At 67.4% G+C, this 49550-nt stretch carries 45 protein-coding genes; 34 read left to right on the top strand and 11 right to left on the bottom strand.

The window, feature by feature from the left end:
• Positions 1-119 precede the first annotated feature (119 nt).
• Positions 120-1928: an AMP-dependent synthetase/ligase gene (locus H7J93_RS27380; RefSeq protein ID WP_276022523.1), complete on the bottom strand. Its 1809-nt coding sequence runs from the start codon at positions 1926-1928 to the stop codon at positions 120-122.
• An 84-nt stretch (positions 1929-2012) separates the two neighbouring features.
• Between H7J93_RS27380 and H7J93_RS27375 the strand changes: the two genes are divergently transcribed.
• From H7J93_RS27375 to H7J93_RS27355, 5 genes are all read left to right on the top strand, one after another.
• A complete protein-coding gene (locus H7J93_RS27375) occupies positions 2013-2402 on the top strand; it encodes a polyketide cyclase / dehydrase and lipid transport (RefSeq protein WP_267309428.1) in 390 nt (129 codons plus the stop codon).
• 67 nt (positions 2403-2469) lie between these two features.
• On the top strand, positions 2470-2910 hold the full coding sequence (locus tag H7J93_RS27370) for an SRPBCC family protein (protein WP_267309427.1): 441 nt from the start codon (positions 2470-2472) through the stop codon (positions 2908-2910).
• 22 nt (positions 2911-2932) lie between these two features.
• Entirely contained in the window at positions 2933-4195 is a 1263-nt protein-coding gene (locus H7J93_RS27365) for an ArsA family ATPase (protein WP_267309426.1), read from the top strand.
• The gene (locus H7J93_RS27360) at positions 4192-4617 is read left to right on the top strand and encodes a hypothetical protein (protein ID WP_267309425.1); all 426 of its coding nucleotides are present in this window, start codon (positions 4192-4194) and stop codon (positions 4615-4617) included. The genes H7J93_RS27365 and H7J93_RS27360 overlap by 4 nt, the downstream gene beginning before the upstream one ends.
• A 102-nt stretch (positions 4618-4719) precedes the next feature.
• Complete coding sequence (locus H7J93_RS27355; RefSeq protein WP_267309424.1) at positions 4720-5445, top strand: lysophospholipid acyltransferase family protein; 726 nt, start codon at positions 4720-4722, stop codon at positions 5443-5445.
• Here H7J93_RS27355 and H7J93_RS27350 read toward each other — a convergent pair.
• On the bottom strand, positions 5442-6734 hold the full coding sequence (locus tag H7J93_RS27350; protein ID WP_267309423.1) for a glycosyltransferase 87 family protein: 1293 nt from the start codon (positions 6732-6734) through the stop codon (positions 5442-5444). The genes H7J93_RS27355 and H7J93_RS27350 overlap by 4 nt on opposite strands.
• 129 nt (positions 6735-6863) lie before the next feature.
• Here H7J93_RS27350 and H7J93_RS27345 point away from each other — a divergent pair, with 129 nt between their 5' ends.
• The 3 genes from H7J93_RS27345 to H7J93_RS27335 are packed head-to-tail and all read left to right on the top strand — an operon-like array spanning position 6864 to position 9616.
• Positions 6864-7688, top strand: a complete 825-nt coding sequence (locus tag H7J93_RS27345; RefSeq protein WP_276022521.1) for a hypothetical protein — start codon at positions 6864-6866, stop codon at positions 7686-7688.
• Positions 7685-8182 carry a polyadenylate-specific 3'-exoribonuclease AS gene (locus H7J93_RS27340; protein ID WP_267309421.1) on the top strand — a complete coding sequence of 166 codons (498 nt, stop codon included), beginning with the start codon at positions 7685-7687 and terminating at the stop codon, positions 8180-8182. Before H7J93_RS27345 ends, H7J93_RS27340 begins: the two co-directional genes overlap by 4 nt.
• A gap of 45 nt (positions 8183-8227) precedes the next feature.
• Entirely contained in the window at positions 8228-9616 is a 1389-nt protein-coding gene (locus tag H7J93_RS27335; RefSeq protein ID WP_267309420.1) for a class II 3-deoxy-7-phosphoheptulonate synthase, read from the top strand.
• Here H7J93_RS27335 and H7J93_RS27330 read toward each other — a convergent pair whose 3' ends face one another.
• Positions 9617-10798: a protein kinase domain-containing protein gene (locus tag H7J93_RS27330; RefSeq protein WP_267309419.1), complete on the bottom strand. Its 1182-nt coding sequence runs from the start codon at positions 10796-10798 to the stop codon at positions 9617-9619.
• A 36-nt stretch (positions 10799-10834) separates the two neighbouring features.
• On the opposite strand from H7J93_RS27330, the gene H7J93_RS27325 reads away from it, so the two are divergent.
• On the top strand, positions 10835-11239 hold the full coding sequence (locus H7J93_RS27325) for an Rv2175c family DNA-binding protein (protein ID WP_083152919.1): 405 nt from the start codon (positions 10835-10837) through the stop codon (positions 11237-11239).
• On the opposite strand, the gene H7J93_RS27320 is transcribed toward H7J93_RS27325, so the two are convergent.
• The 4 genes from H7J93_RS27320 to H7J93_RS27305 form a co-directional block, all read right to left on the bottom strand.
• Entirely contained in the window at positions 11160-12701 is a 1542-nt protein-coding gene (locus H7J93_RS27320) for an alpha-(1->6)-mannopyranosyltransferase A (RefSeq protein WP_267309418.1), read from the bottom strand. The two genes, H7J93_RS27325 and H7J93_RS27320, sit on opposite strands and share 80 nt — an antisense overlap.
• Positions 12702-12745: 44 nt before the next feature.
• A complete protein-coding gene (gene idsA2 / locus H7J93_RS27315) occupies positions 12746-13834 on the bottom strand; it encodes a bifunctional (2E,6E)-farnesyl/geranyl diphosphate synthase (protein ID WP_267309417.1) in 1089 nt (362 codons plus the stop codon).
• A 104-nt stretch (positions 13835-13938) separates the two neighbouring features.
• On the bottom strand, positions 13939-14598 hold the full coding sequence (locus tag H7J93_RS27310) for an LppM family (lipo)protein (protein ID WP_267309416.1): 660 nt from the start codon (positions 14596-14598) through the stop codon (positions 13939-13941).
• Between the two features lie 76 nt (positions 14599-14674).
• Entirely contained in the window at positions 14675-15292 is a 618-nt protein-coding gene (locus H7J93_RS27305) for a GNAT family N-acetyltransferase (protein ID WP_267309415.1), read from the bottom strand.
• A 231-nt stretch (positions 15293-15523) separates the two neighbouring features.
• On the opposite strand from H7J93_RS27305, the gene H7J93_RS27300 reads away from it, so the two are divergent.
• The 20 genes from H7J93_RS27300 to H7J93_RS27205 all read left to right on the top strand — a co-directional run bounded on the left by H7J93_RS27300 (position 15524) and on the right by H7J93_RS27205 (position 36866).
• Positions 15524-15931 carry an SCO2097 family morphological protein gene (locus H7J93_RS27300; RefSeq protein ID WP_267309414.1) on the top strand — a complete coding sequence of 136 codons (408 nt, stop codon included), beginning with the start codon at positions 15524-15526 and terminating at the stop codon, positions 15929-15931.
• A 376-nt stretch (positions 15932-16307) separates the two neighbouring features.
• Entirely contained in the window at positions 16308-16739 is a 432-nt protein-coding gene (gene mraZ, locus H7J93_RS27295; protein ID WP_083152913.1) for a division/cell wall cluster transcriptional repressor MraZ, read from the top strand.
• Positions 16714-17889 (top strand): 16S rRNA (cytosine(1402)-N(4))-methyltransferase RsmH, encoded by a 1176-nt coding sequence (rsmH, locus tag H7J93_RS27290; protein ID WP_267309413.1) that lies wholly within the window; start codon positions 16714-16716, stop codon positions 17887-17889. Before mraZ ends, rsmH begins: the two co-directional genes overlap by 26 nt.
• Positions 17886-18875, top strand: a complete 990-nt coding sequence (ftsL, locus tag H7J93_RS27285; protein ID WP_267309412.1) for a cell division protein FtsL — start codon at positions 17886-17888, stop codon at positions 18873-18875. Before rsmH ends, ftsL begins: the two co-directional genes overlap by 4 nt.
• Entirely contained in the window at positions 18872-20797 is a 1926-nt protein-coding gene (locus H7J93_RS27280) for a peptidoglycan D,D-transpeptidase FtsI family protein (RefSeq protein ID WP_267309411.1), read from the top strand. Before ftsL ends, H7J93_RS27280 begins: the two co-directional genes overlap by 4 nt.
• 44 nt (positions 20798-20841) lie before the next feature.
• The gene (locus H7J93_RS27275) at positions 20842-22374 is read left to right on the top strand and encodes a UDP-N-acetylmuramoyl-L-alanyl-D-glutamate--2,6-diaminopimelate ligase (protein WP_267309410.1); all 1533 of its coding nucleotides are present in this window, start codon (positions 20842-20844) and stop codon (positions 22372-22374) included.
• The gene (locus H7J93_RS27270; protein WP_267309409.1) at positions 22371-23867 is read left to right on the top strand and encodes a UDP-N-acetylmuramoyl-tripeptide--D-alanyl-D-alanine ligase; all 1497 of its coding nucleotides are present in this window, start codon (positions 22371-22373) and stop codon (positions 23865-23867) included. Before H7J93_RS27275 ends, H7J93_RS27270 begins: the two co-directional genes overlap by 4 nt.
• The gene (mraY, locus tag H7J93_RS27265; protein WP_267309408.1) at positions 23864-24943 is read left to right on the top strand and encodes a phospho-N-acetylmuramoyl-pentapeptide-transferase; all 1080 of its coding nucleotides are present in this window, start codon (positions 23864-23866) and stop codon (positions 24941-24943) included. The genes H7J93_RS27270 and mraY overlap by 4 nt, the downstream gene beginning before the upstream one ends.
• Position 24944: 1 nt before the next feature.
• The gene (murD, locus tag H7J93_RS27260) at positions 24945-26363 is read left to right on the top strand and encodes a UDP-N-acetylmuramoyl-L-alanine--D-glutamate ligase (RefSeq protein WP_267309407.1); all 1419 of its coding nucleotides are present in this window, start codon (positions 24945-24947) and stop codon (positions 26361-26363) included.
• A gap of 4 nt (positions 26364-26367) precedes the next feature.
• On the top strand, positions 26368-27903 hold the full coding sequence (gene ftsW, locus H7J93_RS27255; RefSeq protein ID WP_267309406.1) for a putative lipid II flippase FtsW: 1536 nt from the start codon (positions 26368-26370) through the stop codon (positions 27901-27903).
• Positions 27900-29060 (top strand): undecaprenyldiphospho-muramoylpentapeptide beta-N-acetylglucosaminyltransferase, encoded by a 1161-nt coding sequence (murG, locus tag H7J93_RS27250; protein WP_267309405.1) that lies wholly within the window; start codon positions 27900-27902, stop codon positions 29058-29060. Before ftsW ends, murG begins: the two co-directional genes overlap by 4 nt.
• Positions 29061-29098: 38 nt before the next feature.
• Positions 29099-30514: a UDP-N-acetylmuramate--L-alanine ligase gene (murC, locus tag H7J93_RS27245; protein WP_276022515.1), complete on the top strand. Its 1416-nt coding sequence runs from the start codon at positions 29099-29101 to the stop codon at positions 30512-30514.
• On the top strand, positions 30511-31524 hold the full coding sequence (locus H7J93_RS27240; RefSeq protein WP_267309403.1) for a cell division protein FtsQ/DivIB: 1014 nt from the start codon (positions 30511-30513) through the stop codon (positions 31522-31524). Before murC ends, H7J93_RS27240 begins: the two co-directional genes overlap by 4 nt.
• A gap of 177 nt (positions 31525-31701) precedes the next feature.
• Positions 31702-32835 carry a cell division protein FtsZ gene (ftsZ, locus tag H7J93_RS27235; protein WP_267309402.1) on the top strand — a complete coding sequence of 378 codons (1134 nt, stop codon included), beginning with the start codon at positions 31702-31704 and terminating at the stop codon, positions 32833-32835.
• 22 nt (positions 32836-32857) lie between these two features.
• The gene (pgeF, locus tag H7J93_RS27230; RefSeq protein WP_267309401.1) at positions 32858-33565 is read left to right on the top strand and encodes a peptidoglycan editing factor PgeF; all 708 of its coding nucleotides are present in this window, start codon (positions 32858-32860) and stop codon (positions 33563-33565) included.
• Positions 33562-34311 carry a YggS family pyridoxal phosphate-dependent enzyme gene (locus H7J93_RS27225; RefSeq protein ID WP_267309400.1) on the top strand — a complete coding sequence of 250 codons (750 nt, stop codon included), beginning with the start codon at positions 33562-33564 and terminating at the stop codon, positions 34309-34311. The genes pgeF and H7J93_RS27225 overlap by 4 nt, the downstream gene beginning before the upstream one ends.
• A gap of 61 nt (positions 34312-34372) precedes the next feature.
• Complete coding sequence (locus tag H7J93_RS27220; RefSeq protein ID WP_267309399.1) at positions 34373-35017, top strand: cell division protein SepF; 645 nt, start codon at positions 34373-34375, stop codon at positions 35015-35017.
• A gap of 136 nt (positions 35018-35153) precedes the next feature.
• Positions 35154-35444, top strand: a complete 291-nt coding sequence (locus tag H7J93_RS27215) for a YggT family protein (RefSeq protein ID WP_267309398.1) — start codon at positions 35154-35156, stop codon at positions 35442-35444.
• Between the two features lie 238 nt (positions 35445-35682).
• The gene (gene wag31, locus H7J93_RS27210; protein WP_267309397.1) at positions 35683-36492 is read left to right on the top strand and encodes a DivIVA-like cell division protein Wag31; all 810 of its coding nucleotides are present in this window, start codon (positions 35683-35685) and stop codon (positions 36490-36492) included.
• Positions 36493-36539: 47 nt separating this feature from the next.
• Positions 36540-36866: a phage holin family protein gene (locus H7J93_RS27205; protein WP_267309396.1), complete on the top strand. Its 327-nt coding sequence runs from the start codon at positions 36540-36542 to the stop codon at positions 36864-36866.
• Between the two features lie 66 nt (positions 36867-36932).
• On the opposite strand, the gene H7J93_RS27200 is transcribed toward H7J93_RS27205, so the two are convergent.
• Entirely contained in the window at positions 36933-40238 is a 3306-nt protein-coding gene (locus H7J93_RS27200) for a LuxR family transcriptional regulator (RefSeq protein WP_267309395.1), read from the bottom strand.
• 141 nt (positions 40239-40379) lie between these two features.
• On the opposite strand from H7J93_RS27200, the gene H7J93_RS27195 reads away from it, so the two are divergent.
• Complete coding sequence (locus tag H7J93_RS27195; RefSeq protein WP_267309394.1) at positions 40380-41084, top strand: hemerythrin domain-containing protein; 705 nt, start codon at positions 40380-40382, stop codon at positions 41082-41084.
• Between the two features lie 85 nt (positions 41085-41169).
• Here H7J93_RS27195 and H7J93_RS27190 read toward each other — a convergent pair whose 3' ends face one another.
• The gene (locus tag H7J93_RS27190; RefSeq protein WP_267309393.1) at positions 41170-41847 is read right to left on the bottom strand and encodes a phosphoribosyltransferase; all 678 of its coding nucleotides are present in this window, start codon (positions 41845-41847) and stop codon (positions 41170-41172) included.
• Positions 41848-41931: 84 nt separating this feature from the next.
• On the opposite strand from H7J93_RS27190, the gene H7J93_RS27185 reads away from it, so the two are divergent.
• Positions 41932-43278: a TIGR01777 family oxidoreductase gene (locus H7J93_RS27185; protein WP_267309392.1), complete on the top strand. Its 1347-nt coding sequence runs from the start codon at positions 41932-41934 to the stop codon at positions 43276-43278.
• Here H7J93_RS27185 and H7J93_RS27180 read toward each other — a convergent pair.
• A complete protein-coding gene (locus H7J93_RS27180; protein WP_267309391.1) occupies positions 43257-43982 on the bottom strand; it encodes a type 1 glutamine amidotransferase in 726 nt (241 codons plus the stop codon). The genes H7J93_RS27185 and H7J93_RS27180 overlap by 22 nt on opposite strands.
• A 7-nt stretch (positions 43983-43989) precedes the next feature.
• A complete protein-coding gene (locus H7J93_RS27175) occupies positions 43990-45228 on the bottom strand; it encodes a serine hydrolase domain-containing protein (protein ID WP_267309390.1) in 1239 nt (412 codons plus the stop codon).
• A 61-nt stretch (positions 45229-45289) separates the two neighbouring features.
• Here H7J93_RS27175 and H7J93_RS27170 point away from each other — a divergent pair, with 61 nt between their 5' ends.
• From H7J93_RS27170 to H7J93_RS27160, 3 genes are all read left to right on the top strand, one after another.
• Positions 45290-46834, top strand: coding sequence for a phospholipase D family protein (locus tag H7J93_RS27170; RefSeq protein WP_267309389.1), 1545 nt, complete (start codon positions 45290-45292; stop codon positions 46832-46834).
• Positions 46831-48372: a phospholipase D family protein gene (locus H7J93_RS27165; RefSeq protein ID WP_267309388.1), complete on the top strand. Its 1542-nt coding sequence runs from the start codon at positions 46831-46833 to the stop codon at positions 48370-48372. Before H7J93_RS27170 ends, H7J93_RS27165 begins: the two co-directional genes overlap by 4 nt.
• A gap of 97 nt (positions 48373-48469) precedes the next feature.
• The gene (locus H7J93_RS27160) at positions 48470-49468 is read left to right on the top strand and encodes a DUF222 domain-containing protein (RefSeq protein ID WP_267309387.1); all 999 of its coding nucleotides are present in this window, start codon (positions 48470-48472) and stop codon (positions 49466-49468) included.
• Positions 49469-49550 lie beyond the last annotated feature (82 nt).

Genomic DNA, 49550 nt, shown 5'->3' with positions numbered 1-49550 from the left:
TTCAGCTACTTGGGCAAATGGACCTTCGACAAGCCCATTTTCCCTTGCTGGACAGGCACTTCCGTGCATTACGCGCCGAACAAACCCACCATAATCGACTCACTCACGAAAGATCGAGGCTAGTCCTTCTGGTAGAGCCCTTCGATGTCGGCGGCGAACTTCTCGGCCACCACCTTGCGCTTGACCTTCAAGGTCGGGGTGAGCTCGCCCGTCGCCTCGGTGAAATCGACCGACAGGATGCGGAACTTGCGGATCGCCTCGGCCTTGGACACCGCCTCGTTGGCCTCCTTGACCGCCAGATCGATCTCGGCGACGAGGTCGGGATCGGTGGTGAGATCGCCGACCGACGCCCCGGAATTCTTGTGATTGCGTTCCTTCCAACCCTCGAACGCCTCGGGGTCGATCGTGATCAGTGCTGCGATAAACGGTTTCGCGTCGCCCACCACCATCGCCTGGCTGATCAACGCGTGGGAGCGCAGGCGGTCTTCGAGGACCGCGGGAGCGACGTTCTTGCCGCCCGCGGTCACGATGATCTCCTTCTTGCGGCCGATGATGGTCAGGAACCCGTCAGCGTCGATGGCACCCAGATCACCGGTGTGAAACCAGCCGTCGGAGAACACCGCGTCGGTCTCGGCTTCGTTGCGCCAGTAGCCGCTGAACACGACGCCGCCCTTGACCATTAGCTCGCCGTCCTCGCCCAGCTTCATGCTGTTGCCGGGCAGGAGCTTGCCCACCGAGCCGACGCGAAGCTCACCGATCCGGTTCACGGTGATCGCCGCGCTGGTCTCGGTGAGTCCGTAGCCCTCGTAGATGGACAGCCCGACGCCGCGGTAGAAGTGGCCGAGCCGTGCTCCCAGCGGGGCGCCGCCGGAGATCGCGGCGTGGCAGTTGCCGCCGAGCGCCGCCCGCAGCTTGCCGTAGACCAGCTTGTCGAACACCGCGTGCTTCAGCTTGAGCAGCAGCCCGGGGCCGCCGGTGTCCTGGGCCTTGCTCCATTCGATCGCGGTCTCTGCGGCGGCCGCGAAAATCTTGCCCTTGCCGCTGTTTTCGGCGTTCTGCTCGGCGGTGTTGTACACCTTCTCGAACACCCGCGGCACCGACACCACCAACGTCGGCTTGAAGACGGCGAAGGTGGGAACCAGGTTCTTGATGTCGCTGGTGAACCCGAGCGTCACCTTGCTGGTGAACGCCGCGACGGTGATCGCGCGGGCCAGCACATGCGCGAGCGGCAGAAACACCAGCATCCGTTCGCCCTTGGCCAGATGCGTCGGGAAGCAGGCCTTGGCGCCGCGGATCTCGTAGAGCAGGTTGGAATGGGTGAGCTGGCAGCCCTTGGGCCGGCCCGTGGTGCCCGATGTGTAGATCAGGGTCGCCGGATCGGCGGACTTCACGCCGGCCAGCCGGTCGTCGAGTTGTTTGGCGTCCACCGACTTACCCGCTTCGGCGAGCGCATCCAGCGCCGGTGTGCCCGACCCGTCGATCCGCAGCACCTTGCGCAGCGCGGGCAGCTGGTCCTTGAACTGTTCGACCTTGTCGGCATGCGCGTCGGACTCCGCGATGATCAGCACGGCCTCGGAGTTCTCCAGCACGAACTTCACCTGTTCGGCGGAACTGGTCTCGTAGATCGGCACCGTGACGGCGCCCGCGGCCAGGATGGCGAAGTCCAGGATCGGCCATTCGTAGCGGGTGGCCGACAGGATGGCGACGCGATCGCCGGGCGCCACACCCTCGGCGATCAGCCCGAGTGCCGTCGCCCGGACCTGCTCGGCGGTTTCCTTGCACGTGACGTCCGTCCAGACACCGTCGACGAGGCGCTGGAAGATCACATGGTCGGGATCGTCGCGCTCATGGCTGAACACAGAGCTGACGACGTTGTCGTGCTCACCCACGGTGAATGAGGCGGGGACACTGAACTCGCGCACGATCATGGCCTCTCGACTAGCGACGTTGCCGGTCACCAGCCTAGTCGGCCACCTTGGGCGCTGGCCGGGGCATATGTGAAGCTGGTGGCCATGAACAGCATCCAGATCGCGGACGAGACGTTCATCGCCGCCGATCCCGTCGAGGTCGGGATGGCAGTCGCCGACCCGGCCAGCTGGCGGCGCTGGTGGCCGGATCTGCGGTTGACGGTGGTCGAGGACCGCGGTCAGGTCGGGCACCGGTGGACGGTGAACGGTGCGCTCACCGGAACGATGGAGGTCTGGCTGGAACCCGTCCTCGACGGGGTGATCCTGCACTATTTCCTGCACGCCGAGCCCTCGGGTGTGGCGGCCTGGCAACTGGCCAAGATGAACCTCGCCAAAATGAACCATCGGCGCCGGGTCGCGGGCAAAGATATGGCGTTCGAGATCAAGCAGCGCCTGGAGGCGACGCGTCCGGTCGGCGTGTCGCGGCTGGCCTGAGACTTCGGTCGAAGGCAGCGCAGGGGGGTAGATTTTCTGCCATCGGCAGACAGACGGGAAAGAGGCAGTGGCGGACAAGACGGCGCAGACCATCTACATCGATGCCGAACCTTCGAAGGTCATGGATGTCATCGCCGACATCGCGTCCTATCCGGAGTGGGTGAACGAGTATCACGACTGTGAGGTCCTCGAAGCGGGCCCGGACGGCTACCCGAAGACCGCACGCCTCGTGCTGGATGCCGCCGTGCTCAAGGACACCATGGTGCTCGAATACGACTGGGATCAGGTCGACCGCGGATCGGTGGAGTGGACGCTGGTGTCCAGCTCGCTGCTGAAGTCGTTGAATGGCGCATATCGGTTGACGCCCAAGGGTTCTGGAACCGATGTCACCTATGAACTGTCAGTCGACCTGATCATCCCGATGATCGGACTGCTGAAGCGCAAGGCTGAACGGCGCCTCACCGATACCGCGTTGAAAGACCTCAAGAAACGAGCAGAGGCTGAGTGATCTTCCGCCACCCCCGCGCGGTGTGAATCCGGGTCCGTCGACGGCCCGGATCAGTCTTTTCGTCGGCAAGGGCGGCGTCGGGAAGTCGACGTTGGCGACGGCCACCGCCGTACGCGACGCGCGCGCGGGCATGCGCGTGCTGCTGGTGTCGACGGACCAGGCGCACTCGATCGGGGACGTGCTCGGCACACCGATCACCCCCACCGGCCAGCGTGCACCCACCCGGGTGTTCGCCCACCTCGAGAGTGGGCGGGACGACGGTGGCGGATTCCTCGATGCGCTGGCGCTGGACACGTTGGCACTGCTGGAGACTCATTGGTGCGACATCTCCGGTCTGCTCGCCGGCAAGTTTCCCGAATCCGATGTGGGAAACGTTGCCCCCGAGGAACTTTCGGCGTTACCCGGAATTCAGGAGGTGCTCGGCCTGCACGAGGTGGGTGAGCTCGCCGTGTCCGGCGAGTGGGACCACGTCGTCGTCGACTGCGCCTCCACCGCCGACGCGTTGCGGATGCTGACGCTGCCCGCGACGTTCGCGCTCTATCTGGAGCGGGCGTGGCCACGGCATCGCAGGTTGTCTGGCATCGACGATGCGCGGTCGGCCGCGGTCGTCGGGCTCGTCGAACGCATCGCCGCGGGCACGGAGCGACTGAGCGAGCTACTCACCGACGGGTCGGTCCTGAGCGCGCATCTGGTGATGACCGCGGAGCGGGTGGTCGCCGCCGAGGCGGCGCGCACACTGGGTTCACTCGCGCTGATGGGGGTTCGCGTCGACGAGTTGATCGTGAACCAGATTCTGGTGCAGGACGATTCGTACGAGTACCGGAACCTGCCCGACCATCCGGCGTTCGACTGGTACGCCGAGCGGATCTCGGAACAGCAGACTGTGCTCGATGAACTCGACACCATGATCGGCGATGTGCAGCTGGTGCTCGTCCCGCACCTCGCGGGCGAACCGATCGGCGCCAAGGCACTCGGTGAGCTGCTCGACGCGGCGCGCAGGCGCGATGGCGCACCGCCTCCCGGCCCGCTGAAACCGATCGTCGACAGGGAATCCGGATCCGGGCTCGAAGCCGTCTACCGGTTGCGGCTAGAGTTGCCGCAGGTCGACTCCTCCGCCCTCTCGCTGGGGCGGGTCGACGATGACTTGATCATCGGTGCCGGTGGGATGCGGCGCCGTGTCCGGCTGGCTTCCGTCCTGCGTCGCTGCATAGTGATGGATGCGCAGCTGCGAGGCAGCGAGCTGACAGTACGGTTCCGACCAAATCCGGAGGTGTGGCCGAAGTGAGTGGCGAGCACCCCGACATCAGTCCCGAGTTGCGGCAGTTGGCGCAGACGATCTTGGACCAGATCGACCCGCTGGTGCGGCTGGCTGCGGCGCGCGCGTCGTCAGATGCTGCCAGCCCAGGCAAGTGTCAGCAGGTGTGGTGCCCGGTGTGCGCGCTGGCAGCGCTGGCGACCGGTGAGCATCACCCGCTGCTGACGGTCGTCGCTGATCACAGCGTGGCGCTGCTCGCGCTGATCAGGGCAATGCTCGACGACGCCGAAAACATTGGGGCGGCCGACGGGCCGCCGCCCCCGCCCGACGGCGGTGGGGCTCCGCCCGACGGTCCGCCATCCTCACCACCCAACGGAGGCGGCCCTCCACCGGAGGGTCCGCCACCTGGACCGGGCCGATATCAGCACATTCCGGTCACCGTGGAGGAGTAGCCGGATAATCTCTGCACGCCGTGCTTCGCTGTGGTCGCAATCGGGGTGCGTGGGTACAGTTGTCGCAGAACACCGCGGTGTGTTCGATCATCAGGAGGGCCCATGTGGTATTGGCTGTTCAAGTACATCTTGATGGGTCCCCTGCTGGCCGTCATAGGTAGACCGAGAACAGAAGGGCTGGAATACATTCCAGCGTCCGGACCGATGATCTTGGCCAGTAACCACCTCGCGGTGATGGACAGCTTCTTTCTTCCCCTTGTGGTGAAGCGACGGATCACGTTCCTGGCGAAGTCGGAGTACTTCACGGGCACAGGCATCAAGGGCCGTTTTCTCGCGTGGTTCTACACCGCCGTCGGCCAGGTACCGATCGATCGCACCGACGCCGACTCGGCCCAGGACGCGTTGAACACCGCAGCCCGCATTCTCGGGCAGGGCAAGCTGCTCGGGATGTACCCCGAGGGCACCCGATCACCCGACGGACGGCTCTACAAGGGCAAGACAGGTCTGGCGCGGCTCGCGCTCGAAACAGGCGTTCCGGTGATTCCGGTCGCGATGATCGGAACCAACGTCGTCAACCCGCCGGGTAAGAAGGGGCTGCGATTCGGCCGCGTGGCGGTGAAGTTCGGTAAGCCCATGGATTTCAGCCGGTTCGAGGGCCTCGCTGGCAACAGGTTCATCGAACGCGCGGTGATCGACGAGGTCATGTACGAGCTGATGCGGCTGTCCGGGCAGGAATACGTCGATCTGTACGCCGCCGATGTCAAAGAGGGCAAGGTGGACGCGACGGCCAAGCCGTCGGCTCGGATGCCTGAAGTCGCCGCCGGTTAACTGACGGCGGGGACGCGCGTCTCGGCGACCACGGTGTCGTTGCGGGCCGCTGGACGCAGTGTCACGGTGCCGGCGACGGCGATCACGGCGATCGCCCACCACACGTAGGACCCGCCTGCCAGCTGGCGCCACAGCGACGCCGAGGTTTCCTGGTGTTCGGGCATCAGCTGGATTGGCGTCCAGATCATCAGCGCGATGCCCACCAGCGACACGACCGCCAGACCCACGTGCCGCGTTCGGTAGGCCACGATGCTGATCACCAGAACGGCGGGCAGCACCCATACCCAGTGATGCGACCACGACACCGGCGACACCACGAGGCCGAACATCGCCACGCAGATCAGGGCGACCACCGGCTGCTCGGCCTTCAACACCCGGCGTGCGGCCCAGACCGTCAACGCCAGCACCGCGAAGCAGGCGACCGTCCACAGCACGAACCGGATGCCCTCGCCGAGGCCGAGCCGGGCCAGCGCGCCCGCGATGTTCTGGTTGGTGTTCAGCGTCGCGGTGCCGATGCGGTCGGTGTTGCGGACCGTCTCGGTCCAGTACTCGATCGAATCGCGCCACGCGAACGCGAACCCAGCCAGGGTGGCGACGAGCGCCGAGGCCACGGCGACGATCAGCGCACGGGTATCGCGTCGGAGCAGGAAGTACAGCAGGAAGACCGCCGGCGTGAGTTTCAGCGCGATCGCCAGGCCCAGCAGCATTCCCCGCGGCCAGGGCGTCTTACGCGGTACGCAGTCGGCGATGACCAGCGTCATCAACACGACATTGATCTGCCCGAAGTCGAAGTTCGATCGGATCGGCTCCAGGTAGATGACTGCGGGCGCCACGATCGCCGCGGCCAGCCACACGCGGCGCAGCCAGGCAGGCTCGCCTGTCACGGGGCTCCTGCCCCCTGCGGGATCCGGCCACACGTCCAGCCGGGTCAACACGATGGTCGTGGCGACGATCAGCAGGATCAGGGTGCTCGAGGTGATGGCGATGCTGGCGACGTCCAGCGAGAACAGCGCGAAGGGTGCGAACGCAACGGCGGCCAGCGGCGGGTACGTGAAGGGCAGATCCAGCCCGCCGCGGGTCGCGAACATGACGCCGTCGGCATACAGCGGACGCCCGTCGAGCCAGGCCTGGCCACCCATCCGGTAGACGTCGATGTCGATGCGGTACGGGACGTGGCCGAGCAGCCGCCAGCCCGCCCAGCCCAACGCCGCCGCGGTGAGCAGCTGAAACAGCCGCCAGACGAGCGTTCGTGCCCGTTCAGGCCCCCCGGGCGACCGCCGAATACTCATTTCGCGACCAGACTATCGGTGCTCATCGGCGCGTCGGCGGGTATCCCGGGCGTGACACCCGCAGGTCGGCGTAAGTTTTCGACCGTGCGCGAGAGCTTCGATCTGAACCTGGGCATCCCACATGGCCGCATGCCGCTGCTGTTCTGCCTGGTCGCGTTCATCGTGACGTTCTTTGTCACACGTACCATCGTCCGATATATCCGCAGCCACGCCGACTCCGACGCGCCGCGCAAGTGGTGGCAGCCGCGCAACATTTCCGCAGGCAACGGGCTGCACATCCACCACGTGGTGATCGGCGTGATCTTGGTCATGATCTCCGGGGTCTCGATGGTGACATTGAGTGTCGACGGGGGAGTACCCGAATTCACGGTCGCGGCAACCTTTTTCGGTATCGGGGCAGCGCTCGTCCTGGACGAGTTCGCGCTGATCCTGCATTTGCAGGACGTTTACTGGGCCGAGGACGGGCGAACTTCGGTAGATGCGGTGTTCGTCGCCATCGCGGTCGCCGGTCTGCTGATCCTCGGCTTCAACCCGCTGTCGTTCTTCGACATCGGCATCTGGCAGGAGGATCACTCGATCGAGGCCAGGGCCAGCGTCATCGTCATGGCGGTACTGACGCTGCTCCTTGCGGTTGTCGTGCTTCTCAAAGGCAAGGTGTGGACCGGGTTGATTGGCATGTTCATCACTCCACTGCTGTTCGTCGGGGCCATCCGGCTGTCCCGTCCGCACGCGCCGTGGGCCCGCTGGCGCTACGGCGACAAGCCTCGCAAGATGCGCCGCGCGCTGATCCGAGAGCGCATATTGCGGCGACCGATAGTGCAGGCCAAGCTCTGGCTGCAGCACGTCATCGCGGGTGAACCGCAGTTCCCCGACGATTCTGAAGTCGATCAGGAACTCGACCGCGAGATCCATGCCGCCGCTCCGGCGCCGCGGCGAACGGCGGTCGAGGTGTGAGGTACTTCTACGACACCGAGTTCATCGACAACGGTCGGACGATCGAGCTGATCTCAATAGGCGTCGCCGCCGAGGACGGGCGCGAATATTACGCTATTTCAACGGAATTCAATCCCGATCGGGCGGGCAGTTGGGTGCGCAAACACGTACTGCCCAAACTGCCGTCGCCGTCCTCGCAGCTGTGGCGTTCGCGACGCCAGATCCGCTCGGACCTGGAGGACTTCTTCGGCATCGACGGTGACGAGCCGATCGAACTGTGGGCCTGGGTCGGGGCCTACGACCACGTGGTGCTGTGTCAGTTGTGGGGCCCGATGACCGACCTGCCGCCTGCGATCCCGCGGTTCACCCGCGAGCTACGCCAGTTCTGGGAGGAACGCGGATCGCCCCGGATGCCGCCGCGACCGCGCGACGCCCACGACGCCCTCGTCGACGCCCGCCACAATCTGCTGCGCTTCCGGTTGATGACCGCCGGCGAAGTGCCAGCACAGGCGTAAATGCGCGGGTAAAATCCGCTGTCGCCGCCCAGTTACCATTGACGGGTGAACTGGACTGTAGACGTACCCATCGACCAGCTGCCTGCGCTGCCGCCGCTGCCCGATGAGTTGCGGCATCGCCTGGACTCCGCACTCGCCAAGCCGGCAGCGCAACAGCCCAGCTGGGACGCCGATCAGGCCAAGGCCATGCGGACCGTGCTGGAAAGCGTTCCGCCCATCACCGTGCCCTCGGAGATCGAACGGCTCAAGAGCCTGCTGGGCGATGTCGCGCGCGGGCGGGCCTTCCTGCTCCAGGGCGGCGACTGCGCCGAGACGTTTGCCGACAACACCGAACCGCACATCCGGGGCAACATCCGGACCCTGCTGCAGATGGCTGTGGTGCTGACCTACGGCGCGAGCATGCCGGTGATCAAGGTCGCCCGGATCGCCGGGCAGTACGCCAAGCCGCGCTCCTCGGACACCGACGCGCTGGGACTGAAGTCCTACCGCGGCGACATGATCAACGGTTTCGCCCCCGACGCCGCGGCGCGCGAGCACGATCCGTCGCGGTTGGTGCGCGCCTACGCCAACGCCAGCGCCGCCATGAACCTGACCCGCGCCCTCACCTCGGGCGGTCTCGCGTCACTGGACCTGGTGCACGACTGGAACCGCGAGTTCGTGCGGACATCACCCGCGGGCGCCCGGTACGAGGCCCTCGCGGGGGAGATCGACCGCGGGCTGAGCTTCATGAACGCCTGCGGCGTCAACGACCCCAACCTGCGGACCGCCGAGATCTACGCCTCGCACGAGGCTCTGGTGCTCGACTACGAGCGCGCGATGCTGCGGCTGGCCGAGAATGACGCCGGTGAACAAGCGCTCTTCGACCAGTCCGCGCACTACGTGTGGATCGGCGAGCGCACCCGCCAGCTCGACGGCGCGCACATCGCGTTCGCCGAGGTCATCGCCAACCCGATCGGAGTCAAGCTCGGGCCGACGATGACGCCGGAGCTCGCCGTCGAATACGTCGAGCGTCTCGACCCGCACAACGACCCGGGCCGGCTGACACTGGTGACCCGCTTCGGCAACAACAAGATTCGCGACCTGTTGCCGCCGATCATCGAGAAGGTGCAGGCCACCGGACACCAGGTGATCTGGCAGTGCGATCCGATGCACGGCAACACCCACGAGTCGTCGACGGGGTACAAGACCCGCCACTTCGACCGGGTCGTCGACGAGGTGCAGGGGTTCTTCGAGGTGCACCGCGCTCTCGGCACCCATCCCGGCGGCATCCACGTCGAGATCACCGGCGAGGACGTCACCGAGTGCCTCGGCGGCGCACAGGACATCTCGGACTCGGATCTGGCCGGCCGCTACGAAACCACGTGCGACCCACGCTTGAACACCCAGCAGTCGCTGGAGTTGGCCTTCCTTGTCGCCGAGATGCTGCGGGGCTGACTAGAGAAGCGCGCTGATGTTGCCGCCGAGCGTCCACGCGCCGGCGGCGACCAGGCCCGTCAGCGTGATGACGGCGATCACCCAGAACATCAGCGCCCGCTTCGACCGCTGGCGCGCCCAGTAGAACTCCTCGAGATCCACGCCGGCGAATTGCCTTGATACCGGCTCGTATTCGGGTTCTTGCGGGGGGATGCCGTCGCGGGTGAGTTCGCGCGTGTGCTGGGGTGGAACCTGGTGTGCGGGCTTGCGGGCGGCGGTCGCGGCGGTGAGCGCCGCGGCGTGCTGCGCCGAGTTGCTCGGGGCCGGGACACGGAAAGGGGGCAGCCCGAGTTCGTCGACGATGACCGCGAGATCGTCGGCCATGTCGCGGGCGTCCGCATACCGTCCCGCCGGATCACGATCGGTCGCGTGCAGCACCAGTTGGTCGAATTGTCTTGGCACACCGGCGATCACCGTGCCGGGTGCGGGGACGTCGTGATCCAGCCGTTGGTACGCCACCGCCAATGTGCTGTCACCGGTGAACGGGGTGGTGCCGGTGAGCAGCTCGTAGGTCAGGATGCCCATCGCGTACACGTCGCTGCGCGGGTCGGCGTCACCGGTGCTGACCTGTTCGGGCGACAGATATGCCGCGGTGCCGAGAATGACGCTGCTGGACGTGATCTTGGCCTCGGCGATCGCGCGGACCAGTCCGAAGTCGGCGATCTTCACGTCACCGGTGTCGGAGATCAACACGTTCTCCGGCTTGATGTCGCGGTGCACCAGTCCGGCCGCGTGCGCGACGGCGAGTGCGCTGAGCACGGGTGCCAGTACCGCCGCTGCGGCGTGCGGCGGCATCGGACCGCGTTCACGCAACAGCTCCCGCAAGGTGCCGCCCTCGATGAGCTCCATCACGAGGAACGGATGCCTGCCGTCGATGCCCTGGTCGTAGACGGCGACCAGACCGGAATCGGACAGCCGCGCCACCGCGCGCGCCTCACGCTGAAACCGGGTGAGGAACTGTTCGTCGCCCGCATAACGGGATTCCATGACCTTCAGCGCCACCGGCCGATCCAGGCGAAGGTCGAGCCCGCGGTACACGGTGCTCGTCCCGCCGGTGGCGATCATGGTGTCGACGCGATACCGACCGTCCAGCACAGTCCCGTCGAGCGGTCCCGACTGCTGGTAGGTCTCCATCAAAGACATGTTACGAGTCGGTCCGAGACACCTAGACTCGATGGCGTGAGCAGCATTCCGGCCGCCGACGATGTTCTTGACCCCGGCGAGGCCGTCTACGACCTGCCCGCCGTCGCCGATCTGCTGGGCGTCCCGGTGACCAAGGTGCACCACCAACTTCGGGAAGGCCATCTGATCGGTGTCCGGCGCAACGGCTCGGTGGTGGTGCCGAAGATCTTCTTCGACGACACCGGCCATGTGGTGAAGAGCCTCCACGGCCTGCTTGTCGTGCTACGCGACGGGGGCTACCGCGACACCGAGATCGTGCGCTGGCTGTTCACGCCGGATCCCTCGCTGACCATCACCCGCGACGGGGCGACGGACAAGCAGGCTAATGCCCGGCCGGTTGATGCGTTGCACTCGCATCAGGCCCGTGAGGTGGTTCGTCGGGCCCAGGCGATGGCGTACTGACCGCATCGCGGTCGGGGGCGTTGTAGAGCCAGTACCAGGCGCCGACGGCGCATGCGGTGGCCAGCAGCACGTGCGTCCAGGAGTACATGCCATGCGCGCCGTCGGGTTTCCAGATCACCGTGATCCAGGTGGACAGGCCCGCGATGATCGCGATCGATTGTCTGCTCTGCGCCAGCGCCGCAACGACCGCCAGCGGCCACGTGTAGTACCAGGGCAGCGCGGCGGGAACGAACAGCACCACGACGGCCATCACCAGGGCGATGCCGACGAGCGCCTCCCGGTCGGTGTGGCGAAACCGCCACCACAACAACGGGAGTGAGATGGCGATGATGGCGATGCCGGTGATCCGGGTGACGTCGAGGACGGCGTAGAAGTTCACCGGCAGGAAGATGCCGCCGACGACGTTGACCAGGTTGGCCGCGGCCGTCGGCAGTGTCAGCCAGTTGATGATCTTCACCGAACCGGCGAGCGCCGTCAGCCACCCCAGGCCCACCCCGGCGGCCAGCGACAGCACCGCGAACACCGCGACGAAGATGAGTATCGAGGCCGCCGTCGCCGCGGTGAAGGCCTTGGCCGGCCCATAACCGCGCCGCTGCCGCAGATCGCGGGTCCACACCCACACCATGAACGGAAGCGCAAGACCCGCCGTCGCTTTCACCGCGACCGCGACGGCGATCAGGCTGACGCCCCAGACATGGTGGCCGCTGAAGGTCAGCGCGATCGCGGCCATCATCAGCCCGACCATCAACATTTCGTTGTGCACGCCACCCATCAGATGGATGATCACGAGCGGGTTCAGCACGCATATCCACAGGGCCGCAGCGCCGTTGGCGCCGACGTGGCGGGCCACCCGCGGCGCCGCCCAGATCAACAACGCCAAACCGGGCAGCATGCACAGCCGCAACAGCATCGTGCCGGCCACGACGTCGTCGCCGACCAGCATGGTCACGAACTTCGCCACCAGGATGAAGGCGGGCCCGTACGGCGCGGTGGTGGTGGTCCAGATGGGACTCACGTTGTCCAGCAGCGAGTTCGGGTTGTCGATGGGTCCCACGACATACGGGTCGAAGCCGTCGCGCAGCAGTGCGCCCTGCGCGAGGTACGAGTAGGTGTCGCGGCTGAACACCGGGACGCTCAACAGAAGCGGCGCGAGCCAGAACGCGGTGGTCGCGAGCATGGTGTATTCGGTCGCGGTGCGGTCGATCACGCTGCGGCCCAACCGCAGCCAGGCCACGAGCATCAGCGCCACACCGACCCACAGCAGCACCGACGACAGCACCAGACCGTGTCCGAACCGCAGCCATGACAGGTGCAACGACTCGAGAAGCGGATCGTGCAAGCGGGTGCTCCCGGCGCCCAGCCCACCTGCCGCGATCAGGACGGCGCCGAGGGCGCCGATGCGGGCCGGTTTCGCCTCCGGAGACGTTGCGAAGGTAGCGAACCGTGAAATGTGTTGCGCCATGGCCGGTTTCTTCGACGGCGCCGCCGGTGACGAGGTTGTCATGCTCAGGCGGACCGGTTGGCGGCCAATCTGGCGAGTTCGGAGAGGCCGATCTTGGCCTGCGGGTCGATGGCGGCCGCGTTGAGGAGCGCGAGCGCGGTGTGGGTCAACGTATCGATCCGGTCTTCGACGGCCGCCAGTGCCCCGACGGATTCGATGACCAGACACAGGTCTTTCACCTGTGCGTCGGACAGTTCGGTGCCGATGGATGTGCGAAGCAGCTTGGCGCCCATCGGATCGTGCTTCTCGGCCAGTTCGACCGCCTCGGCCAGCAGCACGGTCCGTTTACCCGAACGCAGGTCGTCACCCGACGGCTTGCCGGTGACCGCGGGGTCGCCGAACACGCCGAGGACGTCGTCGCGGAGCTGGAACGCGACACCCAGGTTGTTGCCGACCTCGTTGAAGGTGGCCTGCACGTCCGGTCGGTCCGCAGCGGCGGCGGCACCCAGTTGCAGCGGACGCGTGATGGTGTAGGACGCGGTCTTGTAGAGGTTGACGGTCATGGCCGAGGCGACCGATTCGGCGCCGCTGGCCTCGGCGGCGATGTCGAGGTATTGGCCGCCGAGCACCTCGGTGCGGATGGCGCTCCAGATCGAACGCACCCGGCGGTGCGCGTCGATCGGCAGATCGACTGTCGCCACGACGTCGTCGGCCCATACGAGTGCGAGATCACCGAGCAGGATCGCCGCCGAAATCCCGAACTGGTCGGAATTTCCGTGCCAGGCGTTGCTGCGGTGCTTCTCGGTGAACAGTCGATGCACCGTGGGCAGCCCGCGCCGGGTGGCGGAGGCATCGATGACGTCGTCGTGCACGAGGGCGCAGGCATGCAGCAACTCGAGCGCGGAGAACAGCCGTATCGCCTGCTGTTCGGCCTGCTCGCTGGGCTTGTCGACCACTGCCCGCCAGCCCCAGTACGCGAACGCGGGCCGCACCCGCTTGCCCCCGCGCAGGACGAACTCCTCCAGGGCGGCGGTCAGTTCGCCGTACTCGGTGCCCATGTAGGCGCACGCGCTGCGGCGTTCGGCGAGATAGTCGCGCAGTTGCTCGGTGACGGCTTTGGTCAACTCGACGGCTGACGGTGCCGCTCCGTACACGGTCAGCGGGCGCCCCTTTCGTTGTGCACTATTCGCCCCGAGTGCCTTCAGAGTAGAGCCTGCGACTGGCGGTTTAGCAAGTCAGAGTGCCGCCTTTTCCGCATTCAGCCTTGGGGTTCGCCGACGCGGGGGGATTGGTCGCGGGTGTAGTAGGCCAGCCCGCCGATGATCGCTGCCACGATGAACGACCCGATGGCGAGCCATATCGCCGCACCGGTGAAGGAGCGGGCGCTGGGGTCGGTGTAGCGGGCCTGGGCGTTCATGGTGCTGACCACGCCCGGCCGTAGCCGCCACTCGACGATCTCTGCGGACACCTGGTCGCCGTTGGTCGAGGTGACCTCTCCGGGGAACGACACCGACAGCGTCACGTCGGCTTCGGGATCACTCAGCGAGGTCAGGTCGACGCGGCCCTCGAGTATCACCAGGTCGCCGGCCCGTCGCAGGGAGATGTCCACCCCGGCGGCGTCCCGGTTCATGTTGGCCAGCTGGGGGAGTTCGGCGAAGGTGAGGTCGGAGAACACCGCCTGGGACCCGACATAGTCGTCGCGGCTGTATTCCGAGACGGCGACCTTGTTGGCGAAGGTCAGATTGTTGAGCAGCTGCGGGCCCTTGTCGTCCGGGTTGCGCGGTTTGGCCGCCGCGATGATCTGGCCCGAGACCCTGTCGTCCGGCGACACCGTGATCGACGTGCGGACCCGTACGCAACCGACGACTGTCGGTGCCACGACCAGGATCAGCAGGACAACGGCGAGCAACCTTTTCATGCCATGGTTGCGCGGCTGGTGAGCGGACACAGCGAACACACGGTCATCGTGCCAGACGCGGATGCTCGAAGAGGCTTCAAAGGGGCAGTCTGCGACCCAGGATGGCAAAGGCTCGTGGGTCACCCGCGAAGTGGTAGCCACGGATGATGTCGGCAAAGCCGAGGCGCCGGTACAGCCGCCAGGCACGGTTGGCCTCGCCGTTGATCTCGGGGGTCGACAGCAGCACATGCGATTCGCGACGGTCCGCGAGCAGCCGTCGGGCCAGCGCCTCGCCGAGGCCGCGGCCCTGAGCGCGGGGGTGGATGTGCAGTTCGGTCAGCTCGAAATAGCTGTTCATCAGCTCCGCGATGCGGGCGGAGTCGGTGCCCACCCGGTGCAGGCCAGCGACCACCTGCTGCTGCCACCACTGGTCGGGGGCGCCGCAGTAGCCGTAGGCGATACCGAGCAGAGGCGCCGAGGCGAGCTCGACATCGGATGGCGGTGACGGGTCGGATCCGCCCTGATCTCGTACTTCCGGGACTTCGAGGGCGGCAACCGCCTTCCACCCGCCCCGCTGCGTGTGCTCCAGCCACATCGATGCGCGCTGGTCTTCCGTACCGCGCGGATAGCGCATGGCGTCGACGTAGACGGAGAGCGCTTCACCGAGCCGGCGTTGCATGTCGCTCGGCGACAGACCGATCAGAAATGTCGCCAACTTGCTCCTGTCCCTGAACAGCGTCCTGCGATCACCTTCACCCCATTATCGAGTGGAGCGTGGTGGTGCTCGCCAGTGGCGGTGTACGTCATACAATCGGGCGTCGAACTAGGTGGTACGGCTCAGATTGACCTCGTATCATGACTGTTAGGTGGCCGTCCATGCGGGCGGACATCAGTTTGAACGATTGAGACCGGTCGCATCGGCTCCAGGGCCCCGAGGGAGGGACGAATGCCACTCTCCGATCATGAGCAGCGCATGCTCGATCAGATCGAGAGCGCGCTCTATGCCGAGGACCCGAAGTTCGCTTCGAGTGTTCGTGGGGGCACGCTGCGGACACCTTCCACCCGGCGTCGACTGCAGGGTGCAGCGCTTTTCGTGATCGGGCTGGCGATGCTGGTGGCCGGCATCGCGATCCCGGCGACCCGAATCGGTGACTTCGCGATCCTTTCCGTCATCGGCTTCATCGTGATGTTCGGCGGCGTGGTCTTCGCGATCACGGGTCCGCGCGTGCCCGGTGGTCCGGGCCGGTTGGCCACCGACGAGGTCGGACAGCAGCGGCAGAAGCGGGCCAAGGGCTCCGGCGGCTCGTTCACCAGCCGCATGGAAGACCGCTTCCGCCGCCGCTTCGACGAGTAACACCGAACGACAAACAGGGGCAGCCCATCTCGGGTCGCCCCTGTTTTTGCTATTCAGTGGGGGAGTTTGGGGACGGTCGGGGCAGAACAGGACCACCGCGCTGCCCTGATCTCGCACACGTGGGTGCCCGCGGCCTAGAGATTTCCCCCACCACGCCCCACTGCAGGCGGTCTGCGGCATTCGGTACGCCCACCTGGGCTTTTGCCGGGTCGGAGGGTGGTTGATTCCACCTCGAAAGTGCGGACGTAACTGATCGCGGGTGCAAAGTGGGGAGTTCAGCACAACTCGCCTGCATATTTGGAGCAAAGTGGGGGATTGTGGGGTAAAGTGGCGGCAACGGAGTAACCGGGACTCCGGAGTATCGGGAGGTGGCGGGATGTTTCTCGGCACCTACACGCCGAAACTCGACGACAAGGGGCGGCTCACACTGCCCGCCAAATTCCGCGACGCGCTGGCAGGAGGGTTGATGGTCACCAAAAGCCAAGATCACAGCCTTGCCGTCTATCCGCGTGCGGAGTTCGAAAAGCTGGCACGACGGGCATCGCAGGCGTCCCGGAGCAATCCGGAAGCCCGGGCCTTCCTGCGAAATCTCGCCGCGGCCACCGATGAACAGCACCCCGACTCACAAGGCCGGATCACGTTGTCGGCCGATCATCGCCGCTACGCCAACCTCTCCAAGGACTGCGTGGTGATCGGCTCGGTCGACTACCTCGAGATCTGGGATTCGGCTGCGTGGCAGGAATACCAGCAGTCCCACGAAGAGAACTTCTCCGCGGCCACAGATGAAGCTCTGCACGACATCATCTGATGCCCCGGCCAGCCGGCACGTTGCCCTTGCACCGTGGCCTCTGCCCGAACCGGCCCTGGCGTACTTCCCCGACGCCAGGTCCGTGCTCTCGGGCAGGGACCTCGATGCAGAGGCCCTCACCGGAGGCTTACACGGAGGCACAGCGATGCCCGACGAACCTGAAGACTCCGCCGATCACGGACACATCCCCGTCCTGCTCGACCGCTGCGTCGAACTGCTGGCCCCGGCGCTGACCCGCAACGCCCCCGACGGCAGCGGCGCGGTGCTCGTTGACGCCACGCTCGGTGCGGGCGGCCACGCGGAACGATTCCTCACCGAGTTCCCCGCGCTGCGGTTGATCGGCCTGGATCGCGATCCCAACGCGCTGTGGATCGCCGGCGAGCGGTTGGCCGAATTCGGCGACCGGATCCTGCTGGTGCGCACCCGCTACGACGGGATCGCAGGAGCGCTCGAGCAATCCGGTTACTGGGTGGGCAGTGCCCCCGTCGTCGACGGAATCCTGTTCGACCTCGGGGTGTCGTCGATGCAACTGGACCGCACCGAGCGCGGCTTCTCCTACGCGTCGGACGCCCCGCTCGACATGAGGATGGACCCCGATGCGCCACTGACCGCCGCCGAGGTCGTCAACACCTACGACGAACGGACACTGACCCGGATCTTGCGCGAATTCGGTGAGGAGCGGTTCGCCAGCCGTATCGCCGCGCAGATCGCGCGGCGTCGTGCCGCTCGGCCGTTCGCGACCACCGGCGAACTGGTTGAGCTGTTGTACCAAGCGATTCCGGCCCCCGCCCGCCGCACCGGCGGACATCCGGCGAAGCGGACTTTCCAGGCACTGCGTATCGCCGTCAACGGCGAACTCGACTCGCTACGCAACGCGCTGCCCGCGGCGCTCGACGCGCTGGCTCCCGGCGGTCGAATCGTGGTGATGGCCTATCAATCCCTGGAGGACCGCATCGTGAAGAACCAATTCGCGGCGGCCACCGCATCCAGGACGCCGCCGGGTCTTCCGGTTGAACTGCCCGGTCACGAACCGGAGTTCGTCGCCTTGACCCGCGGCGCGGAGCGCGCGGGAGCCGAGGAGATCGCATTGAACCCACGTAGCGCGTCGGTGCGGCTGCGGGCACTGGAGAAAGTTGGGGGATCTCGATGAAGGCGAAGCAGCCCAAGAAGGTCAAGCGCTCGGCACCGGCGCGCGGGAACGACGAGCGTCGGCGCAATCCCCGAAACGGTCGACGGGCCCCGGAGGCGCCGTCGCGCCGCAAGCCCGCCCGCGAGCAGCGGCCGGCGCGGTCAGCGCCGAAGACCAACCCGATTTCACGGCCCAAGGGTGCCCCCGGCCGGCCGAAGAACGCCGGTCAGGCCAAGGCACGCGCCAAGGCGCGGAAAGCGAAGGCACCCAAGGTCATCCGGCCTCCGTTACGCGAACGGATCATCCTCAAGCTGGCCTCGATCGATCTGAACCCCCGCACCCTGGTCGCCAAGGTGCCGTTCGTCGTCCTGGTCATCGGATCGCTGGGCGTCGGCCTGGGCACGACGCTGTGGCTGTCGACCGACGCCGCGTCGCGGTCCTATCAGCTGGGCTCCGCCCGTGAGACGAATCAGGCTCTGCTGCAACAGAAGGAAGCGCTGGAGCGTGACGTCCTCGAGGCGCAGGCCGCGCCCGCCTTGGCCGAGGCGGCGCGTGGTCTCGGAATGATCCCGTCCCGCGACACCGCGCACCTCGTGCAGGATCCTGCAGGCAACTGGGTCGTCGTCGGCACCCCCAAACCCGCTGAAGGCGTTCCGCCGCCGCCACTCAACACCCCGCTACCCGACGAGACGCCGGCCGCTCCCGCCCCCACTCCCACGCCGGGCCCGGCCGCGCGAGTCGTGGATCCGCGTGAGCTCCCCGTGCGTGTGCAGCAGCCGTCCGCTCGCCCGCCGGCCGGCACGGGTCTGTCCGCGCCGGTCACGCCTGCGGTCCCGGCCCCGGCCGCACCGGGCGCCGAGGTGCCCCACGGGGCGGGGACGCTGCCCGCGCTGGGTCCGATGCCTGCGTCTCCGGCAGCGCCGTCGGCGCCATTGCTCCAGCAGCCGCTGACCGTGCCGCCGGCGCCAGGCCCGGTCACCGCGCCTGTCCCGGGGGCGCCCGCATGAGCCGCGGCAAGAAGGATCCCGCACGCGGCGGCGGCAAGCCGAAGGAGCGTGCCGTGGTGAAGACGCAGGAGCGCTCCGCGCGCTCGCGACGCACCCGCGTGCCCGCGCCGGACGCCGGCCTGCGCAGTGCGTCGTTCGTGTTCCGGCACCGGGTCGGTAATGCCGTCATCTTCCTGGTGCTGATCGTCGCGGCGGGGCAGCTGTTCAATCTTCAGGTGCCGCGGGCCGAGGGGCTGCGTGCCGAGGCGGCGAGCCAACTCAAGGTCACCGACGTCGACAAGGCGGTACGCGGTGCCATCGTCGACCGCAACAACGACAAGCTGGCCTTCACCATCGAAGCCCGCGCGTTGACGTTCCAACCGCTCAAGATCCGCAAGCAGCTCGAAGAGGCGCGGGCGAAGACACCCGAAGCGCCGGCTCCGGAACAGCGGATGCGCGACATCGCCGCCGAGGTCGCGTTGCGGCTGAACAACAAGCCCAACGCCGCGACGGTGCTCAAGAAGCTGAAGAGCAACGAGACGTTCGTCTATCTCGCCCGTGCGGTCGACCCGGCCATCGCCGACGCCATCACCGCCAAGTTCCCCGAGGTCGGCTCGGAGCGTCAGGACCTGCGTCAGTACCCGGGCGGATCGCTGGCGGCCAACATCGTCGGCGGTATCGACTGGGACGGCCACGGTCTGTTGGGCATGGAGGACTCCATGGACGCGGTGCTGGCCGGCACCGACGGTTCGGTCACCTACGACCGCGGCTCCGACGGTGTTGTCATTCCCGGCAGTTACCGCAACCGCCACGATGCGGTGGACGGCTCGACGGTGATGCTGACCCTCGACGACGACATCCAGTTCTATGTGCAGCAGCAGGTTCAGCAGGCCAAGGATCTCTCCGGTGCGAAGAACGCGTCAGCCGTGGTGCTCGACGCGAAAACCGGCGAGGTGCTCGCGATGGCGAACGACAACACCTTCGATCCCAGCCAGGACATCGGCAGGCAGGAACACCGCCAACTGGGCAACCCCGCGGTGTCATCGCCGTTCGAACCCGGTTCGGTCAACAAGATCATCACCGCCTCGTCGGTGATCGAGTACGGGCTGTCGAACCCCGACGAGGTCCTGCAGGTACCGGGCTCGATCCATATGGGCGGGGTGACCGTCGGCGACGCCTGGGAGCACGGCACCATGCCGTATACCACGACCGGCATCTTCGGGAAGTCGTCCAACGTCGGCACGCTGATGCTGGCGCAGCGCCTCGGTCCGCAGAAGTTCGCAGAGATGGTGCGGAAGTTCGGGCTCGGCCAGCGCACCGGCGTCGGGCTGCCGGGCGAGAGCGCGGGCCTGGTCCCGCCGATCGACCAGTGGTCGGGTAGCACGTTCTCCAACTTGCCTATCGGACAGGGCCTTTCGATGACCCTGCTGCAGATGACGGGCATGTACCAAACCATCGCCAACGACGGCGTGCGGATTCCGCCGCGGATCGTCAAGGCCATCATCGCGCCCGACGGCACGCGGATGGAGGAACCGCGGCCCGAAGGAGTGCGGGTGGTGTCGGCGGAGACCGCGCGGACCGTTCGACAGATGCTGCGGGCGACGCTGCAGCGCGACCCCACCGGTGTGCAGCAGGGCACCGGGTCCCAGGGCGCCGTCGAGGGCTATCAGCTCTCCGGCAAGACCGGCACCGCCCAGCAGATCAACCCGGCGTGCGGCTGCTACTACAGCGACGTCTACTGGATCACCTTCGCCGGCATCGCCACGACCGACAACCCGCGCTATGTCGTCGGCGTGATGATGGACAACCCGCACCGCACAGCCGACGGTCAGCCCGGGACGACGGCGGCGCCGCTGTTCCACAACATCGCATCCTGGTTGCTCCAGCGCGAGAACGTGCCGCTGTCACCCGAGGGGCCGCGGCTGACACTTGTGGCCGACTGATAGGCGAAATGGGCCGGGCGCCGGGCCGGTAACGTGTTGACGCCATGAATCTGCGTCCCAGCCACCCCGAGGGCAGCGCGCTCGCTCTGCTCGCCGAGCAGGTGGCCGCGGTGCCGGCCAAGGGTGTGCGGCTTCCCGATATCCGGATCACCGGGGTGACGCTGCGCAGCCAGGACGTCGCGGCAGGCGATCTGTTCGCCGCCTTGCCCGGTTCGGCGTCCCACGGCGCCCGCCACGCCGGTGAGGCCGTCTCGTGCGGGGCGGTCGCGATCCTCACCGATGCCGCAGGGGTCGCGGAGATCGGGGACGACATCGATGTGCCGGTGCTCGTCCACCCGGCACCGCGGTCGGTCCTGGGCGAGTTGGCCGCCACGGTCTACGGGCATCCTTCGGACAAGCTGCGCGTCATCGGCGTCACCGGAACGTCGGGCAAGACGACCACCACATATCTCGTTGAGGCGGGGCTGCGTTCGGCCGAGCGCCAGCCCGGGCTCGTGGGCACGGTCGGCATCCGCATCGACGGCCGCGATCAGCCCAGTGCGCTGACCACACCGGAGGCGCCCGATCTGCAGGCGCTGCTCGCTGTGATGGTCGAGCAGGGCGTCGACACCGTCGTCATGGAGGTGTCGAGCCACGCGCTGACACTGGGCCGCGTGGACGGAGTGCGGTTCGCGGTGGGCGGATTCACCAATCTGTCGCGCGACCATCTCGATTTCCATCCGACGATGCAGGACTACTTCAACGCCAAGGCGCAGCTGTTCGACCCCGAATCGGCAACGCATGCAAGCGTTTCGGCGGTGTGTATCGATGACGAGGCGGGCCAGGCGATCGCCGCGCTCGCCGCCGAGCCGGTGACGGTGAGCACGACCGGGCGAGCCGCCGACTGGCGGGTGGAGCAGGTGCGCGCGGTCGGCGCAGGCGCCGAGGCGGCCCAGGAGTTCTTCGCCGTCGATCCCGCGGGGGTGCACCACGGACTGAGGATCGCCCTGCCCGGCCGGTACAACGTCGCCAACTGCCTGCTGGCCGTGGCGCTGCTGGACGCCGTAGGGGTGTCGCCGGAACAGGCCGCGCCGGGGCTGCGCACCGCGACCGTTCCTGGGCGCCTGGAACCCGTCGACCGCGGGCAGCCGTTTCTCGCACTGGTCGACTACGCGCACAAGCCCGGCGCCCTGAAAGCGGTGCTGCAGACGCTGCGCGAGCAGAGTTCCGGGCGGCTGGCCGTGGTGTTCGGCGCAGGCGGCAACCGCGACGCGGGCAAGCGCGAACCGATGGGCCGGGTCGCGGCCGAACTGGCCGACCTCGTCGTGGTCACCGACGACAACCCCCGTGACGAGGAGCCCGCCGCGATCCGCGCTGCGATCCTCGCGGGCGCGGCGGACACCGCCGCAGAGGTCATCGAGATCGGTGACCGGCGCGAGGCCATCGACTACGCGGTCGCCTGGGCGCAACCAGGAGACGTCGTGCTCGTGGCGGGGAAGGGCCATGAGCCGGGACAGACCAGCGACGGCGTGACGCGACCGTTCGACGACCGCGACGAGCTGGCCGCGGCGCTCGAGGCGTTGGGTCGTCGCACGTGATCGACCTGAGCATCGCCGAGATCGCCGACATCGTCGGGGGACGCCTCGCCGACATCAGCGCCGAAAAGGCCGCCGCCACCCGGGTCACCGGGACCGTCGAGTTCGACTCGCGCGCCGTCGGCCCCGGTGGACTGTTCCTCGCGCTGCCGGGCGCCCGCTCCGACGGACACGACTTCGCGGCCGCGGCGATCGACCAGGGAGCCGTCGCGGTGCTGGCCGCGTGGCCGGTCGGGGTGCCCGCGATCGTCGTCGAGCCCTCGGCAGGCGACACGAGCGCCAGCGTCCTCGAACACGACGTCGACGGGTCCGGCGCGGCGGTGCTGGCGGCACTGGCGCGCCTCGCCGGCGCCGTCGCCGCGAAGCTCGTGGACGGCGGGCTGACGATCGTCGGTGTCACCGGATCGTCGGGCAAGACCTCGACCAAGGACTTGATCGCCGCGGTGCTCACCCCGCTCGGTGAGGTCATCGCGCCGCCGGGCTCGTTCAACAACGAACTCGGCCATCCCTGGACGGTGTTGCGGGCCACCGAGGCCACCGACTTTCTGGTGCTGGAGATGTCGGCAAGGCACCGCGGCAACATCGCAGCGCTGGCCGCGATCGCACCGCCGTCGATCGCGGTCGTGCTCAACGTCGGCACCGCGCACCTCGGCGAGTTCGGTTCCCGTGAGGCGATCGCGGCGACGAAAGCCGAACTGCCCCAATCGGTCCCGTCATCGGGCGCGGTGATTCTCAACGTCGACGACACTGCGGTCGCCGCGATGGCCGATGCGACCGCGGCGCGCGTTGTGCGGGTGTCCCGGGAACCCGGTGCCCAGGTCGATGTGTGGGCCGACGCCGTGACACTCGACGAGCTGGCCCGGCCGCGGTTCACGCTGCACGCCGGAGGCAAGCAGGTCGACGTCACACTGGCCGTGCACGGCGACCATCAGGTGTCCAACGCGCTGTGTGCGGCGGCCGTGGCACTGGAATGCGGCGCGACGCTCGAACAGGTCGCCGCCGCGCTCGCCGCGGCCGGTCCGGCGTCCAAACACCGCATGCAGGTCGCCACCCGCGCCGACGGGGTCACGATCGTCAACGACGCCTACAACGCCAACCCCGACTCGATGCGCGCCGGACTCAAGGCGCTGGCGTGGATTAGTCGGAGCGGCGCGTCCGAACGCCGCAGCTGGGCGGTGCTGGGCGAGATGGCTGAACTCGGTGACGACGCGATATCGGAACATGACAGCATCGGGCGACTGGCCGTGCGATTAGATGTGTCACGACTGATCGTCATCGGAACGGGGAGGGCTATGAGCGCCATGCACCACGGCGCGGTGATGGAGGGGTCGTGGGGCTCTGAGTCCACCATGGTCCCCGACGCCGACGCTGCGTTGGCACTGCTCCGCGCGGAGCTGCAGGCCGGCGACGTGGTGCTGGTCAAAGGCTCCAACGCGGCCGGGCTGGGTGCGCTCGCGGATGCCCTGATCGCCGATAGTGGGGATGCCACCGCATGAGGCAGATCCTCATCGCCGTCGGCATCGCCCTGACGGTTTCGATCCTGCTCACCCCCGTGCTGATCCGGCTGTTCACCCGGCAGGGCTTCGGTCACGAGATCCGCGAGGACGGGCCGCCGAGCCACCACAAGAAGCGCGGCACACCGTCGATGGGCGGCGTGGCCATCGTGGCGGGCATCTGGGCGTCCTACCTGGTCACCCACCTGGTGGGGGTGGTCATCGACGGTAAGGGCCCGTCCGCGTCCGGCCTGCTCGTGCTGGGACTGGCGACCGCACTCGGCACCGTGGGCTTCGTCGACGACCTGATCAAGATCCGACGGGCGCGCAACCTCGGTTTGAACAAGACGGCGAAGACCGTCGGTATTTTGGCCGCCGCGGTGATGTTCGGCGTGCTCGCGCTGCAGTTCCGCAACAGCGACGGGCTGACTCCGGGCAGCGCGGACCTCTCGTACGTGCGTGAGATCGCCACGGTCACCTTGCCGCCCGTGCTGTTCATCCTGTTCTGCGTCACCATGATCTACGCGTGGTCCAACGCGGTGAACTTCACCGACGGCCTGGACGGGCTCGCCGCAGGCGCGATGGCGATGGTGTGTGCTGCCTACGTGCTGATCACGTTCTGGCAGTTCCGCAACGCGTGTGCGATCAGTCCCGGACTGGGCTGCTACAACGTGCGCGACCCCTTGGACCTCGCGATCGTCGCGGCGGCGACGGCCGGCGCCTGCATCGGCTTCCTGTGGTGGAACGCCGCGCCCGCCAAGATCTTCATGGGCGACACCGGATCGCTCGCGCTCGGCGGCATCATCGCCGGGCTTTCGGTGACCAGCCGCACCGAGATGCTCGCCGTCGTGCTCGGCGCACTGTTCGTCGCGGAGGTCACCTCGGTGGTCGTGCAGATCCTGGCGTTCCGCACGACCGGGCGCCGGGTGTTCCGGATGGCGCCGTTCCATCACCATTTCGAACTGGTGGGGTGGGCGGAAACCACAGTCATCATCCGCTTCTGGCTGTTGACCGCGATCGCCTGCGGACTCGGTGTCGCACTGTTCTACAGCGAGTGGCTCACCACCGTCGGCGCCTGACGTGAGCGACCTGGATCTGCTGACGCCTGGGGCGCGCGTGCTGGTGACCGGCGCGGGCATCACCGGGCGATCGGTGAGCGCGGTGCTGGAGCCGACCGGGGTGCGGCTGACCATCTGCGACGACGATCCGCTGGCGCTGCAGCGTCTGATCACCCCGGCGTCGGTGGTCACCGTCGCCGAGGCGCAGGCGACCATCGCCGACTACGCCCTCGTGGTGACGAGCCCCGGATTCCCGCCGACGGCACCGGTGCTGGCCGCCGCCGCCGATGCGGGGGTGCCGATCTGGGGCGATGTCGAATTGGCTTGGCGGCTGGACAGTTCCGGCCGGTTCGGGCCGCCGCGGAAGTGGCTCGTCGTGACCGGAACCAACGGCAAGACCACCACGACGTCGATGCTGCACGCCATGTTGGTCGCCGGGGGACACCGTGCGGTGCTGTGCGGCAACATCGGCAATCCCGTCATCGACGTGCTCGGCGAACCGTCCGATGTGTTGGCCGTCGAGCTGTCCAGCTTCCAACTGCACTGGGCGCCGTCGCTGCGGCCGGAAGCGGGTGTCGTCCTCAATGTCGCCGAGGATCACCTGGACTGGCACGGCAGCATGGCGGCGTATGCCGGCACCAAGGCCCGCGTGCTCCAGGGCCGCGTCGCGGTGGTGGGCCTGGACGACCCCGTCGCCTCGGGGCTGCTGGAATCCGCCGCGGCCCCGGTGAAGGTCGGCTTCCGGCTGGGCGAACCGGCGGCGGGCGAGCTCGGGGTGGTCGACGGGATGCTCGTCGACAACGCCTTCGGCGAACGGGTACCGCTGGCCGCCACCGCATCCATTCCGGTTGCCGGGCCGGTCGGCGTGCTCGACGCCCTGGCCGCAGCGGCACTGGCTCGCACCGTGGGTGTGCCGCCCGCGTCGATCGCGGACGCGCTCGCCGGATTCCAGGTGGGCCGCCACCGCGCCGAGGTCGTCGGCGTCCACGACGGGGTGACCTACGTCGACGATTCCAAGGCCACCAACCCGCACGCCGCGCAGGCGTCGATCGGCGCATATCCGCGCGTGGTGTGGATCGCGGGCGGGATGCTCAAGGGCGCCTCGGTCGACGAACTCGTGGCCACGGTGGCGAACCGGCTGGTCGGAGCGGTGCTGATCGGCCGCGACCGGGCACAGATCGCGAACGCGTTATCGCGACACGCCCCGGATGTCCCCGTCGTTGAGCCTGTGACGGGGGAGGATTTTGGGGTGCATGGGAAAGATGAGACTGGTGTGACTGGCGAGGCGGTGATGACGGCCGTCATCGAGGCCGCGTCCGGTCTCGCCCGACCTGGGGACACCGTCCTGCTGGCACCGGCCGGGGCATCCTTCGACCAGTTCAGCGGCTACGGCCACCGCGGTGACGCGTTTGCCGCCGCCGTGCGCGCTCTGTCGCGGTAGGCCAATGAGCAACATCCTGACCCGATTGCGGCTCCGCAGGACGGGTGACGCGACACCGTCGCAGGATGCGGCGGCCGAGAAGGGTCCCCGTACCCGGTTCGGCGCCTGGCTCGGCAGGCCGATGACGTCGTTCCACCTCATCATCGCGGTGGCGACGCTGCTGGTGATCCTGGGCTTGACGATGGTGCTCTCCGCGTCCGGCGTCTACTCCTATGACACCGACGGGTCGCCGTGGATGGTGTTCGCCAGGCAGGTGCTGTGGACCGTCGTCGGTCTGTTCGCGTTCTACGTCGCGATGCGGATGCCGATTCAGTTGATGCGCACCCTGGCGTTCACCGGATTCGCCATCACGGTCATCCTGCTGATCCTGGTGTTGATCCCGGGAATCGGCAAGGTGGCCAACGGCTCTCGCGGTTGGTTCGTCATCAGTGGCTTCTCGATGCAGCCGTCGGAACTGGCCAAGATCGCGTTCCTGATCTGGGGTGCGCACCTGCTGGCCTCGCGGCGCATGGAGCGCGCCTCGCTGCGCGAGATGTTGATCCCGCTGGTGCCTGCGGCGGTCGTCGCCCTCGCGCTCATCGTCGCCCAGCCCGACCTCGGGCAGACCGTGTCGTTGGGCATCATCCTGCTCGGCCTGCTCTGGTATGCCGGCCTGCCCCTGCGGGTGTTCATCTCTTCACTGCTGGCGATCATGTTCTCGGCGGCGGCGCTGGCCATGGCCGAGGGCTACCGGTCCGACCGGGTGATGTCGTGGCTGAACCCGGGTGCGGACACCCAGGGGTCGGGTTACCAGGCCCGACAGGCGCGTTTCGCGCTGGCCAACGGCGGTTTCTTCGGCGACGGACTCGGCCAGGGCACCGCCAAGTGGAACTACCTGCCCAACGCCCACAACGACTTCATCTTCGCCATCATCGGTGAGGAGCTCGGGTTCGTCGGGGCCGCGGGCCTGCTGTGTCTGTTCGGGCTGTTCGCCTACACCGGCATGCGGATCGCGCGTCGCTCGGCGGATCCCTTCCTGCGCCTGCTGACCGCGACCGCGACCCTGTGGGTGATGGGGCAGGTGTTCATCAACGTCGGCTATGTCGTCGGCCTGTTGCCGGTGACCGGTCTGCAGCTGCCTCTCATCTCGGCTGGTGGAACATCAACAGCGACAACGCTTTTGATGGTCGGGATCATGGCCAATGCGGCGCGCCACGAACCCGAGGCGGTGGCCGCACTGCGGGCAGGCCGCGACGACAAGGTCAACAGGCTGCTGCGACTGCCGCTACCGGCGCCTTACGTGCCGAGCCGCACCGAGGCGTTGCGTGACCGGATGGGCGCGCGCGGCGCGAAGGGCAAGGCGCGTGCGCAGGGCGCCAAGAAGGAACCGCGCCCGCGTCCGGCGTCGCGAACCGCCAGGACCGCCCGCAAGCCCGCCGGGGAGAACCGGCGCCAAACCGCTACGGCCGGCAGGGCCGTGCGAGCCCCAAGGCATCATGGAGACGGCCATGATCGGAGAGGCCGACGGGTTCGCACACTGGAAGGTCAGCGTTACGGGTGAAACGCACGGGATCGGACCCTCGGGGGCAGGAGCGGGGGATATCCGTGGTGCTCGCGGGCGGTGGGACGGCAGGCCATGTCGAACCGGCGATGGCGGTGGCCGACGCCCTGCGCGCGATCGACCCTGACGTGCGGATCACCGCGCTGGGCACCGAGCGCGGCCTGGAAACCCGGCTCGTCCCCGAACGCGGTTACCACCTGGAACTGATCACCCCGGTCCCGCTTCCGCGCAAACCGTCCGCCGACCTCGCCCGGCTGCCGATGCGCGTACGGAAGGCGGTGCGTCAGACGCGCGCGGTCCTCGACGACGTCGACGCCGACGTCGTCATCGGGTTCGGCGGCTACGTCGCGCTGCCCGCCTACCTGGCCGCCCGTCGCGGGCTGACACGGCGCAGGTCCGTGCCGGTCGTGATCCACGAGGCCAACGCCAGCGCGGGGTGGGCCAACAAGGTTGGTGCCCGCTCGGCGCAGCGGGTGCTGTCCGCGGTGCCCAATCCGGGTCTGCGCGACGTCGAGGTGGTCGGGGTCCCGGTGCGTGCCGCGATCACGTCGCTGGACCGCGCGGCGCTGCGTGCCGAGGCACGCGCTCACTTCGGGTTCGCCGACGACGCCAAGGTGCTGCTGGTGTTCGGCGGTTCGCAAGGTGCGCAGTCGCTCAACCGTGCGGTATCGGCTGCCGCCAAAGACCTTGCCGTGGCCGGTATCTCCGTCCTGCACGCCCACGGCCCGAAGAACACCCTCGACTTGCGCGACCCTGTCGACGGTGATCCGCCGTACGTCGCGGTTCCCTACCTGGACCGGATGGATCTCGCTTATGCGGCAGCCGATCTCGCGATCTGCCGATCCGGCGCCATGACGGTCGCCGAGGTGTCGGCGGTCGGACTGCCTGCGGTGTATGTGCCGCTGCCGATCGGCAACGGAGAGCAGCGACTCAACGCTCTGCCCGTCGTGAACGCGGGCGGCGGCGTCCTCGTCGACGACGCGGACCTGTCGCCGCAGTTCGTCGCCGACACCGTCACCGAATTGCTCACCACGCCAGGGCGACTGCAGGCGATGACGGCGGCCGCCGCGCTGGCCGGCCATCGCGACGCCGCACAGAAAGTGGCCGAGGTCGCCCTCGACGTCGCCCGCGCATCGACCCGAAAGAGCTTGCGGTGAACTCAAAGCCATTGCCCGACGAACTGCAGCGGGTGCACATGGTCGGCATCGGGGGAGCGGGTATGTCGGGAATCGCTCGCATCCTGCTGGACCGCGGTGCCATGGTGTCCGGATCGGATGCCAAGGAGTCGCGCGGTGTGGTGGCGCTGCAGGCGCGCGGCGCGTCGATCCGCATCGGGCACGACGAGTCCTCGCTGGACCTGCTCCCTGGCGGGCCGACGGCCGTCATCACCACGCATGCCGCCATCCCCAAGACGAATCCCGAACTGGTCGAGGCGCGTCGGCGAGGCATCCCGGTGATCCTGCGTCCGGTGGTGCTCGCCAAGTTGATGGCCGGGCACACCACGCTGATGGTGACCGGTACCCACGGCAAGACGACGACGACCTCGATGCTCATCGTCGCCCTGCAGCACTGTGGATTCGATCCGTCGTTCGCGGTCGGCGGGGACCTCGGCGAGGCAGGCACCAACGCCCATCACGGCAGCGGCGACTGTTTCGTCGCGGAGGCCGACGAGAGCGACGGCTCGCTGCTGGAGTACAGCCCCGACATCGCGGTGGTGACCAACGTCGAGGCCGACCATCTCGATTTCTTCGGCACCGTGGAGGCCTACCGCGCGGTGTTCGACGACTTCGTCGAGCGCATCAAACCCGGTGGCGCCCTTGTGGTGTGCGTCGACGACTCCGGCGGAGCCGCGCTCGCCGACCGCACCGAGGCGCTCGGCATCCGGGTGCTGCGTTACGGCAGCGACCCTGCCGTGGCAACCGACGCGACCCTGTTGAGCTGGGAACAGCACGACACCGGTGCCGTCGCGCACGTGCGATTGGCGGGGGATCCGCAGCCGTGGGTGATGCGACTGGCCGTGCCCGGTAGGCACATGGCGCTCAATGCGCTGGGTGCGTTGCTGGCCGCGGTGAACGCCGGGGCCCCGGTCGACGCCGTGCTCGACGGCCTGGCCGGCTTCGAAGGGGTGCGCAGACGGATGGAGCTCGTCGGCACCGTGAACGGTGCGCGTGTCTTCGACGACTACGCGCACCACCCGACCGAGGTCCGTGCCAACCTGAACACATTGCGGTCGGTGGTGGGCGGCACGGGTCGCTCGATCGTGGTGTTTCAGCCCCACTTGTACTCGCGCACAAAGGCTTTCGCGAAGGACTTCGCGCTGGCGCTGGACGAGGCCGATGAGGTGTTCGTGCTCGACGTCTACGCGGCCCGCGAACAACCGATGGCCGGGGTGAGCGGCGCGATCATCGCCGAACACGTCACCGTGCCCGTCACCTATATTCCGGACTTCTCGGCGGTCCCCGAACGCGTCGCCGAAGCGGTTCGGCCGGGCGATGTCGTCGTCACCATGGGAGCGGGCGACGTCACCATGCTCGGCCCGGAAATCCTCACGGCACTGCGGGTCAGGGCCAACCGCGGTGCGCCCGGCGGACAAGGGGCGGTGCCGGGATGACGGACCCGAACGGGCCCACCCAGCCTGCCGTGCCCGGCCAGCCCACTGACGCGGCCGAATCACCCGAGTCGGCCGTGACTTCAGACGCGGCGGCCGACGACGTCACGCCCGCCGACGCCGACGGTGCCGCCGAGGCTTCGGAGACACAGGCTTCGGAGACACAGACGCCAGAGGCACAGACGCCCGCCGCGGAAACCGACTTCGAGGGACCCCGACGCCGCGCCCGCCGCGAGCGCGAGGAACGCCGCGCCGCCCAGGCCCGTGCCATGGCGATCGAAGAGGCCCGGCGCGCCGCCAAGCGCCGCGCCACCGGCACCGACGACACGAAAAAGCTTGGGCGCGGCGCGGTTCGAGGCCTCAAGGCGCTCATGTGGTCGGCGTTGATCAGCGTGATCGTCGTCGGGCTGGGCCTGCTGCTTTATTTCACGCCGATCATGTCGGCGCGCAACATCGTCGTCGTCGGGCTGGGCGTCCTGACGCAGGAGGAGGTCACCAACGCGGTGGCCGTTGCGCCGGGAACGCCGCTGCTGCAGGTCGACACGGACACGGTCGCTGAGCGGGTGGCCGCGATCCGGCGCGTCGCCAGCGTGCGGGTCCAGCGCGAATACCCATCCACCTTGCGGGTCACCGTCGTCGAACGGGTGCCGGTGGTGGTCAAGGACTATCCCGACGGACCGCATCTGTTCGACCGCGACGGCGTGGATTTCGCAGTCGCTCCGCCGCCGCCCGGTGTCCCGTACCTCGATACCACTAATCCCGGACCCAACGATCCGCCCACGAAGGCGGCGCTGGAGGTCATGACGTCGTTGCGTCCGGAGGTGGCCGCCCAGGTCGCCCGCGTCGACGCGCCCTCGGTCGCCGGGATCACCCTGCAGCTCACCGACGGTCGCCAGGTGATCTGGGGGACCACCGACCGCACCGAGGAGAAGGCGCTGAAGCTCGCGGCGCTACTCACTCAGCCGGGCAAGACGTACGACGTCTCGAGTCCGGACCTGCCGACAGTGAAATAAATCCGCGAGAAATCTTTGCGTGCGTGTCGGCGCGCCTGCACGGATCACCCGCGGGCGCACCCTACCGTTCTGGTTGCGCGGAACAACTTGACATAACTATAACCCTCTGGTTGAGGTTGAGAGTTTGCCAAGGCGTTCCGCGTGTCGACAGCCAACCTGGGAGGAAAGGGCGATCCGATGACCCCCCCGCATAACTACCTCGCCGTGATCAAGGTCGTCGGCATCGGAGGCGGCGGCGTCAACGCCGTCAACCGGATGATCGAGCAGGGCCTGAAAGGCGTCGAGTTCATCGCCATCAACACCGACGCGCAGGCGCTGTTGATGAGCGATGCCGACGTCAAGCTCGACGTCGGCCGCGACTCCACGCGTGGCCTCGGCGCCGGCGCCGACCCGGAGGTCGGGCGTAAAGCCGCCGAGGACGCCAAGGACGACATCGAAGAGCTGCTGCGCGGCGCCGACATGGTGTTCGTCACCGCAGGCGAGGGCGGCGGCACCGGCACCGGTGGTGCGCCCGTGGTCGCGACGATCGCGCGCAAGCTCGGTGCGCTGACGGTCGGCGTGGTCACGCGGCCGTTCTCCTTCGAGGGCAAGCGCCGAAGCAACCAGGCCGAGGCCGGCATCGTCGCGCTGCGCGAGAGCTGCGACACCCTGATCGTCATCCCCAACGACCGGCTGCTGCAGATGGGTGACGCCGCGGTGTCGTTGATGGATGCCTTCCGCAGCGCCGACGAGGTACTGCTGAACGGCGTGCAGGGCATCACCGACCTGATCACCACGCCTGGTCTGATCAACGTCGACTTCGCCGACGTCAAGGGCGTGATGAGCGGGGCGGGCACCGCATTGATGGGCATCGGGTCGGCGCGTGGCGACGGCCGTGCACTCAAGGCCGCCGAGATCGCGATCAACTCGCCGCTGCTCGAGGCCTCGATGGAGGGCGCACAGGGCGTGCTGCTGTCGGTGGCCGGCGGCAGCGACCTCGGGCTGTTCGAGATCAACGAGGCAGCCTCGCTGGTCCAGGAGGCAGCCCACGCCGAAGCCAACATCATCTTCGGCACCGTCATCGACGACTCGCTGGGCGACGAGGTTCGCGTCACCGTGATCGCCGCGGGATTCGACTCCGCCGGGCCGGGGCGCAAGCCGGTGGTCAGCTCGGGTCAGACGATCGCCGCGGGATCGGCGGGCAAGGTGACCTCACAGCTGTTCGAGCCGGCCGACGCCGTCAGTGTGCCCGTGCACACCAATGGCGCGACGGTGAGCATCGGCGGGGACGACGACGACGACGTCGATGTGCCGCCTTTCATGCGCCACTGACATCGCAGCGATACTGGCGGACGTGACGGTTCGTATTCGCCGCGTGACCACAACCCGCGCCGGTGGCGTGTCCGCACCGCCGTTCGACACCTTCAACCTCGGCGACCACGTCGGCGACGATCCCGCCGCGGTGGCCGCCAATCGCAAGCGGCTGGCCGCCGCGATCGGGCTGGGGGACAACGGTGTGGTGTGGATGAACCAGGTGCATGGCGACCGGGTCGTCGTCGTGGACGAACACCCGGATGCGCCCGTCGACCAGGCCGACGCATTGGTCACCACCACGCCGCGGTTGGCCTTGGCGGTGGTGACCGCGGATTGTGTCCCCGTGTTGCTCGGCGACGCGCGCGCAGGAGTGGTCGGCGCCGCGCACGCGGGACGCGTGGGGGCGCAGAACGGTGTCGTGCTGCGCACGGTCGAGGCGATGCTCGACGTCGGCGCACACGTCGAGGACATCTCGGTGTTGCTCGGGCCGTCGGCGAGTGGACGCAACTACGAGGTTCCCGCGGCGATGGCAGAGGAGGTGGAGGCCACCCTGCCGGGCAGCCGGACCACGACTGCCAAGAAGACCCCCGCTCTGGATCTGCGGGCCGGGATCGCAAGGCAACTAACGGATTTGGGAATCACCGCGATCGACATCGACCCGCGCTGCACGGTGGAGGACCGCAATCTGTTCAGTCACCGCCGTGATGCGCCGACGGGTCGGCTGGCGTCCCTGGTGTGGATGGAATGACCAGCGCTGTGGCGACTCGCGAAGTGGAATTGGCCGATGCGCTGAGCGCGATCCGGACGCGGCTGGCCGCGGCGGCGGAGGCCGCCGGACGCAATTCCGACGAAATCGAATTACTTCCGATTACCAAATTCTTCCCGGCCACCGATGTGGCAATTCTGCACCAATTGGGTTGCGACTCTTTTGGCGAATCACGCGAGCAGGAAGCGGTGAATAAAGCGGCGGAAGTCGCCAATCTTGTGGGTGGCGCCCCCATTCGCTGGCACATGGTCGGGCGGATCCAGCGCAATAAGGCGCGCTCGATAGCCGGATGGGCGTACGCCGCGCACTCCGTCGACAGCGTGCGCATCATCGAAGCGCTCGACCGCGCTGCGACACAAGCGCTCGACGACGGTCACCGGACCGCGCCGCTTCGCATCTATATACAGGTCAGCCTCGACGGAGACCCGAAGCGCGGGGGTGTGGACATCGGCGACCCCGGAGCCGTCGACGAGGTGTGCGCCGCCGCCGACGCCTGCGCGGGTGTGGAGTTCGTTGGGCTGATGGCCATTCCGCCGTTGGGAGCGGACCCCGATGCGGCCTTCGCGCGTTTGCAGTCCGAGCTCGCGAGGGTCCAGCGGGACTATGAGCAGCGCCTGGAATTGTCCGCAGGCATGTCCGGCGATCTCGAGGTGGCGGTGAAACACGGCTCGACGTGTGTGCGTGTCGGTACCGCGCTATTGGGACAACGTCCTCTAACGTCACCATGAGTAGTCACTCCAGTCACATCATCATCACAGACACCAGAGCGACAGGTAGAAGGGTCGAGCGATGAGCACACTCCACAAGGTCAAGGCGTATTTCGGTATGGCGCCGATGGATGACTACGAGGACGAGTACTACGAAGACGACGATCGCAGCCCCGCACGCGGCTACTCCCGCCGCTCGCGAGAGGACCGGTTCGACGACCGGTTCGAGGGCGACGGTTACGCACGCGGTTACGACGACCGCGAATACGACGACGGTCCCGGCTACCGCGGTGGTTATCGCGACGAGGACCGCTTCGAGGGCAGGCTGCGCGGTCCGCGTGAGTTCGAGCGGGCGTCGTCGCGGCTGGGCGCACTGCGTGGCTCGACCCGTGGCGCACTTGCGATGGATCCGCGGCGGATGGCGGAGCTCTTCGAGGCCGGCAGCCCGCTGTCCAAGATCACCACGCTGCGTCCCAAGGACTACAGCGAGGCGCGCACCATCGGGGAGCGGTTCCGCGACGGCACCCCGGTCATCATGGATCTGGTGACCATGGACAACGCCGACGCCAAGCGGCTGGTCGACTTCGCGGCCGGGCTGGCGTTCGCGCTGCGCGGCTCGTTCGACAAGGTCGCCACCAAAGTCTTCCTGTTGTCACCCGCCGATATCGATGTCACGGCCGAGGAACGTCGCCGTATCGCCGAAGCCGGTTTTTACGCGTATCAATAGCTGACCGCCGGCGCCGATTAGCCCCGGCGCCGTCCGTGAACGTGCCAGGTAGGCTGGCGGCGCGCGCCAGCGCCTGGCTTTCGGGGTCGGGTTGGTGCCTGTATCCAATGTCACACGGGTAGTGAGGTCGGCTTAGTTGGCGCTCTTCTTCGACATCCTGGGCTTCGCCCTGTTCGTCTTCTGGCTGCTGTTGATTGCCCGCGTCGTGGTCGAGTTCATCCGCTCGTTCTCCCGTGACTGGCAGCCCAAGGGCGCGACGGTCGTGATCCTGGAATTGATCATGACCGTGACAGACCCGCCGGTGAAGCTGCTGCGTCGGCTGATCCCGCAGCTCACGATAGGTGCCGTCCGGTTCGACCTGTCCATCATGGTGCTGCTGCTGGTGGCGTTCATCGGTATGCAATTGGCCTTCGGCGCGGCGGTCTGAGAACCGTCCGTCGGTCGCGAATTCTTTGGTTGACGACTGGCCGACCGGCGGGTTTGCCGCCGTCGATATTCGTCCGTTGAATCGCACAACCGCGATCGCCGACATTGAAATTCGCTCTTAATTATTGGGCTCTTCCGCAACCGCAGGGTCTGGTGTGACAGGATGGACGCCAGTTACGTTCCAGCGAGGCTTTACACTTTGAGATCGGTTTACGGTCCAGACTCCAAGGGGGCAGACAATGCCGCTCACACCAGCCGACGTTCACAACGTTGCGTTCAGCAAGCCACCCATTGGCAAGCGCGGCTACAACGAGGACGAGGTCGACGCCTTCCTCGATCTGGTTGAGAACGAGCTGACCCGCCTCATCGAGGAGAACGCCGACCTCCGTCAGCGCGTCGCCGAACTGGACCAGGAGCTCGCCGCTGCAGGTGGCGGTGGCCAGACGGCGCAGGCCGCACCGCAATACGAGGCCGCCCCGACACCCGCGCCCACCCCCGAGCCGACCCCGCAGCCTGCCTATGAGGCGCCCGCGAGCCCGTCGGCCAACGAAGATCAGGCGATCAAGGCGGCACGCGTGCTGGCCCTGGCTCAGGACACCGCCGACCGACTGACCGAAACCGCCAAGGCCGAGTCCGACAAGATGCTCGCCGACGCCCGCGCCCAGGCCGATACCCTGGTCAGCGAGGCCAAGCAGACCGCGGAGACCACGGTCGCCGAGGCACGTCAGCGCGCCGACGCCATGCTGGCCGACGCGCAGACCCGCTCGGAAACCCAGCTGCGGCAGGCGCAGGAGAAGGCCGACGCCCTGCAGGCCGATGCCGAGCGCAAGCATTCCGAGATCATGGGCACCATCAACCAGCAGCGCACGGTGCTGGAAGGTCGCCTCGAACAGCTGCGCACCTTCGAGCGGGAGTACCGGACGCGCCTGAAGACCTACCTGGAATCGCAGCTCGAGGAACTGGGCCAGCGCGGCTCAGCCGCCCCGGTGGATTCCGGCGCCAACAGCGATGCCGGCGGTTTCAACCAGTTCAACCGCGGCAACAACTAGACACTTACGTTTACTAGTCCGCGTCCCAACGACTCCGGGGTTGACCGATGTTGATCGTTGCTCTTGTGCTCGCCGTCATCGGTCTTGCCGCGTTGGTGACCGCTGTCGTCACCAGCAATGAGTTGATCGCGTGGGTATGTATCGCGGCGAGCGTCATCGGCGTGGTGCTGCTGATCGTCGATGCGATACGCGACCGGTCGAGGAAAGAACCGGAAGAGCGTGAAGGTCCGGCAGACCCCGAGGGCGACCAGGTCGCGGAGTTCGACGAGGAATACCCCGAGGAGCCGGTGGCCGAGTCGGAGCCCGATTACGAGGCCGAGACGACGGTCGTCCAGCAGGCCGACGACATCTCCAGCGACGACACCAATCGCTAAACCGTTGGCGTCGCGAGCAATTCGCGAACTTCGTCGCGATAGCAGTTAGACGCGGCCGCGATCGGTTCACGCCCCCCGGCGGGTGGCTTCCTGAGCGAGTTGGACGCGTGAGGAGAGGCCGAGCTTGGTGTAGACGTGTGTGAGGTGAGTTTCGACGGTTCGTGGTGAAACGAAGAGCCTCATGGCGACGTCCTTGTTGCTCAGGCCTTCGCTTACAAGCCGCACCACGTCGCGTTCAGTGGGGGTGAGCGAGGCCCAGCCGGTCGACGGGCGTTTGCGTTCCCCGCGGCCGCGCTGGGCATACGCGATCGCCTCATCGGTGGACAACGAAGCGCCTTCAGCCCAGTTGACGTCGAAGTCGGTTTCGCCCATCGCATTTCGCAGCGCAGTCACCGACGCCTCGTCCTCGTCTTGGTGGATCCTGTATCGAACCTCACCGGTACGGACCCGGATTGCTTCCGCCGCGCCACCGAGGCGGGCCGCCAGCGGATATGCGCCAGCATTCGCGGCCAGGTAGGTGAGGCAGTCGAGGATGTCGGGCAGCCCGACCAGGGCGCTGACCTCGGTCGCACAGGCGAGCGCGTCGTAGGCGTCGCGTTCAGCTGCGTCGATGTCGGTTCGTGCCAACGCCACTCGAGCACGAGTGGTCAGCGACAACATGTGAAAGAACCCCGTCGTGCATGACACAGCCCGGTCCGCCCACCCGGCGGCCATGTCCAAATCTCCCGCTGCGAGTTCGGTTTCCGCTCTCCAACGCAAGTTCATCGCCGAAAACTCGATGTCTCCAATGCGCTTCCAGCCCTGGACGAGAGCGTTCATGGCAGCCTCGACGTCGCCCGCCGCGAGCTCCGCGTTCGACAAGGTCAGGTAGCCCTGCCCCTCGACGAGCACGCCGAGCTCCGCAGCGGAGCTGATGGCCTCTTCGGCGGCGGCTCGCGCCTCGGCGGTCTTGCCCTGCCAGCCCAGGACGAAGCTGTGCGTGGTGAGACCGTTGAACCTGCACAACAGGTCGCCAGCCGCTCCCGCATCCGCAACCACTTCCGCCAACTGCTTGTCGCCGCCTCGAAGGTCCCCGAGCACGGCCCGTGCTGCGGCCAGCCCCCACACTCGGCATAGACCTGAAGCGAACCGATCGCCGATCGCGTCGGCGAGTGCGCGGCCCTCCTCACCTGCGGCGAGCGCTGCGGTCGCGTCGCCGGCCATCATTGCGGCGTATGCGTGAAATCCCAAGAGCTGGCTCAGCCGCCATCGGTCTCCCAAGCTGCGCGCAAGGTCGATGGCCTCGGCGAAGTACGCCGCCGCTTGTTCGGGGTCGAAGGCCGCGGTTCCGCAGCAGGCGGTGAGGGCGCGAACCACCAGAGGCGGGTCGTCGAGTCGGCGAGCGATCGCTAGCGCTTCTGCCGCCTGTTCCCTGCGCGCGGGCACTCCTAGCCAGCCGTCGAACAGGGCCACGTCGGCGAGAGCCCGGGCACGCACCGCCGGTGCCACTTCGCATCCGCTCGCGGCGAGGTCGCTCAGACCGCCATCGACCCAGGTGAGCCCTTCGCGCAGACGACCTCTCGTGAGCCACAGCGGCTGGAGCGACGAGGCAAGTTGTAGCGCGAGGTCGACGTCCGAGTTCTCGCGGCTCCAGGCGAATGCCGCACGTAGGTTGTCGATCTCGGTCTCCATATTTTCGACACTCTGCTGGCGGCCCGCGGCCGACGGCGCATCGAGATCGTCGGCCATCGTGGTGTAGTAGTCGCGGTGACGTGTCCGCACAGCATCGGCTTCGCCGGATTCACCGAGCTTCTGTAGGGCGTACTGGCGCACCGTTTCGAGCAGGTGATAGCGCGTTCGGCCACCGACGCCATCGGCGACGACCAGCGATTTATCCACCAGAAGCGCCAACTGATCCAGGACCTGGTAGCGCTCCGTCTCGGTGCTGCAGGCGACGGCCTGAGCGGCCTTGAGACCGAACCCGCCCAAAAAGACCGCGAGCCGGCGGAACAACACTCGCTCGGGTTCGGTCAGCAGCGCGTGCGACCAGTCCACGGAGGCCTGCAGCGTCTGTTGCCTCCGCACCGCGGTACGGGAACCGCCGGTCAACAGGCGGAAGCGGTCGTGCAAGCTCTCGAGGATCTCGAGCAGTGTCAACGCGCGCACCCTGGCCGCGGCGAGTTCGATTGCCAGCGGCATGCCGTCGAGGCGACGGCAGATCTCCTTCACGGCACCGTCGTCAGTCACGGTAAAACCGGCGCGCACCCGGCGCGCCCGGTCGACGAACAGCTCGATGGCCTCGTCGTCCAACGAGAGTGACGGCACTTGCCAGGTCACCTCACTGGCCGCACCTATGGGCTCGCGACTGGTCGCCAACAGTGTCAGCCCCGGGCAGCTAGTCAGAACGGCGTCGACCAGCGCAGCGCACGCGTCCAGCACGTGCTCGCAGTTGTCCAGCAGCACCAACATCCTGCGCTCTCGGACGAACCGGATGATCATGTCCGTCGTCGAGCGGCTCGGCTGATCCGCCAGACCCAAGGCGGCGGCCATCGCAGCTGGCACCAAATCGGGTTGGGTGATCGGAGCGAGGTCGACATAGCGCACTCCGTCACCGAAGTGGGCAGTCATCTGACCTGCGACCTGTATGGCGAGTCGGGTCTTGCCGGCGCCACCGGCGCCGGTCAGCGTGACCAGCCGATTGGCGGCGAGAGCCCGTCGCACGTCGTGGATCTGTTCGCCGCGGCCGATGAAACTGGTGAGCTGCGCTGGTAGGTGTTCGGCGGCACCTGATTTCGAGGTCCGGAGCGGTGGGAAGTCGTTGCGGATGCCGGGGTGGCACAGCTGCACGACGCGTTCGGGGCGGATGACACCACGCAGTTCGTGCGTGCCGAGGTCGGTCAGCCATGCGTCGGCCGGCAGCGCGTCGGCGATCAGGTCCTCAGTGGTCCCGGACAGCACCGTCTGACCACCGTGGGCGAGATCGCGCAGTCGTGCCGCCCGGTTGATGGTCGGGCCGACGTAATTGCCCTCGTCGCGCAGTTGCACCTCGCCGGTGTGCAGACCGATGCGCAATCGAATCGGATCAACGGGCGCCCGCTGAAGCTCCAAGGCGCACGCAGTGGCCTCGGTCGCGCGGGTGAAGGCGAGCACGAAGCTGTCGCCCTCTCCTTGCTCGACTGGCCGCACGCCGGCGTGGATATCGAGCAAGTCTGCCAGCGCACGGTCCAAGCGTGCGACGGCGTCGGTCATCTCCTCCGGTTGCGTCTCCCACAGCCGTGTTGAGTCCTCGACATCAGCGAGCAGCAGCGTCACCGTCCCCGTCGGTAGCGCGCTCACGCCCAACTCACCCCAGTTCACCGCCGGTGTCTCCGCGCGGGAATCACGTTCGGTCATGCTAGCCACCTTCTCGGCGCGCTACGCCGCGAACATCAGGGAAATCCCGTAGTCGGCCGGGGCATTTACGGGCAATCCCCGATGATCCGGCGTTCGACGGGGGCCACGGTTAACTCGACCACTCGATCGAGGAGGACCACCGTGGCCGTAGATGAAGCTGATACCGACCGAGATTGGGCGATAAAGGCCCCGATCCGAAGCGATCCGTTCCAGATGGCGATGATCCATCGCACGTTCCGCCGTGAGTTCGGCGATCTTGGCGCGCTGATCCTTACTCTTCCGCCGCGCGACACCCGCCGATCGACATTCGTCGGCAATTACCTCGGAAACCTGATTTCGGTGCTGCGCCATCATCACCACGCCGAGGACGAACTGCTGTGGCCGCGGCTGGAGGCACAAATCCCGTCCGCGGGTGGTTCGTTGCGGGAGCCACGTGACGAGCACGCGGTCATCGCCGCGGCAATCGACGCCGTCGAGTCGGTCCGGCTTGTGTGGGCCCGCAGCGCTGATCCGCGGCAGGCGGCGGAACTCGGCGCGGCCATCGACAAACTGGCGATGCACGCCGGAGAACACTTCGACCACGAGGAACGCGACCTGGTACCACTTATCGCGCGATACATCACGCAGAGGGAATGGCAGGCGTTCATCGACCGTGGCGCCGCGTACGTCAAGCCCCGAAATCTGTGGTTTTCACTCGCATACGCCGGCGCCCTGCTTCGCGATGCCTCTCCCGACGAACAGCGCCGGTTCCTTGCGTCTCTGCCCGTGACTCTACGAACGGTGGTGACGCTCCTCGGAGGACGCGCATACGCCGGCTACCGAACGAAGGTTTATGGCGTCGAATGATTGACATGAATGATGTTGTTGCGCCGGTACTGCATTCGCGCTACTTGTCGTTTAAGAATAAGCGCCAAAGCGACGACACCAATCGCTAAACCGTTGGCGTCGCGAGCAATTCGCGCACCTCGTTGTCGCTGACCTGGTGGAAATCCTCGAACACCTGGCCGACGGCTTCGAATCCCGGCGGCATCATCGCGCAGACCACTTCGTCGGCTTCGGTGGCGAGCTCGCGACATGTCGACGGCGGTCCGACGGGCACCGCGACCACCACCCGAGACGGTGCGTTCGCCTTCACCGCGCGTACCGCGGCGAGCATGCTGGCGCCGGTGGCGATCCCGTCGTCGACCAGGATCACCGTCTTACCGGTCACGTCGACCGGCGGTCGACCGCCTCGATACGCGCTTTCCCGTCGGTGTAGTTCTTCGGTTTCGCGCTCGATCGCCTCCTGCATCTGGTCGTCGCTGATGCCGAGGCTGCGCACCAGGCTGTCGTTGATCACCACGCCGCCGCCGGAGGCCAACGCGCCCATCGCGAGCTCCTGCCATTGCGGGACGCCGAGCTTGCGGACGAGGAACACGTCAAGGGGTGCGCGCAGCGCGTGCGCGACCTGCCAGCCGACCGGGACACCGCCCCGCGCCAGTCCCAGCACCAACAGATCCTCCCTGCCGCGATAGGACGCCAACTCCTGCGCCAGGATGTCGCCGGCTTCCCGGCGGTCCCGGAACACACGACCCGAGCCGCGGCGGGTCAGACCGCGCAATCCGCTCATCGCATTCTCCGAAATTTCAGCCTACGACCGTGGGTACCCAGCCTGGAGCCAATCCGTCACGGCCACGGCTGCGAATATCCATATGTGGGCATCGAGTACGAAAGCGTCGTCGACCATCCACTGACCGAGGTCTTCGACTGGCACTCGCGGCGCGGTGCCATGCGACGCCTGGTGCCGCCGTGGCAGCCGATGAAGGTGCTGGCCGAGGCCGATTCGCTGGCTGACGGCCGCGCGCTGCTCGGCCTGCCCGGGGGATTGCGTTGGGTGGCGCAGCACGACGCCACCAGGTTCGACCCGCCGCACCGCTTCGTCGACGTGCTGTCGTCCGAAGGTCCACGCTCCTGGCCCCCTCGGATCGTCGGCCGCTGGACCCATGTTCACGAATTCGAGGAGGTCCCGTCGGGCACACGGGTGTACGACCGCGTCGAGGCGCCGGTGCCGGCCGCGGCGTTGCGGCCGATGTTCGCGTACCGGCACCGGCAGCTCGCCGACGACCTGGCCGCCCATCGCGACGCGCGCGAGGCGGGTCTGCGGCCCCTCGTCGTGGCCGTGACCGGGGCGACCGGCCTGGTCGGCACCGCGTTGTCCGCGTTCCTGACCACCGGCGGGCACCGGGTGATCCGGTTGGTCCGGCATGCCCCGCGGTCTCCTGACGAGCGCCGGTGGGATCCCGACCGTCCCCACGCTGACCTGCTGTCGGGGGTCGACGCCGTGGTGCATCTCGCGGGGGCCTCGATCGCGGGCCGGTTCACGACCGCGCACAAAGCGGCGATCCGCGACAGCCGGATCGAGCCGACCCGCCGGCTGGCCGAGGTCGCCGCCGCCGGATCCTTCAAGGGGCCGTTCGTCTGCGCCTCGGCCATCGGCGTCTACGGATTCGACCGCGGAGACGCCGTGCTCTGCGAGGAAAGCGTGCGCGGCGACGGGTTCCTCGCCGACGTCGTCGCGGATTGGGAGGCGGCGACCGCCCCCGCCGCCGACGCGGGACTGCGGGTGGTCAACGTACGAACCGGAATCGTGCAATCCGCCCGCGGCGGCACATTGCGACTGCTGCGCCCGCTGTTCACCGCCGGACTGGGTGGACGCGTCGGCACCGGGCGTCAGTGGCTGTCCTGGATCGCCTTGGACGATCTTCTCGACGTCTACTACAGGGCGCTGTACGACGCGCGGCTGTCCGGTCCGGTCAACGCCGTCGCTCCCACGCCGGTGCGCAATGCCGACTACACGAAGGCCCTCGCGCGGGTCTTGCACCGTCCTGCAGTGCTGCCCGTACCCCCGCTGGGGCCGCGAATATTGTTGGGGGAGCAGGGTTCACGAGAGCTCGCAGAGGCCAACCAACGGGTGACGCCCACCAAGCTCGAGATCGTGGGCCACCGTTTCCGGCATCCCGACATCGATGGCGCGCTGGCTCACGAACTGGGGCACGGCTGACGGACAACGTGAGTCACGAAGCCATGCACCAGGTTTCGCACCCTCGTCGCCGCGTCGTCGGCAAGTTCCTTTGTCCGGGAGAGCAATTCGTCATGCGTGTGTCCGAAGCCGACGACTTCGCCGTCGCGGTCGTCGTCCAGCCACAGTTTCAGCAGGCCGAGGTCGACCTCAGGGTGGAACTGCAGTGCCAGGGCACGGCCCAGCAGGAACGACTGGGAGGCATTCGCGGTGCGGGCGATCTCGGTGGCGCCGGGCGGCAGGGTCCACCGGTCGAAATGCCACTGGAACCACGGCCCGGCGGGGACCAGGTCCGGGCGGTCGCTCGCGACGTCGTACCAGCCGATCTCGGGGTGAGGTGACCGCGCCACCGACCCGCCGAACGCCTGGGCCAGCAGCTGGCCGCCGAAGCACACGCCGAGCAGCGCCACGCCCGCGTCGGCGGCGTCACGCATCAGCTGCATTTCGGTGTCCACCCAGGCGCGGCGCAGCGCTTCGTCGTAGACGGGCCACCGCGCGCCCAGCGGCACCACGACGTCGTAGTCGGTGAGATCGGGGAACGTGACGTCCACGGCGGGATCGTCGACGCGGTGCGCCGGAACGACCCCGAAGGTGTCGACGTCGAAGCCCTGCTCCGAAAACGCCTCGCCCAGCAGCCCCTCGGTCGCGAGATGCTCGTTGTGCAGGAACAGAACCTTGGACGTCATGCCCCCATTATTTCGGTGCACGCACCGGCGGCGCATCGTCAGGGGCCATAACGGCGCCGATCCTGCGAAACAGGACGTCGGCGGCGTTGGTGTAGTCACCCTGATCGTCGAACGCCTCAGGCAGGTAGGTGGTGGCGACAGCGATCGCGATCTTCTGCGCGGGCAGGTAGGCCTCCACCGCGGAGAATCCCGCCAGCATCGGGTTCTGCAGCAACCAGTTACCCGAGATGACGACGCCGAGACCGTAGGTGTAGACGTCGTCCAACGGCTCGCAGGTGGCGCAGCCGGATTGTCTGCGGGTCTTACCGCGCAAGTCGGTGGACGTCATCTTCTGGTAGGAATCCGAGGAGAGCAGCCGACCCGAACCGATACCGACTGCCGTCGCCTCCATGTCGTAGATGTCGGTGGTCTGAATCGCCCCGTGGGTGATGGTCCACGACGGATCCCAGAAGGTGCTCTCCTCGTAAAACGGTGTGCCCGGGGGAATTTTGAGGACTGCGCGACGCTCCGAGGAGAACGCGTGCAGGACGGGTGTCGGTATCTCAGGTGTCAGCGAGCTGACGGTGTTCGTCAATCCAAGCGGGCGAAGCACCTTCTCCGACAACAGCTTCGACATCTCTTCGCCGGTCGCCTTCTCCAGCGCGAGACCGAGTAAGAGGTAGTTGGTGTGTGCGTAGTTCCAGTTGGTGCCCGGTTCGTAGAGCAGCGGCTGCGACACCGCGAACTGCAGCAGTTCGTGCACCGTCCAGCGGCGGAACGGATTGGCGTACACCGCATCGTTCATCTTGGTGTTGCCGATGACGTAGTCGACGTAACCAGACGTCATCTGTGCCAGCTGGGCCAGCGTGACACGGTCGGCGTGCGGAATCTGCGGCAGATACTTCGACAGCTTGTCGTCGAGACTGACCTTCTGTTCGTCGACGAGCTTGAGCAGCAGCGTGGCGACATAGGAGATGGCGACCGCGCCGTTGCGGAAATGCATGCGGGGAGTTGCGGGCACACCGGTCATCGACTCACCGGCCGCATCGGTGACGATCTCCTTCCCGTCGACGGTGACCCGGACGATGACCGCCTTCAGGTGCTCGGAGGCCATCGTCTCGCGGACGGCGCGCATCACCTCGTCGGCCTTCGTGTTGTCGGTGCCGGTCGTCGTCGTTGTCGATTCACCGGGCAGGGATCCGGGGGCGCAACCGGCGGTCAGGATGAGGACGCAAAGCGCGACGAGCAGGCGCCGGACAACGAGCATGCCCGGATCTTCGCATACCACCGCGGTGCGTAAACCGGCCCATAAACGGGCACTCCACTGCGTGTCTGTCCTGGCCGAATGGTTCCTCACGTCAGGTGAACGCGGCAATCCCGATTGGCGGCTGCCGGCGTGGAGTGAGGGCAATCAGGCGGAGGTCCTCATCCACGGGGCGTCGTACTTCGACCGCCTCGTCGCCGAAGTGGACCAGCTGGGTGCCGGTGACCACCTGTTCTTCGCCGACTGGCGCGGCGACGCCGACCAGCGGCTGCGCGAGAACGGGCCGACGGTCGCCGAACTGTTCCGGTCCGCGGCCGAGCGCGGCGTGCTCGTCAAGGGGCTGATGTGGCGGTCCTACCCGAACAGGCTCCAGTTCAACGAGGAACAGAACCGCCACCTCGCCGAAACGATCGAGCGCGCCGGCGGGGAGGTGCTGCTGGATCAGCGGGTGCTGCTCGGCGGATCACATCATCAGCGGCTGGTCCTGCTGCGCCATCCCGACGACCCGTCTCGTGACGTCGCCTTCATCGGCGGTATCGACCTGTGTCACTCCCGCCGCGACGACGCAGCCCACCGCGGCGATCCGCAGACGGTGCCGATGTCGCGCCGCTACGGCGAACGTCCGCCGTGGCACGACGTGCAGCTGCAGTTGCGCGGACCCGTCGTCGGTGCGCTGGACACCACGTTCCGGGAACGCTGGACCGCCAGGGCGCCGCTGGATCTCTTCAATCCGCTCGCCTGGCTGCGCGACAGGTTCGTAGGCACCTCGGAACGACACCCGCTGCCGGAGCAGCCGCCGGATCCGCCGCCGTGCGGTTCGCACGCGGTGCAGGTGCTGCGGACCTACGGCGACGCCCTGATCCAGTACGAGTTCGCCAAGGGTGGGGAGCGGACCATCGCCCGCGGCTACACGAAGGCGATCAGGCGTGCCCGGCAGCTGATCTACCTCGAGGATCAATACCTGTGGTCGGAGGAAGTGGCCGCGCTGCTCGCGGAGGCCCTCACCGCCAACCCGGAGCTGCATCTGGTGGCCGTCGTCCCACGCCATTTCGACCTGGAGGGTGGCTTCGGGCGCCCGCCGACCCTGGTCGGCCGTCAGCTCGCCGTCGACGCGTGCCGACGCGCCGCCCCGGATCGAGTGCATCTCTTCGATGTCGAAAACCACGAGGGCACACCGGTATACGTGCACTCCAAGGTGTGCGTCATCGACGACACCTGGGCCTGTGTCGGCAGCGACAACTTCAACCGGCGGTCATGGACGCACGACAGCGAGTTGGCGTGCGCTGTGCTGGACGCCGACAATGTGTTCGCCCGCGACGTCCGGTTGCGGCTGCTACGGGAACATCTCGACCGCGCCGAGGATGGCAGCGAGGACGGCGGACTCGTTGATCCGGTGACGGCGATCGACCAAATCATCGCCTCTGCAGAGGCTTTGGAGGAATGGCACCAATCCGGTTGTCGAGGGCCGCGTCCGCCGGGCAGGCTGCGACCGCATGAGATCGAACACGTCGATGCACTGACTCGGCTGTGGGCCGAACCCGCATACCGGGTGATCTTCGACCCGGACGGACGGTCCTACGCCGACCGGCTGTTGGGACGCCGGCCATGAAATTCGCGGACTGGTTTCTCACCGAGGAGGAACGCGGCAATCCGGATTCCGCGTTACCCGCCTGGTGCGAAGGCAATCTGGCGGAGCCGCTGATCCACGGGTCGACATACTTCGACCACCTCGTGACGGAAGTGGAAGCGCTGGGCGCCGGCGATCATCTGTTCTTCACGGATTGGCGGGGTGACCCCGACCAGAAGATGCGTGAGGGTGGCCCGACCATCCGCGAGTTGTTCTGCCGCGCAGCCGAACGCGGCGTGGTGGTCAAGGGATTGGTGTGGCGGTCGCATATTGACAAGCTCGCCTACAGCGAGGAGGAGAACCGCCACCTTGGCGAGGCGATCGAGCGCGCAGGCGGCGAGGTGCTGCTCGATCAGCGCGTCCGCATCGGCGGGTCGCATCATCAGAAGCTGGTCGTCATCAGGCATCCCGGCGCACCCGAACGGGACGTCGCGTTCGCCGGCGGTATCGACCTGTGTCATTCCCGGCGCGATGACGCGTCGCACCGCGGCGACCCGCAGGCCGTGCAGATGGCCAAGCGGTACGGCGAGCATCCGCCGTGGCATGACGTGCAGCTCCGGGTACAGGGACCGGCCGTGGGTGCCCTCGATACGACGTTCCGCGAGCGGTGGAACGACCCCGCGTCACTGGACATGCTCAATCCGCTGGCGTGGCTTCGGGACAGGCTCGGCGGCGCCGATATGAACGCCGATCCGTTGCCAGATCAGCCGCCCGATCCGCCGCCGTGCGGCACGCATGCGATACAGGTGTTGCGCACGTACCCGGACGGACACTTCGAGTACGACTTCGCCCCGCGTGGTGAGCGCAGCATCGCCCGCGCCTACAACAAGGTGGTGCCGCGCGCCCGCCGGTTGATCTACGTCGAGGATCAGTACCTGTGGTCCAAGCGGGTGGCCAAACTGTTCGCCCGCGCGCTGGCCGACAACCCGGACCTGCATCTGGTAGCCGTCATTCCACGCCATCCCGACGTCGACGGCCGACTAGAGCTGCCGCCCAACCTCATCGGCCGCTGGCAGGCGCTCGAGACCTGTCATGCCGCCAGCCCGGAGCGGGTGCACGTGTTCGACCTCGAAAACGCCGAGGGCACACCGGTATACGTGCATGCCAAGGTGTGTGTCATCGACGATATCTGGTCCTGCGTGGGCAGCGACAACCTCAACCGGCGATCGTGGACCCATGACAGTGAATTGACGTGTGCCGTGCTCGACACGGAGGGAAAGTTCGCGCGCGACCTGAGACTTCGGCTGTTGCGCGAACACCTGGACCGTGCCGAGGACGGTAGCGAGGACCGTGGCTTGGTCGATCCGGCCACCGCGGTCGGGGAAATCGTCGAAGCGGCAGAGCGATTGGAGCGCTGGCACGCATCGGGGCGGAAAGGTCCGAGACCGCCGGGCCGATTGAGGCCGCACAAGGCGGAACGTCCCGGCGCGTTCACGCGACTGTGGGCCGAACCCGTCTATCGCCTGATGTACGACCCCGACGGCCGGTCATATCGGGATCGGCTCAGGGGCAGGTTGTGAATTCGACGGGCAAACTCGTCGGGCCGGCGCCGAGGGGGGCCTTCGCGCGCATTGCTGATGAGGCAACGAGTCAGTGGAGTGAGTTATCATCGAACACATGTTCGATGATCGGGTGTCGGATGCGGAGCTCATCGCGGTGATGGGTGAGGCGACTCGGGAGGAGTCGACGTGCATTGCGCAGCGATTATTGACCGTGGCCGAGCTGTTTGTCCGGCGTGAGTCGGCGTTGGCTGAGTTGGATTGGTGTGTCATTGACAACTGTGCGGCGGTGGCCGCGGAGGTGTCGGCGGTGCAGAACATCAGCCATGCCCGCGCGGTGGGGCAGGTGCAGTTCGCGTGTGCGTTGGCGTACCGGTTGCCGGCGGTGGCCAAGGTGTTCGTGCGCGGGACCATCGACATGCGGATGGTGTCGATGATCATCAACCGCACCACCAACGTCGAGGACGCGGCGATGCCGGATCTGGATGAGGCGTTGGCGGCGCGGGTCGAGAAGTGGATGAAGCTCTCGGGCCCGAAACTGCGTGATCGGATCGATAAGTTTGTCGCCGAGTTCGACTCCGCGGGTGTGCGTGTGCCGCCCAAGGTCGAGGACAATCGTTACGTCGACACTGGGCCGGGCAGCCCGGGCATGGCGTGGCTGTCTGGCCAGTTGCGTGCCACCGATGCCGCGGCGTTCAGTGCACGGCTGGATGCCTTGGCCGCCACGGTGTGCGAGCATGATCCGCGCTCGGCGGAGCGGCGTCGCGCCGATGCCTGTGGCGCATTGGGTCGCCAAGAAGCCACCCTGGCGTGCTTGTGTGGGCGTGAGGACTGCGCGGCGGCCGCGGTACAGGCCAACGCCAAGGCGGCGGTGATTCATGTGCTGACCGAACAGGCCACCCTTGATGAGAGGAATGACAAGCCGGGGTATCTGGCCGGGTTCGGGATCCTGCCCGCCGAATGCGTACGTCAGGTGGCGAAGACGGCGACGCTGAAGCCGCTGGCGGTTCCCTCTGATCTGGCCCCGGATCCGGGGTATCGGCCCAGCGCGAAGAACAAGGAGTTCCTGCAGTGGCGAGCTTGTCAAGATTTCTGTGTAGGTGGCCGTTATAGGTAGGGGTTGATTCGTTCGGGGTAGGTCAGGGCCAATGCGCCCAGCGCTTGTTTCCAGCCGTTGGTGCGTGCGCCTTCGACCAGAC

This window comes from Mycobacterium barrassiae (assembly GCF_025822765.1).
Classification (GTDB): Bacteria; Actinomycetota; Actinomycetes; order Mycobacteriales; family Mycobacteriaceae; genus Mycobacterium; species Mycobacterium barrassiae.
This window is presented reverse-complemented; position numbering and strand designations above follow the sequence as displayed.

What these genes read in the sequence shown, in the direction of transcription:
- H7J93_RS27380 (WP_276022523.1), bottom strand. Translation starts at nt 1,928, where the DNA reads ATGATCGTGCGCGAGTTCAGTGTCCCCGCCTCATTCACCGTGGGTGAG.
- H7J93_RS27375 (WP_267309428.1), top strand. Translation starts at nt 2,013, where the DNA reads ATGAACAGCATCCAGATCGCGGACGAGACGTTCATCGCCGCCGATCCC.
- H7J93_RS27355 (WP_267309424.1), top strand. Translation starts at nt 4,720, where the DNA reads ATGTGGTATTGGCTGTTCAAGTACATCTTGATGGGTCCCCTGCTGGCC.
- H7J93_RS27350 (WP_267309423.1), bottom strand. Translation starts at nt 6,734, where the DNA reads ATGAGTATTCGGCGGTCGCCCGGGGGGCCTGAACGGGCACGAACGCTC.
- H7J93_RS27345 (WP_276022521.1), top strand. Translation starts at nt 6,864, where the DNA reads ATGCCGCTGCTGTTCTGCCTGGTCGCGTTCATCGTGACGTTCTTTGTC.
- H7J93_RS27330 (WP_267309419.1), bottom strand. Translation starts at nt 10,798, where the DNA reads ATGTCTTTGATGGAGACCTACCAGCAGTCGGGACCGCTCGACGGGACT.
- H7J93_RS27320 (WP_267309418.1), bottom strand. Translation starts at nt 12,701, where the DNA reads ATGGCGCAACACATTTCACGGTTCGCTACCTTCGCAACGTCTCCGGAG.
- H7J93_RS27310 (WP_267309416.1), bottom strand. Translation starts at nt 14,598, where the DNA reads ATGAAAAGGTTGCTCGCCGTTGTCCTGCTGATCCTGGTCGTGGCACCG.
- H7J93_RS27300 (WP_267309414.1), top strand. Translation starts at nt 15,524, where the DNA reads ATGCCACTCTCCGATCATGAGCAGCGCATGCTCGATCAGATCGAGAGC.
- mraZ (WP_083152913.1), top strand. Translation starts at nt 16,308, where the DNA reads ATGTTTCTCGGCACCTACACGCCGAAACTCGACGACAAGGGGCGGCTC.
- rsmH (WP_267309413.1), top strand. Translation starts at nt 16,714, where the DNA reads ATGAAGCTCTGCACGACATCATCTGATGCCCCGGCCAGCCGGCACGTT.
- ftsL (WP_267309412.1), top strand. Translation starts at nt 17,886, where the DNA reads ATGAAGGCGAAGCAGCCCAAGAAGGTCAAGCGCTCGGCACCGGCGCGC.
- H7J93_RS27280 (WP_267309411.1), top strand. Translation starts at nt 18,872, where the DNA reads ATGAGCCGCGGCAAGAAGGATCCCGCACGCGGCGGCGGCAAGCCGAAG.
- H7J93_RS27275 (WP_267309410.1), top strand. Translation starts at nt 20,842, where the DNA reads ATGAATCTGCGTCCCAGCCACCCCGAGGGCAGCGCGCTCGCTCTGCTC.
- mraY (WP_267309408.1), top strand. Translation starts at nt 23,864, where the DNA reads ATGAGGCAGATCCTCATCGCCGTCGGCATCGCCCTGACGGTTTCGATC.
- ftsW (WP_267309406.1), top strand. Translation starts at nt 26,368, where the DNA reads ATGAGCAACATCCTGACCCGATTGCGGCTCCGCAGGACGGGTGACGCG.
- murC (WP_276022515.1), top strand. Translation starts at nt 29,099, where the DNA reads ATGGTCGGCATCGGGGGAGCGGGTATGTCGGGAATCGCTCGCATCCTG.
- H7J93_RS27240 (WP_267309403.1), top strand. Translation starts at nt 30,511, where the DNA reads ATGACGGACCCGAACGGGCCCACCCAGCCTGCCGTGCCCGGCCAGCCC.
- ftsZ (WP_267309402.1), top strand. Translation starts at nt 31,702, where the DNA reads ATGACCCCCCCGCATAACTACCTCGCCGTGATCAAGGTCGTCGGCATC.
- H7J93_RS27225 (WP_267309400.1), top strand. Translation starts at nt 33,562, where the DNA reads ATGACCAGCGCTGTGGCGACTCGCGAAGTGGAATTGGCCGATGCGCTG.
- H7J93_RS27220 (WP_267309399.1), top strand. Translation starts at nt 34,373, where the DNA reads ATGAGCACACTCCACAAGGTCAAGGCGTATTTCGGTATGGCGCCGATG.
- wag31 (WP_267309397.1), top strand. Translation starts at nt 35,683, where the DNA reads ATGCCGCTCACACCAGCCGACGTTCACAACGTTGCGTTCAGCAAGCCA.
- H7J93_RS27205 (WP_267309396.1), top strand. Translation starts at nt 36,540, where the DNA reads ATGTTGATCGTTGCTCTTGTGCTCGCCGTCATCGGTCTTGCCGCGTTG.
- H7J93_RS27200 (WP_267309395.1), bottom strand. Translation starts at nt 40,238, where the DNA reads ATGACCGAACGTGATTCCCGCGCGGAGACACCGGCGGTGAACTGGGGT.
- H7J93_RS27190 (WP_267309393.1), bottom strand. Translation starts at nt 41,847, where the DNA reads ATGAGCGGATTGCGCGGTCTGACCCGCCGCGGCTCGGGTCGTGTGTTC.
- H7J93_RS27180 (WP_267309391.1), bottom strand. Translation starts at nt 43,982, where the DNA reads ATGACGTCCAAGGTTCTGTTCCTGCACAACGAGCATCTCGCGACCGAG.
- H7J93_RS27175 (WP_267309390.1), bottom strand. Translation starts at nt 45,228, where the DNA reads ATGCTCGTTGTCCGGCGCCTGCTCGTCGCGCTTTGCGTCCTCATCCTG.
- H7J93_RS27165 (WP_267309388.1), top strand. Translation starts at nt 46,831, where the DNA reads ATGAAATTCGCGGACTGGTTTCTCACCGAGGAGGAACGCGGCAATCCG.
- H7J93_RS27160 (WP_267309387.1), top strand. Translation starts at nt 48,470, where the DNA reads ATGTTCGATGATCGGGTGTCGGATGCGGAGCTCATCGCGGTGATGGGT.